Source organism: Pseudomonas sp. KBN10P06128, from assembly GCF_037574945.1.
In the GTDB taxonomy this organism is placed as follows: domain Bacteria; phylum Pseudomonadota; class Gammaproteobacteria; order Pseudomonadales; family Pseudomonadaceae; genus Pseudomonas; species Pseudomonas aeruginosa.
Genome location: NZ_JBBELR010000001.1, coordinates 2315208 through 2370112, shown reverse-complemented (window position 1 = coordinate 2370112; position 54905 = coordinate 2315208). Strand labels below are relative to the sequence as shown.

Below are 54905 nucleotides of genomic sequence, written 5' to 3'. Positions count from 1 at the left end.
GATTCACGTCCTCGGCCAGGTCCTTCCAGATCGACGGGGACGCGGCATAGGCAAGGAACACCCGTTCCTGCGGCAGGTGCTCGTCGGGCATGTGCCAGTGATCGGCCGCCGCCGCCTGTCCACGCGGCGAGCCGAACTCCAGGCCGAGCGTGAGGGCGGCACCGAGGCCGGCGCTGGCGCCGAGTCGCTGGAGGAAATGTCTGCGGGTCATCATTTCGGGTCCTCGGGAACGGGATCGGAACGGGTGGTCTTGAAGGTAGTCCAGGCGCGCATCCGCGCCCGCATGTCGCGCTGCGGGATGTCCTGGCCGGGAAACAGCCGGGCGTAGGTCGCCGCGTCCGGATAGATGTCCGGGTTGTCGCGCATGTCGGCGGATACCAGGGCCCGCGCCCCGGCGCTGGAGGTCGGGTAGCCGGTAGCGCTGCTGATCGCGGCCATGTTCTGCGGGCGCATGATGAAGTTGATCAACGCATAGGCATATTCCGGGTGCTGCGCGTCGACCGGAATCGCCATGCTGTCCATCCACAGAGACGTGCCTTCGCGCGGCACCCGGTAGACGAAGCGCAGTGCCTTGCCGGCTTCGTCGGCGGCGCGCTGGGCCTGGATCGCATCGCCGCTGTAACCCAGCGACAGGCAGATCTCCTCGTTCACCAGTTGCGCCACCGGCTGCGACTGGAACTTGCGAATGTAGGGCTTGATGCGCTGCAGCAAGGCCAGCGCGGCGGCCAGGTCCTGCGGCTTGCCGCTGCGCGGATCGCGCCCCAGGTAATGCAGGGCCAGCGCCAGCACTTCGTCCGGCGAGTCGATCAGGGAAATCCCGCAGTCGGCGAATCTCGCCGCCAATTCCGGCTTGAACAGCAGGTCGAGGCTGTCCAGCGGAGCGTCGGCCAGGCGCCGTTCGATCTGCTCGCGGTTGAAGGTCAGGCCGATGGTGCCCCAGGTGTAGGGCACGGCGGCGTCGCGCGAACGCGCGTAGCGGGCTTGCAGTTCGCGCAGGCCCGGCTCGATCTCGTCGAGATGCTCCAGGCGCCGGGGGTCGAGCTTCTGCAGGGCGCCGGCGCGCATCAGCCGCTCGGCCACGGTATCGCCAGGAAAGATAAGGTCGTAGCCGCTGTTCCCCGACATCAACTTGGCCTCGAGGGTCTCGCTGCTGTCCATCACGTCATAGACCACGCGGATGCCGGTTTCCCGGGTGAACGCGGCGAGGGTATCGGGCGCGAAGTAGTCGGCCCAGTTATACAGGCGCAGCACTTTCTCTTCCGCCTGGGCCACGGCCAGGCCCAGGAGCAGCGCGGCGAGCAGCGGTCGCGCGGAACGTTTCATGGGGACACCTCCCAGGCGTGTCGGCTGGCCGGGTCACGCCCGTCCAGGCTCATCAGCGGGCCATACAGCTCTGGCCGCCGGTCACGATAGACTCCCCAGGCCAGGCGTTCTTCGCCTATCGCATCGAGGTCGAGGCCACAGACCAGCACCGCCTCCTCGTCGCGGCCGGCCGCGGCGAGCAAGGCACCCTTGTGGTCGGCGATGAAGGACGAACCGTAGAACCGCATGGCCAGCGCCGGGTCGCCGCAAGCGACCTCGCGGCCGATCCGGTTGGCAGCCACCAGCGGTACCAGGTTGGCGGCGGCCTGGCCGCGCTGGGCGATCTGCCAGTGATCGCGGGAATCCAGCTGCGCGGCGCCAGGCTCGGAGCCGATGGCGGTAGGAAACAGCAGCACCTCGGCGCCCAGCAGCGCCAGGCAGCGCGCGGTCTCGGGAAACCACTGGTCCCAGCAGATGCCGACGCCGATACGGCCGACCGCGGTGTCCCAGACGCGAAAGCCGCTATCCCCCGGACTGAAATATTCCTTTTCCTGGTAGCCGATGGCGTTGGGGACGTGGGCCTTGCGGTAGACGCCGAGCAACCGGCCATCGGCGTCGGCCACCGCCAGCGAGTTGAAGCGCGCGTTGCCGGCGCGCTCGTACCAGCTGAGCGGCAGGACTACGCCAAGCTCCCGCGCCAGGCTGGAAAAGCGCGCCAGCACCCGGCTGCCACGGAAGGTTTCGGCGAGGCGCAGATGGCGATGGTCCTGCTCGATGCAGAAGTACGGGGTGGCGAACAGCTCCTGCAACAGGACCAGTTGCGCGCCCCGGGCAGCCGCTTCGCGGACCAGGCGCTCGGCGCGGTCGAGATTGTCGTCGAGACTCCAGCTACAAGCGAACTGGGTAGTGGCCAGGGTCAGGTGGCGCATCGCTCACCTCCGCGCCGGCCAGGCCGGCTGCTGCTGGGTGATGCAATGCACGCCGCCGCCGCCGTGGGCCAGGTGGTCGATGCGCACCGGCACCACCTCGCGAGCGGGGAAGGCCCGGGCCAGGGTCGCGGCGGCCGCGTCGTCGGCGGCGACACCGTAGGCCGGCATGATGATCGCGCCATTGGCGATATAGAAATTGGTGTAGGAGGCACAGAACACCCCCTCCTCCGGAGCCACTTCGCCGGCATCGAACAGTTCGATCAGCTCGAAACGCCGACCGCGGGCGTCGAGCGCCAGCTCCAGGGCGCGACGGTTCTCCCGCACCACCTCGGCGTAGGCGGAGGTGGTGTCGCGGGTGGCGTCCAGCAACAACGCGCCGGGCCGGGCGAAGGCACAGACGCCGTCGACATGGCCATCGGTCATGTCGCCTGTGACCCGGTCGGGATCGCCGGGCAACCAGATGGTCCTGGTCACGCCGAGCAGGCGGGCGAACAATGCCTCGATCTCAGCCTTGCTCAGGCCAGGGTTGCGATTGGCATTGAGCAGCACGGACTCGGTGGTGATCAGCGTGCCCTCGCCGTCCACGTGGATGGCCCCGCCCTCGTTGGCCAGCGGCACGCCGAAACACTCCAGGCCGAGGCCATCGAGAATCCGCCGCGCCAGGCTGGCGTCCTGCGCGTAGGCGGACTTTCCACCCCAGGCGTTGAAACGCCAACTGACACCGGCCAACCCGAGTTGCGGATGGCAGACGAAACTCGGTCCGGAATCGCGGCACCAACTGTCATCGATGGCCAGCTCGATGAGTTCGACATTGCCCGCGCACAGCTCCCCGGCCCTGTCCAGCGCGGCGGGGTCGACCACCAGTTTCACCGGTTCGAAACGCGCGATGGCGTTGGCCACTGCGGCGAAGTCCTGTTGTACGTCCGCCAGGCTCACGCCCCATTCGGACTCCCAGAGCATCCGATTGTGCGGAAAAGCCATCCAGGTGGCGGCATGGGGAGTCCATTCGGCGGGCATGCGCCAGCCTGTGTCGAGCGTATTCATGGGTCGGCTTCCAATAAGTATTTTTTATCTGGCGGAATAGGCGTGGATTGCCTGAAGAGATGCTATGGCTAGGCATCAGGCTCAACAAACGATAAATTCTGCGCAAACCTAATTAGCCCGGCTTATCAGCAATGCTCAAACACTGGCCCCCACTGAATGCCCTTCGTGGCTTCGAAGCCGCCGCCCGCCTCGGCAGCTTCCACAAGGCCGCCGAGGAGCTGCACCTCACCCAGTCGGCGATCAGCCAGCAGATCCGCAGCCTGGAAGGCTATCTCGAGCAACCGCTGTTCTTTCGCAACGGACGCAAGGTGAGCCTGACCGACGCTGGCTTCGATCTGCTCAGCACCACCCAGTCCCTGCTCCAGCAACTGGCCGCGGGGGTCCGTCGCCTCGACCAGTACCGCAAGCCCAACCAACTGGTGGTCAATACCACCCCGGCCTTCGCCCGCCACTGGCTGGTGCCGCACCTGGGCGATTTCCATCGCCGTCACCCACAGGTGGACCTCTGGCTATTGACCACCGACGAGGTACCCGAGATGGCCAGCCAGACCATCGACGTAGCCATCCGCGACGACCTTTGCGCCCAGGCCGAATGCAGCTTTCGCTCGCTCCTCGAAGACCGCCTCTACCCCGCCTGCCATCCCGACCTGCTGGCGCTGCCGGCGGAACAGCGCGGCACCCTGCACGGCGAGCGCGAAATGGACTGGAGCCACTGGCAGGTACAGGGCGGCGCGGACGTTGGCCAACGCAGTGCCGGCCTGAACTTCTCCGACCCCGGACTGCTGCTGGAGGCCGCCACCCAGGGCCTCGGCATCGCGCTGGTCAGCCAGTTGCTGGCCGCACCCGCGCGAGCCGCCGGACAGTTGGTCGCGCTCTGCGAACAGAATGTCCGCGGGCCCGAATGGGCCTGGCTGGTGCACCGCGACAGCGAACGCAACAGCCTGACCCGGGCATTCTGCCAATGGCTGGAAGAAACCATTGGCGGAGCATCGCGCACAGCCCCCGGACGGCGCGGATAACGCTCACTCCAGGTGCATGGCGAAACCGACCCGCTGCGGGGTGAGTTCGTCGCGCAGGGTCAGCGCCGGGATCAGGTAGTCGCCGCCGTTCTGCCGGCGGAACGGGATCGGCGCGCAGCGCTGCGGGTCATCGAGGCGCCGGCCGCGCCGTTCGATCCGACGCAGTCGCGGCATACCTGGCGCGTCGCCGCCACCGACTACGCCGAGTCGGCGATCCTCCTGCCGATCCTCGCCAGTCTTCGCCGCCAGGCGCCGGGCAGCCGCCTGGCGGTGCTGGAGCTGGCGCCGCCGCGAATCGTCAGGCAGGCGGAACGCGGCGATACGCTTCGGTCGTCGCCGCGGTTTGACGCACCGTCGCGCTTTGCCCAAGCTAGCGGGCTTCGATCCACCACCAGGAAGTCCTTGGCGTGAAGTTTCCGTTCCATCCCTGGCGCCGCCTGCTGCTCTGCGCGCTCCCTTTCGCCGCCCTGCTGACCGCATGCGACGACGGCAAGAAAGAGCCCCCGCCCAAACCCGCCGAAGTCACCACCTACAACAGCGTGCCCTGGGACGCCCTGCCGGCCACCAGCGACGCCGACCTGCTCGCCGGCTTCAATGCCTGGCGCTCGGCCTGCGCGCGGCTGGCCAAGGACCCGGTATGGGGCGAGCCCTGTGCGAGCGCCACGACGGTCGCCGCCGATCCGACGGCTGTGCGCGCGTTCCTCCAGGAGCGGATGCAGGTCTATAGCCTGCGTTCCTCCAGCAACGGCGACCAGGGCCTGATCACCGGCTACTACGAACCGGTCTACCACGGCAGCCTGAGCCAGGGCGAAAAAACCCCGGTGCCGGTCTACGGCGTACCGGACGACCTGGTGGTGGTCGCGCTGGAAAGCGTCTACCCGGAACTCAAGGGCAAGCGCCTGCGCGGACGCCTGGAAGGCCGGGTGCTGAAACCCTACGACGACGCCGCGACGATCCGCGACAACGGCTCCAGCGCGCCGGTGCTCGCCTGGCTGGGCGACCCGATGGACCTGCAGTTCCTGCAGATCCAGGGTTCCGGGCGCATCCAGCTGGAAGACGGCCGGCAACTGCGGATCGGCTACGGCGACCAGAATGGCCACCCGTACAAGCCGGTCGGCCGCTGGCTGGTCGAGCAGGGCCTGGTGCCGAAGGAAGAGATCAGCATGAAGCGCATCCGCGACTGGGCCGAGGCCAATCCGCAGCGGGTCTCCGAACTGCTGGCGAGCAATCCCAGCTTCGTGTTCTTCAGCCTGCGCCCGGACAGCGACGAAGGTCCGCGCGGCTCGCTGAACGTACCGCTGACCGACGGCTACAGCGTAGCCATCGACCGCAAGGTGATTCCGCTGGGCAGCCTGATGTGGCTGTCCACCACCCGCCCTGACGACGGCAGCGCGGTGGTCCGTCCGGTGGCGGCCCAGGATACCGGCGGGGCCATCGTCGGCGAGGTCCGCGCCGATCTGTTCTGGGGCACCGGCGACGCCGCCGGCGAACTCGCCGGACACATGAAGCAGCCGGGACGGCTCTGGCTGTTATGGCCCAAGGGCGCGCCGCTGCCCGCCTCCTGAAAACCTCCGGCCGGTGCCTACGCACCCGGCCGGGACGGCTGGCCAACGCAACGCCAGCGAGCGCCCGACACCGCCGACCAGCATCGACGGCGCCGGGCGCGCTTGCGGCAGCAACCATTCAAGCGATGAATGACGCCGCAGAATCTTCTGTGATGATCGCCGCGCCAGCCGGACCTCCGCGCCTCGCCGCAGCGGCCAGGCCCCCCGACACCACCTGTCCGTGCTACCCCCGGCAGGCGTAGCCGCGGCCGCCTGCCTCGGCAAAAAGCCATCAGCCGGCGCGCTTCGACGCCCCTCATACCGCCCTTTCGCCAACTACCAATTCTCATAGTTGTGAGGGGAAATTTGTATCTTATTTTAAATACCCACGAAACATATAAAAACACACACACAGCGAAACACTTCGGAAACCCAACGCAAGGTGGAAGTGCAATGCGTGACCGTGAATCCATTCTCATCGCTTTTCTCTCTTTCCTGACGATAAGTCTGCATGGCAGCAGTTGACTGCCCTTGAGTCGACGGCACTCCGTATTTCCATAACGTTTTTCCGGGCAAGGCGCCTCGACGCTTGCCGCTCGCGTGAGTGAGCCGGTGGGCGGCGGACGACTGGCAGTTCCCGGGAAGACTCGGCCGCCGTCCTCACGAAAAACCAAAAACCCTTCATTTAGCCGAAGAAGCCGGCAGATGGACTCATTTTTTCGAAAAAAGGCGATCGCCAGAATGTCCCAGAACTCCCTGCTCGACCTGTACGCGCACCCAACGGTGGTGGCCCGCTTCAGCGAAATGGCAGCGCTTCATCCCCATCGCGAAGCCATCAGGGACCGTTTCGGAAGTGTCGACTATCGGCAACTCCTGCATAGCGCCGAACAACTTTCAGCCTATCTTCTCGAGCATTATCCGCAGCCGGGAGTTTGTCTTGGAGTGTACGGCGAATATTCTCGGGAAAGCATTGTCTGCCTGCTCGCCATACTATTATCCGGCCATCACTACTTATATATAGACCTGAAACAACCGGCGGCCTGGAATGCAGAGTTGTGCCGGCAGGTCGACTGCCGCCTGATCCTCGACTGCTCGACCACGCCGACGCCCGCCAACGGTCTTCCCTGCGTCCCGGTCAGGCACCTGCCTGCCGCTCCAGCCTCGGTCGCCCGGCCATGCTTCGCGGCGGACCAGATCGCCTACATCAACTTCTCCTCGGGCACCACCGGCCGCCCGAAAGCCATCGCCTGCACCCACGCCGGCATTACCCGTCTGTGCCTGGGCCAGTCGTTCCTCGCGTTCGCTCCGCAGATGCGCTTCCTGGTGAACTCGCCGCTGTCCTTCGATGCGGCGACCCTGGAGATCTGGGGCGCGCTGCTCAACGGCGGCTGCTGCGTGCTGAACGACCTCGGCCCCCTCGACCCGGGCGTGCTGCGCCGGCTGATCGACGAGCGCGGAGCCGACAGCGCCTGGCTCACCGCCTCGCTGTTCAACACCCTGGTGGACCTCGACCCGGACTGCCTCGGCGGCCTTCGCCAGTTGCTCACCGGCGGCGACATCCTCTCGGTGCCGCACGTGCGCCGGGCGCTGCTGCGGCATCCGCGACTGCACCTGGTGAATGGCTACGGACCGACGGAGAACACCACCTTCACCTGCTGCCATGTCGTCACCGACGACGACCTCGAGGAAGACGACATCCCCATCGGCAAGGCCATCGCCGGCACCGCAGTGCTCCTGCTCGACGAGCACGGACAGGAGATCGCCGAGCCCGACCGGGCCGGGGAGATCGTCGCCTTCGGCGCCGGCCTGGCGCAGGGTTATCGGAACGATGCGACGCGCACCCGCGCCAGCTTCGTCGAGTTGCCCTATCGCGGCCGCCTGCTGCGTGCCTACCGTACCGGCGACCGCGCTCGCTACGACGAGCAGGGTCGGCTGCGCTTCATCGGCCGCGGCGATGGCCAGGTCAAGCTGAACGGCTATCGCCTCGACCTCCCCGCCCTGGAACAGCGCTTGCGCCGCCAGCCGGGCATCCTCGACTGCGCCCTGCTGGTCCGCGAGCGCAACGGCGTCAAGCAACTGCTCTGCGCCTGGACGGGAAAAGCCGACGCCAGCCCACAGGCCCTGCTCCGCCAACTGCCCACCTGGCAGCGCCCGCATGCCTGCGTCCGGGTCGAGGCCTTGCCCTTGACGGCGCACGGCAAGCTGGACCGCGCCGCCCTGCTGCGCCGCCTGGAAGAACCGCTGGAGCGCTGCGCCAGCGCGCTCGATCCCGACCAACGCGGCTGCGCGCAGCTGTGGAGCGAATTGCTGGGTTGCGAGGTCGGCGCCGCCGACCAGGATTTCTTCCTCTGCGGCGGCAACTCGTTGCTCGCCCTGCAACTGGTCGCCCTCTGTCAATCGGCGGGTGCGGGAGCAAACCTGGGACTCGCCGACTTGCAGGCAAACTCGCGCCTCGACCAGTTCAGCCGTCTCCTGCGCAGCCACGGCCTGGCGCCGGAGCGTCTGCTGGAACGGGCGGCGACGCCGGAGCAGCCGCTGGTGCTGTCGAGGAGCGCGGCATGAACGTCGGTCTCTCCGCGGAGGTGCGCTACCACTGGTTCCGCGAGCACCTGGTGGTGGTCGGCGATTGGCACCGCCTGTCCCCCTCCGAGCGCGACCGCCTGCGGCACCAACCGATGCCGGATGAGGCCGCGCAGTCCTTGCGCGTCGACCTGTCGCCCTGGTCCTGCGGGATGGTCTTCAGCGAGCTGCTCGGCGCCGACCTGACCCGCTTCGGCCTCTGCTACCTGGCTCCGGCCGAGGTGCCGGCATCCGACCTGACGCGCCTGGGTCGGCGCCTGCGCGAAGAGTTCCCGTTGCTCGACAGCCAGGTGGACAGCGGCGCGGAAGGTTTCGAACTGGTCGTCCACGGGCGGCCCGAGGAGAGCCCGGCGCTGGAAGTCGGCCCCTTCGCCGACGAAGACGCGCTCATCGCAGCGCTGCTGCAACACCCGCATTCCCTGTTCGAGCGCGGCCTGCTGCGACTGATCCACGGGCGCTGCGGAGGACGTGCGCGCTGGGGCGTCTGGCTGCATCACCTGGTCGCCGACGCCGACTTCGCCAGCGTGCTGCTGGCCCGCCTGGCCGTGCTCAACGCCGACCCCACGACCGAAGCGGCGGCCCCCGAGTTCGGCTTCCTCCAGCAGCAATGGCGCCTGGAGCGCCAGCTGCGCGAGCGCAGGACCAGGCTGGAAGACTACTGGAGCGAGCGCGGCGAGGCGTTCCGTGAACTGGCGAGCCTGCCCTGGGCGGAGCGCGCCAGCCATTGCGAGGATTTCCGCTTGGCCGCCACGCCAGGAGACGGCGAAGCCGCCCTGCTGACCCGGCTCGCCTGCGCCCTGGCTCTCGCCCTGGCCAGCCAGGGCGCCACCGGCAAGGTCCTGGCGCTGACCCCGGTCAGCCTGCGCAGTCGCCGAGGCACGGCGGTTTCCGGTTGCTGGCTGAACCTGGTGCCGCTGCTGCTGGACGCCGCGACCGCCGAGGACACCTTCGAACGACACAGGCTCGAGGCCTTCGAGCACAGTCTGCTGCCGGCAGAGGCCATCGCCGAACGGGCCGGACTGCGCTATGCCGACGCCCAGGTGATGATCAATGTCATCGACCAGCCGTTCCGCAGCGCCGGGTTCATCCACCGGCCGACGCTGAAGAGCCGCCTGCCGCTGACCCTGACCCTGGTCCGGCGCGACGACGGCGGCTGGGACGCCAGCCTGGCCAGCCGCTTCGGCCGCGAACGGACCCTGGCGCTGGCGGCGGCCATGGCCGAGGCGCTGCGCCCATGCTGATCCTGCTGCCTGACTTCATCGGCCACCCGAGCTGCTTCCGCGGGCTGCTGGCACGCCTCGGCGCAACGGACTGCCGGCCGGTCGACTACCACCGGCTGGATGCCTACGCCAGCATCGAAGCCCTCGCCAGCCAGGTACTCGACGGCCTGGCGGAAGAACCGGACTGGCTGATCGGCTATTCCTTCGGCGGCCTGGTCGGCTACGAGATGGCCCGCCAGTTGCCGGCCAGCCGCCTGCTGATGATCGACAGCCACCTGCCCTGGCCGGCCCTGCGGCGAATGCCGCCAAGCGAGCAATACCAGCGCTGGCTGAGCGCCGAGATGCGCGAGTGGATCGCCCTGATGAGCGAGCTTGGCGAACTGCGCGAAGAGGTCCTGCTGCGCAATGTCGAGCTGTTCGGCCGCTGGCAGCCCCGCCATCGCCTCGCCCGCGCCAGCTGGGTGCGCTGCCGGGACGACGCCGGCCGCGACCCGGCCGCCGAACGCTGGTGCGACCTGATCGAGCGGCTCGACACCTTCCCCTGCGAGCGTCCGCACCACCTGGCCCTGCAGGACCCGGCGGTGATCGATTTCATCGTCCACACCGTCAGCAAGGAGTCCGTCCAATGAAACACTATCGGCAGGTGGTATCCCCGCAATTGCGCCAACAGGCGCTGGACTGGATCCTCGCCGCGGCGCAGCGGCCGGACCCGGCGCTGGAACCGGAATTCGACATCGCCGACGACGAGCGCCGCGAGGCGAAGAAGGTGCGCAACCTGCACCGCCACGACCCGCTCTTCTGGGACGACTGGTTCGCCCGCTCCGGGCTCGACGCGCTGGTCCGCGACCATCTGCGCAAGCCGCGCCTGCTGCGCCACGCGGCGTTCATCAAGCGCCATGCCGACGAGTCCTACATCCCGCTGCACCAGGACATCGCGCTGTGGGAGAAGCGCTACGAAAGCGCGCAGACCTTCTGGGTCGCCCTGACCCCGTCGCGGAACGACAACGGTGGGATGTTCTATTACCCCGACGACCGCACGATCTTCCCTCACGAATTCGACCTCGCCTACCCGATGTTCAAGTGCATCGACCTCCAGGCCAACGGCATTTCCCGCGAGCAACTGGTGGATGCCGAGCTGGACGCCGGCGACGTCCTGGTCTGGCCCGCCCGCACCGCACATGGCAGCCACAACAACCGCAGCGGCCAGCTGCGCATCGGCATGCCGATCGTCTTCGTCGACGACGACGAATTCCACCAACTGAATCGAGAGGACAGCATGAAAACCTGGATCGCTTCCAACCTGAAAAGCGTGTTCCCGGACGAGGCAATCACCGAGGACAACCTCGACCACTATCTTCCGCAGCTGTGCGACTACTCGCTGAAGATGGTCACCTTCCTCGCCCGTTTCTCCCGCCAGTTCGGTCATGCGCCGAAGATCCACGACTTCATCAGGGAGCCGCGGCTGGCGGCGCTGTCGGCCTCGGACGCTGGAGCGAGACGATGATCCGGGTCATCGACTGCACCCTGCGCGAGGGGTGCCAGGCCCGCCAGTGCAGCTTCGACAGCGCGCAGTCGGTCCAGCTGGCGAGGGAAATCGCGGCGCTGGGGGTGGATATGATCGAGTGCGGCCACCCGCGGATTTCCGCGGACGAACGCGAGCGGGTACGCGCCGTGGTGGCGGCGGTTTCCACGCCGGTGCTGGCCCACGCCCGGGCGCGCCGGGAGGATATCGACGCGGTGCTGGAAACCGGTGCGCAGTGGGTCGGGCTGTTCGCCTCGATCAACGCGATTTCGCTGGAAACCAAGTTCAAGGGCATGAACCGCGAGGAGGTGCTCGAACTGTTCCACGACGCGATCCGCTACGCCCGCGAACGCGGCCTGCGGGTCCGGGCCACGGTGGAAGACGCCGCGCGCACCTCGGTCAGCGACCTGGTCAGCATGATCGCCACCGCGCGCGACGCCGGCGCCGATCGCATCTGCTTCGCCGACAGCGTGGGCATCCTGCTGCCGGACGAGACCTTCGACGTGCTCTCGCTGCTGCGCCACGAGTTCCCCGACGTGGTCTTCGAGTACCACGTGCACAACGACCGCGGCCTGGCCCTGGGCAACACCCTGGCGGCGATCCAGGCCGGGGTCCAGTGGCACTCGGCGAGCTGCAACGGGATCGGCGAACGCGCCGGGATCACCGATACCTTCCAGTTGCTGACCCTGCTGCACACCAAGTTCGCCGCCGACCGCTTCAACCTGAAGAACGTCCTCGCGGTCTCCGAGCTGGTCGAGGCGCACAGCCGGATCAAGCGTTCGCCGATGCACCCGGTGGTCGGCGAGAACGCCTTCGTCCATGTCGCCCGCCTGCACCAGTTGGCCATGCAGGAAAACCAGGACGCCTACAGCGCCTTCGATCCGGAACTGATCAACGGCCGTGTCTCGCTGCAACGCTACACGCCGATGCACCGCCAATCCCTGTTCCTCACGCCTTTCGAGAAATCCGCCAGCGAACTGAAGTACCACCGCCACGGCCCCGGCAAGCGCTTCGTCATGCTCGACCGGCGCCTGCTCGACGGCTCGCCGTTCTACTTCATCGCCCGCCAGTTCCACGACGTCGGCGACGGCGGGCCGGGCCACGTCGACAGCCACGTGCACAACTGCGACTCGGTGTTCCTGTTCCTCGGCAGCGACGAGGACTACCGCGGCCTGGAGGTGGAAGTCCTGCTAGGCGGCCAACTGCGCCGTTTGCAGAGCCCGGCCAGCGTGTTCATCCCCGCCGGCGTCGAGCACAGCTACCGCTACCTCGGCGGCAGCGGCACCTACATCAATTTCGTCCACAAGGGCGATTACCACGAGAGCCTACTGGAGATTACCCAATGAAGCAGTTCGACAAGCACGCAGACGCCTACAACGTGGTCCGCGGCAAGATCGCCTATCCGGATTCGCTCTACCGCAACCTCGCCGAACGCGCCCCGGCACGCGAAGCGGCGCTGGACATCGGCTGCGGCAACGGCGTCTCGACCGTCCGCCTGCAACCCTGGTTCCGCTACGTGGAAGGCAGCGACCTGGGCGAGGCGCTGATCGCCAAGGCCCGCGAGAACTACCCGGAGATCCGCTTCAGCGTGTCGCCGGCGGAAACCTTCGCGCCGCAACGCCGCTTCGACCTGGTCACCAGCGCCACCTCCTTCTACTGGATGGACCGCAAGCAGGTGCTGACGCGCATGGCCGACTGGCTGACCCCCGGCGGGCTGTTCTGCGCCTACAAGTACGACTTCCCGATCGCCTACGGGCCGCTGCGCGACTTCATCGAGCACGAACTGGTGAACAAGTGGGCCAAACACCGCGACCCGCGCCTGACCCGCTATGACGACACCCTGGAGATCATGGGCAGTTGCCCGCACCTGCGCGACTGCCGCCGCGAAGTGTTCGCCAACATCATCTTCCTCAGCCCGGAGGAGGTCGCGCTGTTCTTCCTCTCCACCAGCTACGTGACCCGCTACATCGAGCAGGAAGGCGGCGAAGACTACGCCGACCGCTTCATCGCCGCGGTGCGCGAGATCGAGCGCGCGCCGCAGGTGGCGGTGAACTTCGACATCCACGCCTTCACCGCGCTGAATCGCTGAGGAGCCGGCATGAGCAGCCTCCCCGTACCCGTATCGCTCGACAGCACCCTCCGCCATCTCGGCAGCGCCGACCCGCGGCGGCCGTTCCTGATCGACGCCCGCGAGCCGGAGCGACCGCTGGAATACACCTGGGGCGACGCCGACCGCCAGGTCGATGCCCTCGCCGAGCAGATCGCCGCGCATGCCTGCCGCAGCGTCGGCGTGCTGCTCGACAACAGCTACCGCAACCTCTGCCTGATCTATGCGGTCATGCGCGCGGGCAAGCATCTGGTGCTGATCGATCCCGAGTGGGGGGAGGCCGCGAAGCAGGCCATCGTCGACGAGATGCGCCTGGAAGCGCTGGCCAGCGAACATCCGCTCGAGGGCGCGCTGGCCGGGCTGCGCCTGGCGCTGGACTTCGAGCGCAGCGCGACGCGCCGGCTCGACCGCGCCGCGCACAGCCACATGATCCTGTTCACCTCGGGCACCACCGGCCAGCCGAAAGGCATCGAACTCAGCCAGCAGGCCATGCTCCATGCCTACCGCATCGGCCGCGACTGCCTGGGCATCGGCGAGCACACGCGCTCCGGTTGCTTCTACCGGATCAGCGGCCTGGGCATCCTCGGCATCAATTTCCTCTTCCCGCTGCTGTACGGCGGCAGCGCGGTGCTCCTGCCGCTGCACTGCTGGGCCGACAGCGAAGGCTTCTGGGAATACGTGGAACGCTTCGGCATCAGTTTCCTCTACCTGGTGCCGCCGGTGGTCAACCACATGGTCAAGGAAGGCTCCCCGCCGCCGCGCCGCTTGCCGTTGCAGCGCCTGCTCTGCGTCGCCGGCTCGGCGCGCCTGGACGCCGACCTGCAGGCGGCCTTCCAGCGCGACTACGCGGCGCTGGCGAACATCTACGGCCTCAGCGAGTGCGGCTTCGCCTTCCTCTTCGGCAAGCGTCGCGGCGACGCGTTCGACAACTCGGTGGGACCGGCCGTCGGCCTGGAACTCAAGCTGACCGACCCCGACGGCCGCCCGCTGGAGGGCAGCGGCGAACGCGGGCGCCTGTGGGTGCGCACGCCGAGCCTGTTCTCCGGCTACGTCAACCGCCCCGACCTGACCGCCCAGGTGCTCGAGGACGGCTGGCTGAACACCCAGGACCTCGCCTACTTCGACGAGGACCGCTGCGTGCACGTCCTCGGCCGTTGCGACGGCACCATCAACAAGGGCGGCAACCTGTTCCACCTGAATGAATGCGAACGGGCGCTCAACGGCCTGGACGAGGTGATCGACGTCTGCTGCCTGAAGGTCGACTGCCCGCTCTATGGCGAAGACTATGTCGCCGTGATCCACACCGCGCCGCAGGTCGAGTTCGCCTTCCTGCCCTGGCTCCAGCAGCAGCTCGGCACCCTCCGCGCGCCGCAGCGCGTGGTGCTGTCGCACCAGGCCCTGCCGCTGAATGGCGCCGGCAAGCACGATCGCCGTGCGCTCGCCACGCTGCTGCAACGGGAAGCCTCGTGATGTGCGGCATCCTCGGTTACGTCGGCACCGGTTTCAGTGTCTCGCGCTTCGCCGGAGCGCTACGCCTGCTGGCCCATCGGGGTCCGTTCGGCGAGGGCATCGCGGCCCTGCCGAACGGCGCCATCGGTATGACCCGCCTGCCGATGTCCGGCGCCGCGGCGGTGCCGCTGCCGCCGCAGGAGGGTCAGCGGCGGGTCGCCTACAACGGCGAGGTCTACCAGGCCGGCTGCGAAATCCATGGCGAGATCCGCCTGCTGCTCGACGGCTTGCAGCGCGGGGTACTGCCGGACGGCATGTACGCCCTCGCCAGCTGGGACCCGCAGACCCGGCAATTGACCCTGCTGCGCGACGAGTTCGGCATCAAGCCGCTGTACTACAGCTACCAGCCCGAGCGCGGCCTGCTGGCCTTCGCCTCCGAGCCGCGGGCGCTGCTGCACCTGCTCGGCGGCGCCCGCGCCGACGCCGAGGCGATCGCCCAGGTGGTCGCCGCCGGCGTGCCGCTGGAAGGCCAGACCCTGTTCCAGCAGGTCCGTCTGCTGCTGCCCGGCGAGGTGTTGCGCTTCGATCTCTCCCAGGAGCGTCCGCGCCTCTGCCAGCGCCAGCGGCTGGCCACCGCCCCGGCCAGCGAGGCGGACAGCCTCGACGAGCAGCTCGGTGAAACCCTCGAACGCTGCCGCCAGACCTTCCGCCCCTGCGCCCTGCTGGTCAGCGGCGGGGTCGATTCCAACCTGCTCGGCAGCTACCTGGACCCGCAGTTGCAACGCTTCCACCTGTGCCTGGAAGGCGACGAGGAAAGCCTGCTGCCACACCCTCGGCTGCAACGCTTCGAGCTGCGCCAGGAAGCCTTCATGCCGCTGCTGCGTCGCGCGGTCGGCAACTTCGGCGGGGCGACACGGATGTCCAGCCTGCTGATGTACCAGCGCCTGGCCGACGGTATCGGCGAGCAGGGCTATCACTGCGTGCTTCTCGGCGAAGGCGCCGACGAACTGTTCTGGGGCTACCCGCGCCATCTCGAACTCTGGCGCCGGCGCGACGCGCCGGAACCGCGGCGCTTCGCCGCCGCCTGGTTCGGCGAGTACCGGCGCAAGGCCGCGCTGCTGGCGGAACCGGCGGGCCGACGGGTCGCCGAGCGGATCGAGGAACTCGCCCACGAGGCCCTCGGCCAGGGCCTCGAGGCGGCGATCGGCCAGTTCGACCTGCACTACTCGCTGGAGCCGCTGCTGCGCCGCGCCGACCATCTGCTGATGTCGCGCACCATCGAAGCGCGCACCCCCTACCTGCATGGCGCCCTGGCGCAGCGCGCCGGGCGCCTCCAGCGGATCGTCGGCGACACCGCCAAGGCACCGCTGGTGGCGCTCCTGGAGCAGCGCGAGAAACGCTGGCAGGCGCAGCCGAAACGGCATTTCCGCCTGCCGTTCGAACGGTGGCCGCAGGCCCTCGGGGAAATGCGCCGGCACCTCGCCGAACGCCTGCCGGCGCTCCACGACCTCGGCCTGGAAGGCCTGGATGCACCGAACGTCGCGGCGCTGCCCGGCGACCAATTGTTCACCCTCACCACCCTGTCGCTCTGGCAGCAGGAATACGGAGCCTCGCTATGACAACCATCCATCGTCGCCCCGCGCCCTGGCGGGGCAACGCGGTGTTCTGCGCTTCGGCCGCTTTCGCCGCCGGCCTAGAAACGCTGTTCGCGCGCCTGCTGGAGCGGCGTCCCGCGGATAGCGCGGAGGCTCTCCTGCGCCAGCGCCTGCATCACGAACTGGAGCACGGCAGCGGCGTGCTGCTGCACGATTCCGCGCTGCTGCGCGGACTCGCCGAGGACGAATTCCAGCGGGTGTTCCGCGCATTCTGCCAATGGCTGGGACGCACCGTGGCGATCAACCGCAATGGCGAGTACCTCAAGGAAGTGCGCGACCTCGGTCTGCGCGACGCCCGCGACGCGCCGCAGCGCGGCCACCTCACCAGTCAGGAACTGGCCTTCCACTCCGATCGCGCCGATCTCACCGTGCTCGCCTGCTGGTCGCCGGCACGCCGGGGCGGCGCCTTCCGCATCCGTTCCTCGGCCGACGTCCTCGCCACCCTGGAAGCCGCCAATCCGGCCTGGCTGCCCCTGCTCGGCCAACCGATCCCCCACGACCTGCGCGACGAAGGCGACGCCGACTACGCGCTGGTGCCGCTGCTCACGGAAACCCCACGGACCTTCGTCTTGCGCTATATCCGCAAGTTCAACGAATCGGTGACGCGCCACGGGCTAAGCCTCGCCCCGCAGGTGCGAAGCATGCTCGACGGCCTGGACGAGGCGATCGAACGCGCCGACGGCTATGCCGAACTGGACTTCAGCAAGGGCATGCTGGTGCTGGTGAACAACCACACCACCCTGCACGCGCGCACCGAGTTCAGCGACGACGAGCGGCAGCGCCGCTGCCTGCTGCGCTGCTGGCTGAGCAGCGAGTTCACCCGCGAACTGCCGGAAAGCTTCCTGCCGCTGTTCCACCAGGTAGCCGCCGGCAGCCTGCGCGGCGGCATCCGTCCCCTCGCCCAGGAGCCCCGCCCGTGAGCGACAACACCTTCAGCGTGCAACGCTTCCGCGCCCTGCCGACGGAAATCCACGTAATGCTCGTCGGTACGCTGCTGACCCGCGGCGCCTACTTCATGGTCTGGCCGTTCCTGGCACTGCTGCTGTGGCGCGAGTTCCGGCTGTCCGCCAGCGCCATCGGCCTGCTGCTGGCGCTGGCGACCGTCTGCGGCGCGCTCAGCGGCATCTATACCGGCTGGCTGTCGGACCGTTTCGGGCGCAAGCGCCTGATCTTCTTCGGCACCAGCCTCAGCGGGCTTTCCTTCGTGCTGCTGGGCTTCAGCGGCCAGCCGCTGTCCTACGGACTGGCGATCTCCGGGGTGAGCATCGGCTGCGCCCTGCTCGAATCCAGTTGCAAGGCGCTGATCGGCGACCGCGTCGAGGATCGCCGCTCGCGGGAACTGGCGCTCTACTGCCGGTACTTCCTGATCAACCTGGGCGCCGCCCTCGGCCCGCTGATCGGCCTGACCCTCGGCGTCGCCGCCCAAGCCGGCACCTTCCTGGTCACCGCGCTGGTCTACTTCTGCTACGGCCTGCTGCTCTGGCGCCTGCTGCACCACCTCGAACTGAAGCGGCGCAGCCTTGCCCCGCGATCCTCGACGGGGTTCCTCGAAGCCTGCCTGAGCATGGCCCGGCATCGCGCCTTCACCCTGCTGTTGCTGTGCAACATGCTGGCCGCGCTGATCTACGCCACCTTCGATTCGACCCTCGTGCAGTACCTCACCCGCAGCGGTCTGCCCGACGTGGTCAACAGCATCGCCCTGCTGGTGACCATCAACGCGCTGACCATAGTGGTCGCCCAGTTTCCCCTCCTCCGCCTGCTGGAAAACACCGGCACCGGCGGCCGCCTGATGCTCGGCATGCTGCTCATGCTCCTGGCCCAGCTAGGCTTCGCCTGGACCCCGGTGACCCTGTTCGCCGGCCTGGCGCTGGCCACGGTGGTGCTCAGCCTCGGCGAACTGATCGTGTTCCCGACCTTCAGCGTGGAGGTCGACCAACTGACCCCCGACGACTTGCGCGGCAGCTATTTCGGCGCGGCCAATCTCTACAGCCTCGGCACCGCGCTGGCACCGCTGTACGGCGGGATCATGCTCGACCATGCCGGCAGCCAGGCGCTGTACCTCGGCCTGGCCGCGCTGTGCGGGGTGATCATGCTGCTGCAGGTCGGCGCGGTCGGCCTGCGCCAGGCCGAGCGGGCCGGCGGATGAGCGGCGTGCTGCTGGTCTCGGGATTTTTCCTGCGCCGCTCCGCCTGGTCCGTGGAAGGCGCCGGCTGGCGAAGCTGCGACCATCTGCGCGACGCGCCCGGATGCGACCTGGCGCATTGGCTGGACCGGGCCGCCGCCACGCTGGCCGGCGAGGAGCGGGTGATACTCTGCGGCCACAGCTTCGGCGGCTACCTGGCGCAATGCCTGGCGGCCCGCCTGGGCGAGCGCGCCGCGCACCTGTACCTGTTCAGCGCGCTGGTCAGCGAGGGCGGCGGCGCGCTGGAAAGCTACCAGGACAGCGGCCAGGACAATCTCCTCGGGCTATGCCGCCTCGACCCGCTCGGAGGGCGGGTCCGCCTGGAAGACCGCGCCGGCTTCCTCGAACTGCTCGGCGCCGAGGTGCCGACCAGCGCCAGCGAGCCAGCGCAATTGCTGATCGACTCGCCACGGCAGACTCGTCCAGCCTGCCCGGTCACCTACGTGGTGGCGGCCGCCGACCGGCTCAGCCCGCCGTCGCTGCAACGTTCCTTCGCCCGTCGCCTGGACGCTCGGGTGCGGGAATACCCGGGCGGGCACCTCGCCGCACTGGCGGACCCGCGCTTCCTTCGCGCCCTGATCGAATCTAATAATTAGATAGATAAAGCCGAAAATACGCGCTTTTTTATCGCAATGATCTGACGGATGATGACCCCATCAACCGCCCGCCCCCTCGCGCAAACGAGCGGCGACGGGCCCAATGGAGATCCGATCATGATCGAACGTCGTCCTTTCGACCGTCTGGGCCATGCCAACCACGGCTGGCTGAACGCGCGTCATCATTTTTCCTTCGCCGACTACTATGACCCGGAGCGCGAGGACTGGGGCCGCCTGCGGGTCTGGAACGATGACGAGATCGCCGCCGGCAGCGGCTTCCCGCCGCACCCGCACCGTGACATGGAGATCATCACCTATGTCCGCGAAGGCGCGATCACCCACCAGGACAGCCTGGGCAACAAGGGCCGCACCGAGGCCGGCGACGTGCAGGTGATGAGCGCCGGTACCGGCATCGTCCATTCGGAGTACAACCTGGAAGCCGAGACCACCCGGATCTTCCAGATCTGGATCATCCCGGACCGCCGCGGCGACCAGCCGCGCTGGGGCTCCAAACCGTTCCCGAAGGCCGAGCGCGACGGTCGTTTCGTCACTCTCGCCAGCGGCGACGAGCAGGACAGCGAAGCGCTGCACATCCGCGCCGACGCCGAGGTCGCCGCGGTGACCCTGAAGGCCGGCCAGAGCGCCGAGTACGCCCTGGAAAACGGTCGCCGCGCCTACCTGGTGCCGGCCACCGGCAGCATCGAGGTCAACGGCGTGCGCGCCGAGGCCCGCGATGGCCTGGCGGTACGCGACGAACCGACCCTGAAGGTCACGGCCCTGGAAGACAGCGAAGTGCTGCTGGTGGAAGTGGCCTGACCCGACAGCCCCTCGCCCCCACGGGCGAGGGGCTGCTTTCGTTTCGCCCCAGCCCAGGGCCGCCTCTCTCGACGCAGCGGCGTTATCCGCCGCAACGCCTCCGGCCCTGCCGACTTGGTTCTTCCCAGCTTCACGCTTCGCGCTCACACTACCCGCAGAAGCATTCGAGAGGCTCCGCCATGCGTGAACTGCAACCCCTGCTGGAGAACCACGGGCTGCTCCTGCTGTTCCTCAACGTGCTCTGCGAACAGGCCGGGCTGCCGATCCCCGCCTACCCGGCGCTGATCGTCGCCGGCGCGCTGGCCATGCAGGGCGTCGGCGCGCCGCTGGGCGTGGTCCTGCTGGTGGTGGTGCTCGCCTGCCTGCTGGCGGACGTCGCCTGGTACCTGGCCGGGCGCCGCTATGGCGGCTTCCTCCTGCGCAGCATCTGCAAGGTCTCGCTGTCCCAGGACAGTTGCATCCGCCAGAGCCAGAACATGTACCTGCGGGTCGGTCCGAGGGCGCTGCTGATGTCGAAGTTCCTGCCCGGCGCCAGTGCGTTGTCCACCACCCTGGCCGGCATGACCCGCACCCACCTGCGCCGCTTCCTCGCCTACGACGCCGCCGGCTCGGCACTCTGGGCCGGTTCCGCGCTGCTGCTGGGGGTGATCTTCAGCGATGCGGTGGACCACCTGCTGGCCCTGCTCAGCGACTACGCGGCCATCGGCGCGCTGCTGATCGCCGGCGCCTTCGCCGCCTTCATCGCCTGGAAGCTCTGGCAGCGCCAGCGCCTGCTGTCGCGCAGCCGGCGGATTCCGCGAATCAGCGTGGAGGAACTGGAAAGCCTTCGCGAACAGGGGCAATTGCCGGTGATCCTCGATGTCCGCGCCCATCACGAAGACGAGCCGAGCGGCATTCCGGGAGCCATCCCGGTGGAACTGAACGTGTCGCTGAAGGACCTGCCCGGCGACCTCAGGGACGCCAGCATCGTCATCTATTGCGCCTGTCCCCACGAACTTTCCGCCGCGATGCTCGCCCAGCGCCTCAACGCCTCCGGCTTCACCCGCACCTGGGCGCTGGCCGGCGGCCTGGACGCCTGGCGCAAGGCCTACGGGCAGGTCGCGGCGAACGCCTGAGCGGTGCCCGCCGGGTTCAGCCCAGGGCCTGCACCGCCGCGCCGCCGGCTTGCCGCTGCGACGCCGGCGAGGAGAACACCAGGTAGCCGTCCTCGACCTTGCCGTAGCGCAGCAGCGCCAGATCGAGGACGTAGTTCTGGTAAAGCTTCCAGGGCATCCGGTCGCCCTGCTTGGGCATGCGCTCGGCGGCGCGCTGGATGTAGCCGGAGTCGAGGTTGAGGAAGGGCTCCTCGCGCACGTCGCCGGTGCTGTCGCGGGCGGTCACCTGGCGCATGCCGGTGGCGTCCATGTGATTGATCAGGCGGCAGAAGTATTCGCTGGAGAGGTCCGCCTTGAGCGTCCAGCTGGCGTTGGTATAGCCGACCACCGCCGCCAGGTTCGGCAGGTCGCGCAGCATGATGCCGCGATAGCCCATGCTCTGGTTGACCTGGAACGGCTTGCCGTCGACCGCCAGCTCGGCGCCGCCGAACATCACCAGGTCGAGGCCGGTGGCGGTGACGATGATGTCCGCCTCCAGCACCTCGCCGGTCTTCAGGCGAATGCCCCGCTCGACGAAGCGGTCGATGTGCTCGGTGACCACCGACGCCTTGCCCTTGCGCAGTACCTTGAACAGGTCGCCGTCCGGCACCGCGCAGACCCGCTCGTCCCACGGCTTGTAGCGCGGGCTGAAGTGGCGCATGTCGAAGCGCTTGCCCAGTTGCAGGCTGGCCAGCTTGAGCAGGACCTTGCGGACCAGGCCAGGGAAGGTCCTGGCGAGCATGAAGAAGACCATCTGCATGGCCACGTTGCGCGCCCGCGCCTGGCGGTAGATCCAGGTTTCCGGAAGGAAGCGGCGGAGGAAATTGGAGATCGCGTCCTTCTGCGGCAGGGTGATCACGTAGGACGGCGAGCGCTGCAACATGGTGACGTGGGCGGCCTTGTCGGTCAGCGACGGCACCAGGGTCACGGCGGTCGCGCCGCTGCCGATCACCACCACCTTCTTGCCGCTGTAGTCGAGGTCCTCGGGCCACAGCTGCGGATGGACGACCTGCCCGGCGAAGTCCTCGCGACCGACGAATTCCGGGGTATAGCCGGCCTCGTAGCGGTAGTAGCCGGTACACATCAGCAGGAACTGCGCGGTCATGCGCAGCGGCTCGGGCTCGTCACCGCGCTGCACGTCGAGGTTCCAGCGCGCATTGGCGGAATCCCAGTCGGCCCTGAGCACCCGGTGGCGGTAGCGGATCTTCCGGTCGATGCCGTTCTCCCGCGCGGTCTCCTCGATGTAGCGGCGGATCGAGGGACCGTCGGCGATGGCCTTGGGATCGCTCCATGGCTTGAAGTTGTAGCCGAGGGTGAACATGTCCGAGTCGGAACGGATGCCGGGGTAGCGGAACAGGTCCCAGGTACCGCCCATCGCCGCGCGCCCCTCGAGCAGGGCGAAGCTCTTGCCGGGGCAATGCTTCATCAGGTGGTAGGCGGCGCCGACGCCGGACAATCCGGCGCCGACGATGAGTACGTCCAGGTGTTCGACAGGCATAAGGTTCCTCGATCGGCGGAAGCGTCCAGCCGTCTGCTGGGCTGATGCCCTCCACCCTACAGAGGGGATGCCGCGCGGGTATCCCAACCTTCGTACTGCGATATCCGCAAAGTATGGACCCAGGCGTGGGAATCACCCATGCCGGCGTACCGGCATGGGTCGGGCGCTAGGACGCGCGGGAAGGTTTCTCCGGGGTCTCCGCCGCTACCGCGCCACGGTCTTCCAACTGGTCGGTCTGGAACAGCGTCTCCAGCTCGACCCGCGCCTCGCGAGCGCTTTTGATCAGCGCGTCGCGGTCGTTGTAGAACAGGTGCTGGGAGGCCAGGACCTCTTCGTCGTGCCGGCGGAAACGACGGATCCGCGCGTCCGCCTGTTCCTCGCTCAGACCCAGGCCGCAGAGCACCATGCGGCTCATCTCCAGGCTGGAGAAGAAGGTCTCGCGCACCGGCTCGACCCCGGCGTCGAGCAACAGGTGGACGTGCTGGCGGTTACGCGCGCGGGCGATGATCTTCAGGTGCGGATAGAGCTTGCGCACGCGCTTGGCCGTCTCGATGTTGGTCTCCGGGTCATCGGTGGCGATGACGAAGAACTCGGCCTTCTCTACCTGGGCCGCGCGAAGGATCTCCGGGCGCATCGGGTCGCCGTAGAAGATCGGGATCGCGCCGAGGGTACGGGTCAGCTCGATGGTCTCCACCGAGGTGTCCAGGGCGATGAACGGCACGCGCTGGGCGCGCAGCACGCGAGCGACGATCTGGCCCATGCGGCCGACCCCGGCGATCACCACGCGCGGGGTGTCGTCGTTGTCGATGCGTTCCATTTCCGGCGGCGGCTTCGTCGCCTCCGGCTCCTTCGCCAGCAGGCGCGCGAGGCCGAGTACCAGCAACGGGGTCAGGGCCATCGACAGGGTGATGGAAAGCACCAGCAGGTTGTGCAGGTCGTTCTGGAACAGGCCCTGGTCGCGGGCCATCTTGAACACGACGAAGGCGAACTCGCCGCCGGCCGCCAGGACCACGCCCAGGCGCAGCGCCGAGGCCTTGTCGAGGCCGCCGGAAATGCGTCCGACGAAGTACAGCACCGGCGCCTTCAGGGCGATCAGCAGCACGGTCAGGCCGAGCACCATCCACGGCGACTTGAGCAGCAGGCTGATGTCCGCGCTCATCCCCACGCTGATGAAGAACAGGCCGAGCAACAGGCCCTTGAACGGCTCGATCTGCGCCTCCAGTTCGTGGCGGTACTCCGAGTCGGCCAGCAGCAGGCCGGCGAGGAAGGCACCGAGGGCCATGGACACGCCGGCCAGCTCCATCAGCAGCGCGGTACCCATCACCACCAGCAGCGCAGTGGCGGTGGACATGTCCTGCAGCTTGGTCTGGGCGACGATGCGGAACACCGGGCGCAGCAGGTAGCGGCCACCGACCACCACCGCGGCGATGCTGCCGACTACCTTGAGGGTCTGGGTCAGTTCGCTACCGCCGGCGTCGCTGTGCGCACCGCTGAGCAGCGGGATCATGGCGATCAGCGGGATCGCCGCGATATCCTGGAACAGCAGGATGGCGAAGGCCAGGCGGCCATGGGGCTGGGTCAGTTCCTTGCGCTCGGCGAGGATCTGCAGGCCGAAGGCGGTGGACGACAGCGCCAGGCCCAGGCCGAGCACCACCGCGCTGTTCACCGGTTGGTCGAAGCCGACCAGGGCCACGGTGCCGATCACCACGCCGGTCAGCAGCACCTGCAGCAGGCCGACGCCGAACACCGACTTGCGCATCACCCACAGGCGCCGCGGCGACAGCTCCAGGCCGATGATGAACAGCAGCAGCACCACGCCCATCTCGGAGATCTGCGCGACGCTTTCCGGGTTGTCCACCAGGCCCAGCACGCTGGGACCGATCAGCACGCCGGCCAGCAGGTAGCCGAGCACCGCGCCCAGTTGCAGGCGCTTGGCCAGCGGCACCATGAACACCGCCGCGATCAGGAAGACCACGCCGGACTGGAGAAAACTGCTTCCGTGTTCCACGCTCAACTCCCGCTGGCGGCGCTGGCGCCGAACCGGTCGCGGATGGTGGCGATGGTCTCCACATCCATGGCGATATAGGCCTGCTTGACGAAGGCGTCGTAGGGCAGTTCGTCGCCCAGCGGCTGCAGGTAGCGGGTGCAGTAGGCGAAACGCACGAACAGCGAGCCGGGCTCCGGCTCCTCGATGGTCATGTCGAGGCTGCCGCCGGCCACCTCGGCGCTCGGCTTGATGCTGTAGTGGGCACTGTCCGGCGCCTTCAGCACGACTTCGTCCTCGACCACCAGACCCGGCAGGTACAGGCGCCGGTGCAGGCGGTCGCCGTCATCCACGAGGATCTCGAAACGCTCCAGGCCGACGACGAAATACTGTGGCTCGCGCGCACGGCAGACCAGGCCTTCCCAGAGTTGCAGCCGGTCGAGGACCGGCAGGTCGACAAGCGTCCGGTCGTTGACCTGGACCAGGTGTTCGAATTGCATGTGGCTCACTTCCTGTTCGGTGCATGCGATAGGCGAGTTCTGACCGGCGATGGGTGCAGAAAGTTTTCCCGCTGCCGGCGAATCGCCAGACCGCAGGTCCGCAACGATCGCCGACAGGCATTCGAGGACGCCGCCGGGGCACCCGGCGGCACATCGACCTCACTCGGCGTCGATCTTCCAGGGAATCGGCGGAGCGCTCAAGCGCGGCCCTTCCAGGGCGTCGAGCCGGCCGAAGCGAGCATCCCCCTCCTCCCAGGCCTTCTGCGCCCGGGCGATCTCACCCTTGCTGTGGCCGACGAAGTTCCACCACATGAAGATCTCCGCGCCGAACGGTGCGCCACCCAGCAATAGCACCCGCGCGCCAGGGTCGAGTTGCAGTTGCAGGCCGTCGCGGCCGTCGCCCAGGTAGGCCAGTTCGTTCACCGCGAAATGCTCGCCGCCCACTTCCAACCCGCCTTCCAGCGGCAGCAGGCCGTACTCGAAGTGCGGGTCGAGCGTCAGTTGCAGGGTCGAGGCGTCGTGGCAGGCCAGGTCGGCACCGAGCAGCGGCGAGTAGAGCCGGCACGGCGCCTGCCGACCGTCCAGAGCGCCGGCCAGCAGGGTGAAGGTGACCCCATGCTCCTGCCAGCGCGGCAGGTCGGGATGATGGTCGAAGGCCGGGGCGATGTCGCGCTGCTCGTAGGGCAGCGCGATCCACAACTGCGCGGCGTGGGCGTGGCGCTCGTCGGGCAGCGACTCCTCGGTGTGGGCGATGCCATGGCCGGCGGTCATCAGGTTGACCTGGCCCGGACGGATCACCTGGACGTTGCCCAGGCTGTCGCGGTGCAACGCCTCGCCCTGGATCATCCAGGTGAAGGTCTGCAGGCCGATGTGCGGGTGCGGGCCCACGGCCAGGCCGCCGCCGGGTTCGAATTCGGCGGGACCGGCATGGTCGAGGAAGCACCAGGCACCGATCATCCGCCGCTGGCGCGACGGCATCAGCCGACTGACGGTGATCCCGCCGCCGATTTCCGCGGCACGCGCGGTGACTCGTTGCAGCAGGTGTTCGCGGCGCTCCGGACAGTCCCGCGAGGAGGACAGGTCGCAGCGCTCTTCGGTATTGCTCATGTTCAGGCTCTCCGGTGACGAGGCATTCAACCGCGCAGGCGGCGCACCCATAGCTGCAGGGCCTGCAACTGCTGCTGGATCAGCTCGCGCGCCTTGTCGTCGAGCAACCGGCCCTGGGCGTCGAAGGCGTTCTGCGCGCTGGAGATCATCACTTCCGGCTTGTTCAGCGGATGAACGTCGAGGAACACCAGCGTCTGGCGCAGGTGATACTGCGCCCGCGCGGTGCCGAAACGCCCGGCGCTGGCGCCGAGGATCGCCGCCGGCTTGCCGGAGAACGGCTGCTCCGGCGGCCGCGAGGCCCAGTCGATGGCATTCTTCAGCACCCCGGCCATCGAATAGTTGTATTCCGGGGTGGCGAACAGCAGCGCGTCCGCCGCGCGGATCTGCTCGCGGAAGCGTTCCACCGCGGGCGGGAAGCCGAGGGCGTAGACGTCCTCGTTGTACAGCGGGATGCCGGAGATGTCCGCCAACTCGATGCTCATGCCCGGCGGAACCAGACCGATCGCCTCCTGCAGCGCCGCGCTGTTGTAGGAGCCGCTGCGCAGGCTGCCGGAAATGCCCAATACCTTGATGTCGTCGCTCATGCCGTGCTCCTCGATGTGTGTGCGGGGTTCAGTCGCGCAGTTGGCTGCTGACGCTGACCTCTCCGGAGAGTACACGATGGATCGGGCAGGCATTGGCGATCTCCAGCAGACGCTGGCGCTGCTCGGCGTCGAGATCGCCGGCCAGGCGGATGTCGCGGCGGATATGGGTGAAGGGCTCCGGCTTGGTGCGTTCCTCGACGATGTCCAGTTGCACGTCGATACCCTCCAGCGGCCACTCCTTGCGCTGCGCGTACATCGCCACGGTGATCGCCGTGCAGGCGCCCAGCGCCGAGAGCAGGATCTCGTGCGGCGAGGGACCGCTGTCGCCGCCGCCGAGGGCGGCCGGCACGTCGCTCAGCCACTGGTGGCTGTCGTCGCCGAGGGTCACGCGGTAAGGGGTGGCGCCGAGGGAAGCGTTGACGACCTGGGTAGCCATGGGGTTTCTCCTGTGCATGGGGGGCGTGCCGGAACCTCGGGTTCCGGCGAAGCGGCGTTCCGATGAAAACACCTGGACGGAAAACGACACAAGGCACCCGATGGTCGGAGTGCCTTGTGTCCGGGACAGCGGCGAAGCCGGCTTACTTCTTCGTGCCGAAGCTCTGGATCAGGTTGGCGTACGCCGGCAGGTGGCCGCCGAGGATGGCACCGAAGCCTTCGATGTCGTTGCGCCAGTCGCGGTGCAGTTCGCAGCCGACGCTGAACCAGTTCATCAGTTGCGCGCCGGCGGCGGTCATGCGCGCCCAGGCGGCGTCGCGCACCACCGGGTTGAAGGTGCCGGAGGCGTCGGTGACGACGAATACGTCAAACCCCTCCTCCAGCGCCGAGAGGGTCGGGAAGGCTACGCAGACATCGGTCACCACGCCGGCGATGATCAGTTGCTTCTTGCCGGTGGCCTTGACCGCCTTGACGAAGTCCTCGTTGTCCCAGGCGTTGATGTTGCCGGGGCGGGCGATGTACGGGGCCTGCGGGAACATTTCCTTGAGTTCCGGCACCAGCGGGCCGTTGGGGCCGTCCTCGAAGCTGGTGGTGAGGATGGTCGGCAGGTTGAAGAACCTGGCGATGTCGGCCAATGCCAGGACGTTGTTCTTGAACTCGTCCGGGCTGAAATCGCGGACCAGGGAGAGCAGGCCTGCCTGGTGGTCGACGAACAGCACCGCCGCATCGTTCTTGTCGAGTCGCTTGTAGGTGAAGGACATGGTGTTTCTCCGGTCTCGGGCGGCGTCCGTCGCCGCGCGGTGTGAAACGAAGCGCCTCCTGGGAGGCATGCATGGGCGGTCTCGGGAGCGCACGCCGCCCATCAAGAGTAGTGACAGCGACAGCGATTTACCGCCCGGCAAAATGCGAAAACGGTGTTCTCGATACCAGAACAATGCCATTCCCCGGGCGCGCTACGCTTGCCCTGCCATTGCCGTTCCTGCACGTTCGACGCGCGCGTCCCCTTACCAGGAGTTCTCCCGCATGCGACAGTCTGCCTCCCGATTGTTTCGAGATTCGCCATGAGCCTGCGCCTTGAAGACATACAGGCCTTCCTCAACGTGGTCGAGCTGGGCAGCATCAGCGCCGCCGCCGAACGCATGAGCCTGTCCAAGTCCGTGATCAGCAAACGCGTCAGCGACCTGGAGCGCCACCTCGGCGTGCGCCTGCTCTACCGCTCGACGCGCAACGTCGAGCCGACCGAGGCCGGCGGCTTCTTCTACAAGTCGGCCAAGGCCTCGCTGCAGGACCTGAACAACGCCGCGGAAAGCGTGGCCCTGCGCGAGAACGACCTGTGCGGGGAATTGCGGGTGATGGCGCCGATGAGCTTCGGCACGCTCTGGCTGGGGCCGCTGGTGATGGAATTCATGGCGCGCAACCCGCGCCTGGAAGTGGTCCTGCAACTGGACGACCGGATCGTCGACTTCGAGAAGGAAGGCTACGACCTGGCGATCCGCATCACCCGCCTGCAGGACAGCTCGCTGATCGCCCGCCAACTGGGCACCAGCCGCCGGGTAGTGTGTTGCAGCCCGGAATACCTGGAACGGCACGGCCCGCTGCAACGTATCGAAGACATCCTCTGCCATCCCTGCATCGGCTACAGCCACAACACCCCGTCGCAGCTATGGAGCTTCGAGCCGCGGGTGGCCGGCGAGCCGGCGCGGATGATCACCCCGCGCGGACGCTTCAACACCAACAACGGCCAGACCATGCGCGACGCCGCGGTGCGTGGCCTGGGCCTGGCGATGCTGCCGCTGTTCATCGCCGCCGAGGACCTGGCCGCCGGCCGGCTGGTCGAGGCCCTGCCCCAGGAGCGGCCGCTGGACGACCTGATCTACGCCATGTATTCGCGAGCGGCAACCCTCTCGCCGAAAGTGAAGCTGTTCGTCCAGTTTCTCCAGCAGGCCCTGGGCAGCCCGCCGTGGGGCGTGCGCTGAGCCTCGCTCAGCGCTTGCGACAGACGCTCAGCCCGTCGCCGATCGGCAGCAGCGAGTAGTCCACCCGCGCGTCGTTCTTCAGCGCCAGGTTGAGCTGCTGGATGCCGCGGGTATCCGCACTCTTCGGCTGCGCTTCGAGCACCCGGCCGCTCCACAGCACGTTGTCGAAAAGCACCAGCCCACCCTGGCGCACCAGCGCCAGCGCGGCTTCCAGGTATTCGGGGTAGTTGGCCTTGTCGGCGTCGATGAAGGCCAGGTCGAATTGCCCGGCCAGGCCTTCGTCGAGCAACGCACGCAGGGTTTCCAGGGCGGGCCCGAGGCGCAGCTCGATGCGCTCCTCGACAGCGGCTTCGCGCCAGTAGCGGCGCGCGGTGAGATGGTAGTCGCCGGGCAGGTCGCAACAGGTAAGACGCCCCTGCTCGCCAAGGGCGGTAGCCATGCACAGGGCGCTGTAGCCGGTGAAGGTGCCGACCTCCAGCGCCCGCCGCGCACCGATCAGGGTCAGCAGCAAGGCGATGAACTGGCCCTGCTCGGGGGCGATCTGCCAGCGCGCGTTGGGCAGCTTCGCGGTTTCCTCGCGCAGGCGGGTCATCAGCGGGGTTTCCCGCAGCGAAACGTCCAGCAGGTAGCGGTAGAGGTTGTCGTCGAGGTTGAGGGTGCGGGTGGTCATCGGCCCTGACCTCCCCGCCTCAGGGCATCCGCGCCAAGGGCGACGGCGCGACCAGCACGCGCTTGGCGTCCAGGTACGCGCGTTGCCAGTAGCTGTTCTGCAGGCTGTCCAGGCGCACCGTGCCGCCGGTGCGCGGCGCATGCACGAAGCGACCCTCGCCGACGTAGATGCCGGCATGGCTCACGGTGCGTCCACCGGAGGTGGCGAAGAACACCAGGTCGCCGGTCTGCAGGGCCTGCACCGGCACGCTGGGCGCGCGCATGGAAATCATCTCGCGGGTCGAGCGCGGCAGCTTGATGCCGGTCATGTCGCGGTAGACGAAGTTGATCAGGCCGCTGCAATCGAAGCCCGAATCGGGCGTGTTGCCGCCCCAGCGGTAGGGCGTGCCGACCAGGCCGAGGGCACGGAACAGCACATCGTCGGCGGCGGGCGAGAAATTCGTCGCCGGACGGAATACGACCTGTTTGGCGGGCGCGGGGGGCGGCGCTTTGCTGGCGCAGGCGGTAAGCAGCGCAGCAAAGGCGAGGATCGAGAATCGGGCCAGTGCATGCATAGTGGAAGCCTTCCTGGTGAGGAATGCTTCCACTTTGCTACGACAAGGAGTTAAACGCAATACTTAAAGTAAAACTTTAAGTTTAGCGCTTGCTCGTCAGGGCGTCCTTGTAGCCGGGTTCGAGCACCCGCTTGGCTTCCATGTAGCTCAGGCTCCAGTAGCTGGAGTCCAGGCTGTCCACCCGCACCCCGCCGCCGCGACGGCTGGCGGAATGGATGAACTGGCCATCGCCGATGTAGATGCCGGCGTGGCTGACGCGGCCACGGCCACGGTTGTTGAAGAACAGCAGGTCGCCGGGCTGCAACTCGTCCTTGGAGACCAGCGGCACGTCCATATCGATGAGTTCGCGGGTGGAGCGCGGCAGCTTGATGCCGGCCTCCTCGCGGAACAGGTAGCCGACGAAGCCGCTGCAATCGAAGCCTTTCGCCGTCGTACCGCCGAAACGGTACGGCGTACCGATCAGTTCGAAAGCGCGCTCGAGGATGCTGGACGCCAGCGCAGGCGTACCAGCCGATGAATTGTCCGCCCCTTCGTCCTCAACATCCTGCCAAGCGATCGCGTCGCGTTCGACGTCGATGCTGCTCTTGGCTGCGGTCGGCTCTTTGGCGACCTGCGGCTCCGGCGAATGGCTGGCGCAAGCGGCCAGCAGCAGAACGAAACTCATGGGCACGAGGGGTGCTAAGCGTTTAAGCATGGGCACGACCGTGTCTCATTAGTTTTACTAGCGGGCTAATTTGCCTTCTCGATCAATCCTATGCAAGTTTTTTATCGATAAATGTGACTTACCACCTGCGGCATGATGTCTAAGGCTCGTCCTGTCATTTTCACATCGACCCGCTCGCTGAGCTCGGTCACGCCAGGATTCACCTCCGCGGTGAAGCCTCCCGCCTGCCGCGTGCGCAGCACCGGTTCGACGATATAGGGGAAGCTCGCGGTGGTTCCCACCACCAGCACCGCATCGAAGCCTTTGCGCAATTCGCGGTACAGGGTATCGATCGCCTCTTCCGGCAACATTTCCTCGAACAGCACCACCGGTGGCCGCAGCACCCCGCCGCAAGCCGCGCAGCGCGGCGGCAACTGGCCGTGCAGATGTTCCTCCAGGCCGCCGCTCTCGGCACCGCAGGACTGGCAGTAGAGCGGCGCCAGTTCGCCATGGATCTCGATCAGCCGCTCGGCCGGCGAGCCGGCCTGGCGATGGAAGCCGTCGATGTTCTGGGTCAGCACCCAGCATTCCGGCTTGCGCTTCTGCAACTCGGCGATGGCTTCGTGGCCGGCGTTGGGTCGGGCCGCCAGGCAAGCCTTGCCGAGTTCCGCGAGGTACTTCCAGCACAGCACTGGATCGCGCCGCAGCATCGGTCCGGAAAGCGCCGCCTCGATCGGCAGCCCCTCTTCCGTGCGACCGTTGTAAAGACCGCCGAGGCCGCGATAGGTGGGCATACCGGAGTCCGCGGAGAGGCCGGCGCCGGTGATGACCAGGATGCGTTCGGCGCGCCGCAGGGCCTGGGCGACGGTGGCGATCGGGCTGTGGCTGTCCATGGTTGGCTCCTGTCAGGCTGGCGGATCGAGGGAAGCCGGCAAGCCGAGCCGGCGCATGCGCCCGAGCAGGGTCGTGCGCGGAATCCGCAACCGGGCGGCGGCCCGGGAGAGATTGCCGCGCGCCTGGCGCAAGGCGTCTTCTATCAGGTTGCGCTCCTGTTGCGCCAGCGCCTCGCGCAGGCCTCCGACCGCCGCGCTGTTCATCGAGAGCGCGGCCTCGCCGCCCACGGCCTCGGCGCCGTCGTCGGCGAACGCCACCTCATCCAGCAGTGCGCCGCCCTCCCCGTGCAGCAACAGGCTGCGTCGGATCACGTTTTCCAGTTGCCGGACGTTGCCCGGCCAGTCGCTGGCCAGCAACTGCGCCAGCGCCCGTTCGCCAAGGGCGGTGACACGTGGGTTGAGGCTGCGCGCATCGCGACGGACGAACGCCCGTGCCAGCAGTTCCACATCGCCGGGGCGCTCGCGCAGCGGCGGGATGCACAGGCTGCCCACGTCCAGACGGTAGTACAGGTCCTCGCGCAGGCGTCCCTCGGCGATCGCCTGGCGCGGCGGCTGGTTGCTCGCCGCGATCAGGCGTACGTCGGCCCGCTGCGGGCTCAGGCTGCCCAGAGGCAGGTAGCTGCCGTCCTGCAGGACCCGCAGCAGCTTGCTCTGCATGGCCATCGGCATGGAATTGATCTCGTCGAGGAACAAGCTGCCGCCCTGCGCCAGGGCGAACATGCCCTTGCGGTTCTCGGCGCCGGTGAAAGCGCCGCGGGTGGTGCCGAACAGGGTACTTTCCAGCAGCGTCTCGGGAATCGCCGCGCAGTTCAGGCTGATCATCGGACCGCTGCGTCGCGGGCTCAGGGCATGGGCGCGACGGGCGAACAGTTCCTTGCCGGTGCCGGTCTCGCCATGGATCAGCAGCGGCAGGTCGGTGACCGCGAAAACGTCCAGGCGCTGCAACTGCCGCAGCAGGCTCGGCGCCACGCTCAGGATGTTCGGGCAATCCGCCAGGCCTGCGGCCTCTTCGGTCTCGGCGACGACTTCGCCGAGCTCCATCGCGCCGAGCAGGCAACCGTCGCGCCCGCGCAGCGGGATCGCCCGGTGGCGATACTGCAACAGCTCGCCGCCGGCCCCCACGTAGGCCTGCAGCGTATCGATCGACGGCCGCCCTTCGGCCAGGCAACGCAACAGCGTGCTTTGCTCGGCCGCCAGCCAGGGAGCGCTCTGCAACAGGTGCATGCCCAGCGCCCGCTGCGGGTCGAGACCATCGAGCAGGCCGCTGGCACGGTTGTAGTAGACGAAGCGACCGGAGGGGTCGACCACCGTGACCGGTTGCCGCAGGCCGTCGAAAATCGGCGCCAGGCAGTCCACCAACCAGGCCAGTTCACCGCTTCGCGTGGAAATCGTCGGCTCCTCGACAAGCGCCATGCTCTCCCCCTCGGTTTCCCGGATGTCGAAATCTCGTCAGTTGTCCCATCTTCGACGCAGCGCGACCGAGCATCCTTGGCGTGGATCAACCAAGCCCTCGGAAAACCAGGAAATCCTCCGATTTATCAAGGATTTCCAAGGCAATTCCCGGGCGTTGGCTGGCGCGTGGCTTGCAACGACCTCGTCGTCCCCACACGAGGAAAATCGTCATGTTCAAGCACATCATCGCTCGCACGCCCGCCCGCAGCCTGGTCGACGGCCTGACCTCCAGCCACCTCGGCAAGCCGGACTACGCCAAGGCCCTGGAGCAGCACAACGCCTACATCCGCGCCTTGCAGACCTGCGACGTGGACATCACCCTGCTGCCGCCGGACGAACGCTTCCCCGACTCGGTGTTCGTCGAGGACCCGGTGCTCTGCACCTCGCGCTGCGCCATCATCACCCGCCCCGGCGCCGAATCGCGGCGCGGCGAGACCGAGATCATCGAGGAGACCGTGCAGCGCTTCTATCCGGGCAAGGTCGAGCGCATCGAGGCACCCGGCACGGTGGAAGCCGGCGACATCATGATGGTCGGCGACCACTTCTACATCGGCGAATCGGCCCGCACCAACGCCGAGGGCGCCCGGCAGATGATCGCGATCCTGGAGAAACATGGCCTCAGCGGCTCGGTGGTACGCCTGGAAAAGGTCCTGCACCTGAAGACCGGGCTCGCCTACCTGGAACACAACAACCTGCTGGCCGCCGGCGAGTTCGTCAGCAAGCCGGAGTTCCAGGACTTCAACATCATCGAGATCCCCGAAGAGGAGTCCTACGCCGCCAACTGCATCTGGGTCAACGAAAGGGTGATCATGCCCGCCGGCTATCCCCGGACCCGCGAGAAGATCGCCCGCCTCGGCTACCGGGTGATCGAGGTGGACACCTCCGAATACCGCAAGATCGACGGCGGCGTCAGTTGCATGTCACTGCGCTTCTGAACCATGCCGCGGCGGACCGACCCGCCGCCTCCCGCCGTCGCACCCCGGCGCAGGCTCCGCCTGCGCCTGGCGCGACATACCGGATGCAGTTTCGGAGGTGCCACATGGCCGATTCGGACAAGGGAAAACTGGGGCTGCCGGCGCTGACCGCGCTGGTGGTGGGCGGCATCATCGGCAGCGGCATCTTCAGCCTGCCGCAGAACATGGCCGAAGGCGCAGGCGCCGGCGCGATCCTGATCGCCTGGGCGATCACCTTCGTCGGCATGCTGACCCTGACGCGGATATTCCAGTGGCTGTCGACCACCCGCCCCGAACTGGACGACGGCGTCTACGGCTACGCCCGCGAAGGCTTCGGCGAATACCTGGGGTTCAATGCCGCCTGGGGCTACTGGATTTCCGCCTGGGTCGGCAACGCCGGCTACCTGGTGGTGCTGTTCAGCGCCCTCGGCTCATTCGGCGCGCTGGCCTTCTTCGGCGACGGAACCACCTGGCCGGCGCTGCTCGGCGAATTGACGGTGCTCTGGCTGATGCATGCCTTCGTCCTCCACGGCGTGCACAACGCGGCGATCACCAACGCTATCGTAACCCTCGCCAAGGTGGTGCCGATCGCCCTGTTCATCCTCTGCGTAGCCCTGGCCTTCCGCATCGAGACCTTTCACCTGGACTTCTGGGGCAGCCCGGCACTGGGCAGCGTCACCCGCCAGGTGGAAACCACCATGCTCTACACCGTCTGGGTATTCCTCGGCATCGAGAGCGCCACGGTCTATGCCAGCCACGCGCGGCACGCGGCCGATGTCAGCCGCGCAACCCTGCTCGGCTTCGTGGTCACCCTGCTGTTGCTGGTCTGCGTCTCGGTGCTGTCGCTGGGCGTGGTGCCGCAGCACGAACTGGCGCAGATGAAGAACCCCTCGATGGCCCAGGTGATGGCCGCGGCGGTGGGCCCCTGGGGCGCCACGCTGATCAACGTCGGGCTGATCGTTTCGGTCGGCGGCGCGCTGCTGGCCTGGACCATGCTCGCGGTGGAAATGCTCTACCTGGCCAGCCGTGGCCCAACGCACACCGCGCCGGCACTGTTCGGCCGCACCAATGCGGTGGAAACCCCAGCGCCGGCACTGTGGCTGACCAGCACGCTGATCTCTGCGCTGCTGCTGGTGGCCTTCCTCAACGCCTCGGGCTACAACGCGCTGATCCAGTTGGCCACCTCGATGGCGCTGATCCCCTACCTGCTCTGCGCCGGCTTCTGCCTGAAGCTGGTGGCGCGCCGCCCGCACTCGGGCGCGATGCTGGCGCTGGCGCTGTTGGGGACGCTCTACGGGGTCTGGCTGATCTACGCCGCCGGGCTGAAATACCTGCTGCTGTCGATGATCCTCTACGCGCCGGGCCTCGGCTTCTTCCTGCATGCCCGTCGCCAGCGCGGCCTGCCGGCGTTCGGCAATCGCGCCGAAGGCAGCGTCGCGGCGCTGGTGCTGGTCCTCGCGCTGGCGGCGCTGTGGATGATCGGCAGCGGTCGGCTGAGCCTCTAGCTCAGTGATTGACCGTATGCGCCAGCATCACCGACAGCTGGCACAGCGGCCGGCCGCTCTCCTCGCGCCACTGGTTGAAGGCTCCCTGGACGGCCGCCAGGTCCTTGAGGCTGGTGGGCGGTTTGTCGATGATCTCCTGGGCCTTCAGCGCGGCGACCATGTCGTCGCTGGGAATGAAGGTATCCTTGCCGGCCATCCGCAGGAAACGCGGCGCCGACAAGCCGCCGAGCTGGTTGCCGCGCTTGGACAGCAGCTTCCACAGGCCGACGATGTCGGTTTCCGGCCAATCCGCGAGGAAGTTGCCGAAGCTGCCATGCTCGCGGGCCAGGTCGAGCACCATCTGCGCATTGCGCGGCACGCTCTTGAGCTTGCCCAGGTGGCGGATCAGGCGGGCGTCCTGCATCAGCCGCTCGAGATGCTCGGCGCTCATGAGCACGACCTTCTGCGGATCGAAGCCGAAGAACACTTCCTCGAAGGCCGGCCACTTGGCGTCCACCAGGCTGTGCTTGAGGCCGGCGCGGAAGATCCGCAGGCTGATCAGCGACAGGTAGCGGTCGTCACCCACCGCGCGCAGCTCGGCGGCGCTCTTCGGCTGCGGCAGGCGCGCTTCCAGCGCCTCCCTGGAGCCGAAGCGGTTCAGGCAGTATTCGTACATCCAGGCGTAGTCGCGCATCGGGAATCCTTGCAGACCGGAGAGAAGAACTGACCCGCGGCGCGGCTCAGAGGTTCATCACGTCGAGGAAGCGCGGCGTGGCGTTCTCGTCGATGCGCAGGTTGGCGAAGTCGAACAGGTTGCGGTCGGCCAGTTGCGACGGCACCACGTTCTGCAGGGCGCGGAACATGATCTCGGTACGCCCCGGCGACTTGCGTTCCCATTCCAGCAGCATTTCCTTGACCACCTGGCGCTGCAGGTTCTCCTGCGAACCGCAGAGGTTGCAGGGGATGATCGGGAACTCCTTGAGCTGGGAATAGGCCTCGATGTCCTTCTCACTGCAATAGGCCAGCGGCCGGATCACCACGTTGCGCCCGTCGTCGGCCAGCAGCTTCGGCGGCATGGCCTTCAGGGTGCCGCCGTAGAACATGTTGAGGAAGAAGGTCTCGAGGATGTCGTCGCGATGGTGACCGAGGGCCATCTTGGTCGCGCCGATCTCGTCGGCGAAGGTGTACAGCGTGCCGCGGCGCAGGCGCGAGCACAGCGAGCAGGTGGTCTTGCCTTCCGGGATTTTCTCCTTGACCACCGAGTAGGTGTCCTTCTCGACGATGTGGTACTCCACGCCGATCGACTTCAGGTACTCCGGCAGGACGTGCTCGGGAAAACCGGGCTGCTTCTGGTCCATGTTCACCGCGACGATCTCGAAGCGGATCGGCGCGACCTTCTGCAGGTAGAGCAGGATGTCGAGCATGGTGTAGCTGTCCTTGCCGCCGGACAGGCAGACCATGACCTTGTCGCCATCCTCGATCATGTTGAAGTCGGTGATGGCCTCGCCGGCCAGGCGGCGCAGGCGCTTCTGCAGTTTGTTCTGATTGACCGAAAGGGTGCCCATGGTGCTCTGGAATCCGGGTGTTCGAGGAGAAAAGCTGGCTATTTTACGCACAAAGCGACGCCGACCCCAGCCCCTCCCGACGCCCGATGCTAGTCTTGCCCCATGACTCCCGACCTCGACCACCGCCTCGACCTCGCCGGGCAGATCCACTGCCTGCTGCGCGAGCATCCCGAGGGGCTTTCCGAATACCAGCTGATCCAGCTGCTGAAGGCCCGCCATTCGACGCATATCCCCCATCGCGAACTGGCCGACAAGCTGGTGCTGTTCCGCACCCATTTCCTCCTGTTCAACGCGCTCTACCACCTGCGCGACCACCTCTGGGCCGAGCGCGAGGCGCACCTGGAGATCAGCCCGCTGAGCCTGCGCCTGCATCCTTACGTGGATGGCACGCAGGCGCTGGAACAGGGCGATCCGCTGCGCGACTACTACCTCGACCTGCGCCACCTGGGAGAGACCAGCGAGGCCGACGTCGAGCGGCTGCTGCAGAGTTTCTGGACGCGCATGCAGGGCAGCGAGGAGAAGGCTGCCGCCCTCGCCCTGTTCGAGCTGGAGGGCGCGGTCGACTATCCCGCCATCAAGCTGCGCTACCGGCAACTGGTCAGCCAGCACCATCCCGACCGCGGCGGCAGCACTGCGCGCCTGCAATCGATCAACAAGGCGATGGAAATACTGCAACGCTATTACAGCCGGCCGTGAAGCTTCGATTTGCTCTAACCCCGCGAGCGACGCGGGCTCGGGCCGTTCCTATACTGCGACATAAGGTCGCATAGGTCGGCCGAGCACCGGGTGGCGCTGTCCATGCGCGCCCGGCGCTTCGCTGGGGGGCGACCACATAAGAACGAGGAGGAAACGGCATGATCCATCATGTATGGGGGCTCTTCACCCATCCCGATCAGGAATGGCAGGAAATCCGTGGCGAAGAAGAAAGCATCAGCCACATGTACCTGACCCACATCCTGATCCTGGCTGCCATTCCGGCGATTTCCGCCTATATCGGCACGACCCAGGTCGGCTGGGTGGTCGGCGGCGGCGATCCGGTCAAGCTGACCCAGGCCAGCGCGTTGCAGATGACGGTCCTCACCTACCTGGCGATGCTCGCCGGGGTGGCGGTGATGGGCGCGTTCATCCACTGGATGGCGCGGACCTACGACGCCAACCCGAGCCTGACCCAGTGCATCGTGTTCGCCGCCTACAACGCCACTCCGCTGTTCATCGCCGGGCTGGCGGCGCTGTATCCGCACCTCTGGCTGGGAATGATCGTCGGGGTGGCGGCGATCAGCTACACGGTCTACCTGCTCTACGTGGGGATTCCCACCTTCATGAACATCCACAAGGACGAAGGCTTCCTGTTCTCCAGCTCGGTGCTGGCGGTGGGCCTGGTGGTGCTGGTGGCGATGATCGCCCTGTCGGTGATCCTCTGGGGCAGCGGGGTCGGCCCGGAATACACCAGCTGACGTCCAGCGAACGCATCGTACGACCGGGCCGCGGGTAACCGCCGCCCGGTTTTTTCTTGCCCGCCGCCGCGCTTGCCTGATCCTGCACCCCGGACGAGCGGTCGTCCCGACGCCTGCGCCCGCCCTCCTGTCTCCGGCATAATCGCCCGCTGCTGGAGTCTTCCCGAATGCCCGAACACCTCAACGCCCGCGTCGAGGCCTGCTATCGGCAGGCCGAACACTTCTTCCAACGCAGCTTCCCCCGCCCGACCGTCAGCTTCCGCCTGCGAGGCCAGAAAGCCGGGGTCGCCCACCTCGACGAGAACCTGCTGCGCTTCAATCCCCAGCTGTACCGCGAGAATCGCGAGCACTTCCTGGAACAGACCGTGGCCCACGAAGTCGCGCACCTGATCGCGCACCAGTTGTTCGGCCCGCGCATCCGCCCCCACGGCGAGGAGTGGCAGTTGATCATGCGCGGCATCTACGGCCTGCCGCCGGACCGCTGCCACACCTACGCGGTCAAGCGCCGCGCCACCACCCGCTACCTGTACCGCTGCCATTGCCCGGAGCACAACGACTTCCCGTTCTCCCCGCAACGCCACACCCTGGTGGCCAAGGGGCGCCGCTACTACTGCCGGCGCTGCAAGGCGACCCTGGTGTTCACCGGCGAAGTGCTCCGCGAGTGATTCAGGCGATGGCCCCGGCCGCCTTCAGCTCGGCGATCCGTTCGGCGGAGTAGCCCAGGCCTTCGAGCACCGCCACGGTGTCGGCGCCGAGCGCCGCGCCGATGTGGCGAGGCGCCGGCAGGCCGGCGGAAAACTTGAGCGGACAGGCCATCTGCGCCTGGCTGCCGCCGTCCGCCAGCGGCACCCGGGCGACCAGCCCGCGCGCCTGCAACTGCGGGTGCTCCAGCGCCTCGGAGAGCGGCAGCAGCGGCTCCACGCAGGCATCCAGGGCGGCGAACACCGCCTGCCATTCGGCGAAGTCGCGTTTCTCGAACTCCATCTCGATCTCGCGCTTCAGCGCCCGCTGCTCTTCCGGCTTCGGCGACAGGCCGCGGGCGGCCAGTTCCGGGCGGCCGATGGCGGCGCAGAATTGCTGCATGAACTGCGGTTCCAGGCTGCCCACCGAGAACCAGCGGCCATCGCGGGTGCGGTAGTAGTCATAGAAGCTGCCGCCGTTCAGCGCCAGCGCCTCCATCTCCGGCTCGACCCCGGCCGCGAGATAGCCTGCGCCGGCCATGCCGTTCAGGCTGAAGGCGCAGTCGGTCATGCTGATGTCGACGAACTGCCCCTCGCCGGTCTGCTGCCGGTGGATGACCGCCGCCAGCAGGCCCATCACGCCATGCAACGAACCACCGGCGAGGTCCGCCAGTTGCACCCCCAGCGGCAACGGGCCACGCTCGCGGCGCCCGGTGTAGCTGGCGACGCCGGCCAGCGCCAGGTAGTTGATGTCATGCCCGGCGCGCTCGCGGTACGGCCCGGTCTGGCCGTAGCCGGTGATGGCCACGTAGATCAGCCGCGGGTTCGCCGCCTTCAGCGCCTCGTAGCCGACGCCGAGCTTGTCCATCACCCCCGGACGGAACTGTTCGAGGACGATGTCGTATTCGCGTACCAGCTCCAGCACCACCTCGCGTGCGCCCTGCCGCTTCAGGTCGAGGCCGATGGAACGCTTGTTGCGGTTCAGGTAGGCATGGCTGGCCGAGGTGCCATCGACGTGCGGCGGCAGCACCCGCACCAGGTCCATGCGCCCGGGCGACTCCACGCGCAGCACGTCGGCCCCCATGTCGGCCAGCAGCAGCGAGGCGAACGGCCCCGGCAGCAGGGTCGAGAAATCCAGCACTTTCAACGATGACAACGGGCCTTTCATGCTCCCTCCTCTGGGTCGCCGGGCATTGGTCGGGATCGCCTGCCGAGCAGCCTATCCACCCGCTGCGCGGCGCGACATGGCCGTGGCGTCAGAGCTTCATGCCGCGGCTGATGATCTCTTTCATGATCTCCGAGGTACCGGCGAAGATCCGCTGGATGCGGGCGTTGGCGTACATCCTGCAGATCGGATACTCCCACATGTAGCCCCAGCCGCCATGCAGTTGCACGCCTTCGTCGACCACCTTGCCCAGCAGCTCGGTGGTGAACAGCTTGGCTTCGGCGGCGACCTCGGGGGACAGCTTCTTCTGGTTGTGGTCCATCACGCAGCGGTCGGTGAAGACCTGCGCCACGTCGATCTGGGTACGCATTTCGGCGAGCTTGAAGCGGGTGTTCTGGAAGTGCGCCACCGGCCGGCCGAAGGCCTGGCGCTCCTTCACGTAGTCTATGGTCGCCTGCAACGCCGCCTCGGCCCCGGCCACCGCGCCGCAGGCGTTGGTCAGGCGCTCCTGGGCGAGCATGTTCATCAGGTAGAAGAAGCCGCCCTTGGCGTCGCCCAGCAGGTTTTCCTTCGGCACCCGCACATTGTTGAAGAACAGCTCGGCGGTGTCCTGGCTCTTCATGCCGAGCTTCTTCAGGTTGCGCCCGCGCTCGAAGCCTTGCATGCCGCGCTCCACCAGGAACAGGCCCATGGCGTGCTTGTTCGCCGGATCGGTCTTCGCCGCGACGATCACCAGGTCGGCCAGCAGGCCGTTGGAGATGAACACCTTGGAGCCGTTGAGCAGCCAGTGGTCGCCCTTGTCCACCGCGGTGCTGCGCATGCCGGCCAGGTCGGAGCCGGCGGACGGCTCGGTCATGGCCACGGCGAGGATGGTCTCGCCACGGACGATCCCCGGCAACAGGCGGGCCTTCTGCTCGGCGCTACCGTATTCGGCGATGTACGGCCCGCACAACGCCGAGTGCAGCGGGATCATGAAGCCCGGCTCGTTGATCCGCGCCAGCTCCTCGCACATGATCTGCTCGTAGCGGAAGTCCTTGAGCCCGGCGCCACCGTACTCCTCGTCCGCCCAGGGCAGCAGGAAGCCCATCTCCCCCGCCTTCCTCCAGACAGCGCGGTCGACCACCCCGGCCTCTTCCCAGGCGTCCTGGTGCGGCACCACCTCTTTGTCGAGAAAGGCGCGGAAGGCATCGCGGAACAGGTTGTGTTCGGTCTCGAAGATCTGCCGTTGCATGTACGGGGACTCCCTGCGGTCAGTGGTTCCGCAGGGTAGGCGGCGCCGGCCGGCGCCCTCAATGACGCGAGCGCTCAGGCTCGGTTGACCGAATCGGTCAGCTACCAGTCCATGCTCGCCGGCTGCACGCCCGGGTGGGACGGGAACAGCGGCAGCACCTCCTCGGCCAGTTCCTGGATGACTTCCGCTGCCGGCCTGGCGGAGAACTGGATGCCCAGGGCGGCATGGTTGACGCCCGCCGCACGCCATTCGCCGAGCAGCTCGATCAGGCCGTTGCGCCCGGTGCGCAGGACGTAGCCGCCGTGCAACGGCGTACGCGGATACGCCGGGTCGTCCACCAGGTCCAGCCATTCGTTGGTCATGTGCGGGCGGAACCCGCCGTCCGCGATGGACATCCTCCAGGCGCGGATCTTCCCGGCCAGGCGACGTGGCCCGGACGCATCGACAGTCGACTCCGGATAGGTCAGCCAGCCATCCGCCTGGCGTGCCAGCCAGTCCGCCGGCTGCCGCGCGGAGCCGGTGACGACCAGCGGGATGGCGCCGGCCGGCGGACGCGGCAACAGTTCGGCGTCGTCCAGCGTACCGAGCGGCGAGGCGACGTGCCGGCAGCCGTGCAGCAGTTGGCGCAGGTAGTCCAGGCCCTGGGCGAACCGCTCGCCGCGCTGCGCATGCTCCAACCCGTAGGCGGGGAACTCCACCGGCCGGTCGCCGGAGGCGAGGCCCAGCACCAGGCGTCCGCCGGACAACCGGTCGACGCTCGCCGCGGCCTTGGCCAGGTCGACCGGTTGGCGCAGGGAAAGCACCGCGCTGCCGGTGGCCAGGGCGATACGGCGGGTCCGCGCGGCCAGATAGCCAAGGTAGGTGAACGGATCGAACACTTGTCCGGCATCGCCGAAGCGTGGGTCGAACAACGGTACGTCGCGTACCCAGACGGCGGCGAATCCCAGTCGATCGATGTCTTCGACCAGCCGCGCCTGGCCCAGCAGCACCCGCATATCGCCCTGGTAGAAACGCAACGGCAGGAACAGGCCCAGGGTCAGCGCGTCTGCGGCGAACATGCGCCGATAGCCAGGGTGCCCGACGAAGGCCGGCGCCGAGGCGCCTTGCAGCAGGGCGCTCATGGACCCACCGCCGGTTCCGGCAGGACGATCCCGCGCTGCACCGCAGGCCGCAGGGCCATGCGCCGGTGCCAGTCGTCCAGGTGGCGATAATGGCTGAAGTCGAAGTCGACGATCCGCGCCGTATGGGTCCAGCCGAAGGTGGCGATATCGGCGATGGAGTATTGCTCACCGGCCAGCCAGGGCCGTCCGGCCAGGCGCTGGTCGAGGGTGGCGAAAACCTCCTCGGAGAGCCGCCGATAGCGTTCGATGGCCGGCGGGTACCGCTCTTCGGCGAAGATCTCGAAATGCACGCGCTGGCCGAGGATGGGCCCCATGCTGGAAGCATGGAAAGTCAGCCAGGTCAGGGCCTCCCAGCGTTCCCGGGGGGCGTCGGGAAGCAACCGCCCGCTGGTCTCCGCCAGGTACTGCAGGATCGCCGCCGACTCGAACAGGGTGATGCCGGCGGCCCGGTCTACCAGCACCGGTATCCGGCCATGTGGATTCAGGTGCAGGAATTCCGGGCGGCGTTGCTCGCCATGGTCGATGCGAACGTGGTGCAGTGCGTAGGGCAGCCCCAGTTCCTCGAGGGCGATGGTGATCTTGAATCCGTTGGGTGAACTGTCGCTGTAGAGCTGGAGGGAAGGCATGGCAAGTATCCTTGCAGCGCTGGACTATCCGGCGCCTGGGCGATGGGGGCGGCGCCGACCGGGGAAACCGCCTCGGCCGCTTCCCGCACACCGAAGAAAGCAGCTAGGCTAAAGTCTCTCGTTTCGCCACACATGCTGAAGCCCGGGTCGGCGGATGAAAAACGATCCTTTCTACAACCTGTTTATAGAAAAACTGAATTCATGGGTGCCGTCCTCCCGCTCCTCGCGCTACGCGCTTTCGTCGAAACCGCCCGCCATGGCAATCTCACCCGCGCGGCCGCGGCCATGGGCGTCACTCCCGGCGCGGTAAGCCAGCAGCTCAGGGCTCTGCAGGCGCGCACCGGCGTCGTCCTGTTCCAGCGCTTCAGCCATGGCATGCGCCTGACGCCGGAGGGCGAGCAGGTCTATCCCGGCCTCCGCCAGGCCTTCGAGCAGATCACCGCGAGCCTTGCCCAGCTGGAGGCGATCAATGCCCGCCAGACCCTCACGGTCAGCACCGAGCCCTCCTTCGCCGCCACCTGGCTGGTGCCGCGCCTCGGTCAATTCAGCGCGTCGCACCCGCAGGTGGAAGTCCGCGTGGAGGCTACGGCACTGCTCGCCGACCTGCGCCGGGAACGAATCGACGTCGCCATCCGCCACGGGCTCGGCGACTACCCCGGACTCGACGTGCAGGCGCTGATGGCCCCGCCGCTGATCCCGGTGGCCAGCCCGCGCCTGCTGGCGGAAGGCCCTGAGATCCGCGAAGCGATCGATTGCCTGGCCTACCCGCTGTTGCAGGAGTCGGAGCGCAATGACTGGCGCCTGTGGCTGCGGGCGATGGGGGTGGAGGACGACCCGCGCAGCGAGAGAGGTCCGGCTTTCGCCGACGACCTGCTGCTGGTTCGCGCCGCCGAGACCGGCCAGGGTATCGCGCTGGTACGGGAGATCCATGCCCGCGCCGAGATCGCCAGCGGCCGCTTGGCGGTCGCCCTCGAGCGGCCCTGGCCGAGCCGCTTCGCCTATTACGCGGTGAGCCTGCCAGGAGCGGCGCAACGAGCGCCCCTCTCGCTGTTCCTCGCCTGGCTGCGCGAGCAGGCCGCCGCCGAGGCATAAAAAAACCCGCCACGAGGGCGGGTTCGAAGGGCGGCAGGGAGCTCTTCACTTCCCCCTGCCGAACAGGTTTGAGCTTAGACCGCTTCGCGGCCGCCCACCGGAATATCGCTGGCAGGCGACGAAGCGTTGCCCTCGCCGGCCAGTTCGCGCTGCAAGGTGCCCTCGTCGAGCTGCTTGCACCACTTGGAAACCACTACCGTGGCCACGCCGTTGCCGACCAGGTTGGTCAGCGCGCGGGCTTCGGACATGAAGCGGTCGATGCCGAGGATCAGCGCCAGGCCGGCGACCGGCAGGTGGCCGACGGCGGAAAGGGTCGCGGCGAGCACGATGAAGCCGCTGCCGGTGACGCCGGCGGCGCCCTTGGAAGCGATCAGCAGCACCAGCAGCAGGGTGATCTGGTGGGTGATGTCCATCGGCGTATCGGTGGCCTGGGCGATGAACACCGCGGCCATGGTCAGGTAGATCGAGGTGCCGTCGAGGTTGAAGGAGTAACCGGTGGGAATCACCAGGCCGACCACCGACTTGTTGCAGCCGAGCTTCTCCATCTTGTCGATCATCCGCGGCAGAGCCGACTCGGAAGACGAGGTGCCCAGCACGATCAGCAGTTCCTCGCGGATGTACCTGATGAAGCGCAGGATACTGAAGCCGTGGGCGCGGGCGATGCCGCCGAGGACGATGAGCACGAACAGGATGCAGGTGATGTAGAAGCACAGCATCAGCTGGCCGAGCTGCACCAGCGAACCCACGCCGTAGGCGCCGATGGTGAAGGCCATGGCGCCGAACGCGCCGATCGGGGCGACCTTCATGATCACGTTGATGATGTTGAACATCACGTGGGAGACGCGCTCGATGAACTCGAACACCGGCTTGCCGTAGCTGCCCAGGCGATGCAGGGCGTAGCCGAAGAGCACGGAGAAGAACAGGACCTGGAGGATGTCGCCGTTGGCGAACGCGCCGACCACGGTGCCGGGGATCACGTTCATCAGGAAGTCGACGGTGCTCTGCTTCTCGCCGGCAGCGGCGTAGGCAGCGATCTTGCTGGTGTCGAGGGTGTTCGGGTCGACGTGCATGCCGGCGCCCGGCTGGACCACGTTGACCACTACCAGGCCGATGATCAGGGCCACGGTGGAGACGACCTCGAAGTACAGCAGCGCCATGCCGCCGGTCTTGCCGACCGACTTCATGCTCTGCATGCCGGCGATGCCGGTGACCACGGTACAGAAGATGATCGGCGCGATGGCCATCTTGATCAGCTTGACGAAGCCGTCGCCGAACGGCTTCATCGCCACTGCCGTTTCCGGGTACCAGTGGCCGAGCGCGATACCGATGGCGATGGCGACCAGAACCTGCACGTACAGGCTCTTGTAGAAGGGTTGTTTGGTCATGGGCAGAGTCCTCACGGGGGCGCTTCGCCAGTTCCCTGGAACGCGCTCACCGGTAGCGTTACCCCCCTTGCTGGGGAGATTTTTTGTCGTGAACCGCCGCAGCGGAACCTTGCCCAGGCATTGCAGAGGCTGTGCCAGGATGCTCTTTCTCTAAATAAAATCCTTACATATCAATAAGTTAAATAATAAATGAAAATTGCATAGCGGGCTAAGCGTGGCGGATTACCGCCCGGCGGGCCGGCTGTGCCGCGCGAGCATGGCGGGAGTCCGCCACCACCCTTGTCGTCTTCCGGGTGGCGCCCTACCATCGCCGTTCCAACAACAAGGACGCCGCCATGCGTGAGCGCACCATCGCCAGCCATTTCGTCCGCGCCGCGTTGCGCGGGGCCACGCGCCAAGGCCTGGACGGCCCCACCCTGCTGCGTCGCGCCGGCATCCAGCCGGCCCTGCTGGACGAACCGCGGGCACGCATCGCGCCGGAGCAGTTCACCCGCCTGATGCAGTTGCTCTGGGAAGTGCTGGACGACGAATACATGGGCTTCGGCGAAGTCCGCAGCAAGCGCGGCACCTTCGCCATGATGTGCCACACCCTGATTCATTGCCGGACCCTGGAAAAGGCCCTGCAGCGCGGCGAACTGTTCTACGGCCTGTTCCCCCAGGCGCCGCTGATCCACCTGCGGCGCGAAGGCGACCTGGTGCGCCTGAGCCTCGAGGAACGCCACCTGTCGGACCCGGATCACTTTCTCGCCGAAAGCCTGCTGGTGATCTGGCACCGCCTCGCCAGTTGGCTGATCGGCCAGCGCATCCGCCTGGAGGAAGCCACCTTCAGCTACCCGGCGCCGGACCACCAGGCCGAGTACGACCTGCTGTTTCCCTGCCCCCGGCGGTTTTCCGCCGGCTGCACCAGCCTGCTGTTCGCCGCCCGCTACCTGGGCATGCCGCTGCTGCAGGACGAACGCACCCTCAAGCAGTTCCTCCAGCACTCTCCCGCCGACCTGCTGGCGCGCCCGGACGGCGGCGACAGCCTGACCAGCCAGATCCGCCGCCTGCTCGGCCGCGACTGCCGGCGCTGGCCGGACCTCGACCAGGTCGCCCGCCAACTGCACATGAGTTCGCAGACCCTGCGACGCCACCTGCGCGAGGAAGGCGGCAGCTTCCAGCAACTCAAGGACCACCTGCGCCGCGACCTGGCGATCTACCACCTGGGTCGGGACGAGCTGTCGATCCAGGACATCGCCGAGCAGCTCGGCTTTTCCGAGCCCTCGGCCTTCCATCGCGCGTTCAAGAAGTGGACCGGCCTCACCCCCGGCGCGTACCGGCACCAGGCGGAAGCCTGAAGCTCAGCCCAGCTCCTGGCGACGAAGCCCGCTGCGCAGTTGGTCGAGCACCGTGGCGAACGGCTGTGGCCGCCCGACCGCGTAGCCCTGGGCGAAATCCACCCCGAGGCGCGCCAGGTGATCGAGGATTTCCCGGCTCTCGACGAACTCGGCCACGGTCACCGCGCCCAGGCGGTGGGCGATCTGGTTGATGGAGTCGACGATGGCCTGGTCCACCGGGCTCTTGTCCAGGTTGCGGACGAAGCTGCCGTCGATCTTGATCACGTCGACGACGAAATTCTTCAGGTAATTGAAGGAACTCAGGCCGGAGCCGAAGTCGTCCAGCGCCACCTTGCAGCCGAGGTCGCGCAGCTTGGCGACGATCCGCGAAGCCACCGACAACTGGTTCATCAACGCCGTCTCGGTCAGCTCGAAGTACAGGCGCTCCGGCCTCAGCGGCGAGTGTTCGATGCGATCCAGCAGGTAAGGCAGGAACAGCGGGTCGTTGAGCGAGTTGCCGGACAGGTTGATGCCGATGCTCAGGCCCTCCACCGCGGCGATCCGCGCGCCGAAGTTGATCAGCGCCTCGTTGATCACCCAGCGGTCGATGCTGGCCATCAGGTTGAAGCGCTCGGCGGCCGGGATGAAGGCGCCCGGCGGAGTCATCTGGCCATCCGGATCGTACAGTCGCAGCAGCAGCTCGTAGTGCCGGTCGCCGTCGCGGCGGGGGCCGACCGGGACGATCTCCTGCGCCTGCAACTGGAAGCGGTCGTTCTCCAGGGCCTCGCGCAGCCCGCTGGCGAGGAGTATGTCGCGGTGCTGGCGCTCCACTTCCTCATGGCCGAACTGGTACACCGAGACCCGGTTGCGCCCGGCATGCTTGGCCGCGTAGCAGGCCACGTCGGCCTGGCTCATCAGTTCGCTGGTGCTGCGCGAGGTGGCGGTAAGGGCGGTGATGCCGATGCTCGCGCCCACGTCGTAGAGCCGCCCTTCCCAGGGGAAGCGCACCGAGCAGATCTGCTCGATGAGCTTGCTCGCCACCTGCTCCGCCTCCGCCAGGTCGCAATCGAACAGCAGCAGGCCGAACTCGTCGCCGCCCAGCCGCGCCAGGGTGTCGGAGGCGCGGGTGCGGTCGGCGAGAATCCGGCTCAGCTCGCGCAGCAGCATGTCGCCCGCCGCGTGCCCGGCGGAATCGTTGACCACCTTGAAGCGGTCGAGGTCGATGAAGCACAGCGCATGCTGGGTCGCCCGCTCCTGGGCGTTGGCCAGGGCGCGTTGCAGCTCCTCCTCGAACTTGGTGCGGTTGAACAGCCCGGTGAGGGCATCGTGGGAGGCGTGATAGCTCAGCTCGCGCTGCATCGCCCGGGCCTTGGTGACGTTCTGGAACACCAGCACGGTGCCGATGATCTCGCCATCGCGGGTGCGCACCGGCGCCGCGCAATTCTGGATATCGTGCTGCTCGCCCTTGCGGCTGATCAGCGTGGCGCCGTCCTCCAGGTAGAACACCCGGGTGTTCTGCAGGCAGCGTCGCACCGGGCTTTCCAGGGCCTCGCCGGTGTCGCTGTCGAGCACGTTGAAGACCAGTTCGTGGGGCGCGCCGATGGCGTCCTGCAAGGTCCAGCCGGTCATCGCCTCGGCCACCGGGTTCATGAAGGTCACGCGGCCGCCGGCGTCGGTGGTCAACACGGCATCGCCGATGGAATACAGGGTCACCTGCAGGCGTTCCTTTTCCTCGTGCAGGGTTTCCGCCAGGGTGCGGATCTCGGTGATGTCGCTGTTGATGCCGATCATCCGCACCGGACGGTTGTCCTCGTCGCGCGTCAGCGTGGCGATCGCCCGCAGGTGGCGAACCTCGCGGTTGGGGCGGACGATACGGAACTCGCAGTCGAATTTCTGCAACCCGCTGACGGCGCGCTCCAGCTCGCGCAGCACGCGGTCGTGATCCTCGGCATGCAGGCTCGCCTTCCACTGCTCCACCGTGGTCTCCCCGGGACCGCTGCGGATGCCGTACAGGTCGAACATGCGGAAATCCCAGTGCAGGCGGTTGCGCGCCAGGTCCCACTCCCAGATGCCGATCTGCCCGGCGTCGGTGGCCAGCTTGATCCGTTCGGCGAGGCGCTCGCGCTCCAGCTCGGCACGCTTGCGACTGTCGATATCCTCCACCTGGGTGACGAAGTACTGGGCGACTCCCTCCTCATCGCGCACCAGCGACACGCTGATGCGCGCCCAGAAGGTTTCGCCGTCCTGGCGCAGGTAGCGCTTCTCCATCTGGTAGGAGTTGATACGCCCGGCGAGCAGGTCGCGCACCAGGTCGAGGTCCAGTTCCAGGTCGTCCACATAGGTGATCTCCTGGAACGACAGCTCGCCCAAGCGTTCGGCGGAATAGCCGAGCATCCGGCACAGCGCCTCGTTGACCTTGAACAGCCGCCCCTCCAGCGACACCAGGGCCATGCCGATCGCCGAGAATTCCATGGCGCCGCGGAACTGCGCCTCGCCGATGGCCACCTGATGCTGCTCGCGGCGGCTGCGCTCCATGATCACCGAGACCAGGAAGGCGGGAATGAGGGTCAAGGCCATCGGCAGGTACAGCAGCGGCTCGCCGAAACGCTGCTGGGACGACTCGGGGACGAACACGCCGAGGGCGATCAGCACGGCGATGAAACAGGTGTTCAGGCAGCCGATCAGCGCGGTGCCGAACACGCTGGTGCTGGCGGCGGCCACCAGCAGCGGCAGGAGCACGTAGATGAAGGCGTAGGGCAGGCGCGTCAGGGCCACGAAGCTGATCACCAGGGTCACCAGCAGGAGCATCGCGTTGTCCACTCCCGCCCGCCCCGACAGAGCGTGACGCCAGGCCGCCAGGTTGCTGGCCATGCACAACGGCAGCAGCGCGAGCATGCCCATCGCATCGCCCACGTACCAGCGCGCCCACATTTCCGGGAAACGCCCCATGCCGAAGACGCTGACCAGCACCGCGCCCACCGAGGCACCGAGCAAGGGCGGGATCAGCGCGCCGGCCCAGAGCACGCGAACCGCCGAATGCAGGTTGAACTCGAAGTCCTCGCGCACCCGGTTGATGCGTAACAGCATCGCGGCGAAGATCGCTTCGCTCAGGTTGGCCGGCAGGAACGCCGCGCTCATCCACAGGCTGTCGCCATACAGGCGGTTGGCCGCCAGGTTGGCCACGGCGGAGCAGAGCAGGATCGCCGGCCACTGGCGCAGCGGCGCGCGCAGCAGGGCGGCGGTGAGGATCGCGTTGGGCAGCCAGATCGCCGCGATGGTGGCAGGCTGGCGCGACAGGTAGATGCAGGCCAGGGCGGCGAGAAAGAACAGCACACCGGCCTGGATGCCCGCCCACAAGCCCCTGTCGTCGGTTTTGCCACTGAACATCCGCTCGAATCCCCGGTACCTGCGTCAAAGGAACTGCGCCAGCCGAACAGACTTCAGCGTAGCGCGGAAACACCTCAGACGTAGGTAACGGCCGCCAAGTCTCAGACTGTAGCGAAACGTATGCGGAAGCAGGCGCCGCCCAGCTCGGAATCGTCCAGGCTCAGTTCGCCGTCGTAGCTCTCGATGATGTCCAGCGCCACGGCCAGGCCGATGCCCTGCCCCGGGTGCTGGGTATCGGCGCGCTCGCCGCGGCGGATGATTCGTGCGCGCTGTTCGGCAGGCACTCCGGGACCATCGTCCTCGACCCACAGCTCCGAGTAACCCGGCCCCAGCCGGGCGCCCACGCGGACCCGGCCCAGGCACAGGCGATAGGCGTTCTCCAGCAGGTTGCCGAGCAGTTCCAGCAGCGCGCCGCGCTCCACCGGCACGCTGAAGGACGGCGAGAAGTCCCGCTGCAGGCTTACCCGCTTGTCGCGATAGACCTTGTCCAGCGCGTCGCACAGGGTCTCCACCAGCGGCGCCAGTTGCTCGCGATGGCGTACCAGGCCGCTCTTGCGCAGGCTGGCGCGCTGCAACTGATAGCCTATCTGCTGGCTCATGCGCTCGATCTGGCCCTGTAGCACCCGCACCTGCTCGCGGTTGCCGGGCTCCTCGGCGAGCTGGTCGCCGACCCCCTGCAAGACCGCCAGCGGCGTCTTCAGACTGTGCGCCAGGTCGCCGAGGGAGTGGCGGTAGCGCTCGCGCTGCTTGTGCTCGCTGCGCAACAGGCGGTTCAGCGAGTGGGTCAGGCGCAGCAGCTCGCGCGGATGCTCCTCGCTCAGGCTCTCGCGCTCGCCGGATTCGATCTGGTCCAGCTCGGAACTCAACCCGCGCATCGCCCGGAAGCCCCAGGTCAGACCCAGCCAGAGCAGCCCGAGCAAGACCAGCAGGGCGCCGCCGAGCCACAGGTAGAGCTGCTCGCGGAACCCCTTGAGCAGGCTCTCGAACTCGCTGACCGATTGCATGGTGACGATGCTGTAGGCCGCCTGCTTGCCGCGCAGCAGGTCGATCTCGACGTCGAACACGAAGAACTCCTCGCCCTTCGCGTCGCGGGTGGTGTGGAATTCATTGCCGCGGCCGTCGTAGCGCGGCGTGTAGTTGATCGACTCGTCGGCCGCCGAGGTGGAGCGCCAGAGCAGATCGCCATTCTGATCGAAGATATAGCCGAGGACCTTGGCCTCCGGCAGGTTGAACTCCTCCACCGGCAGGTGCTCGGGCATCACCAGGCGGCCCTTCTCCACCCGCGCCGCCGAGACCAGGGTCGCCACGTCGGCGGCCAGGCGCTGCTCGATGGTGTTCTCCAGGGCGATGCCGAAGGCCCGCTGCAGGGCCGGCAGCAGCGCCAGCATGAACAGCACCGCCAGGGCGGCGGCGCCGAGCATCAGGCGGATGCGCAGGGAACGGATCACCGGCAGCGCTCGGTGAACAGGTAGCCCTGGCCGCGCACCGTATCGATCGGCTTGAAGCCGCCGCAGGCCTCCAGCTTGCGCCGCAGGCGGCCGACCAGCACCTCGATGACGTTGGCGTCGCGCTCCTCGTCGTCGGGATAGAGCTGTTCCATCAGGCGTTCCTTGGCCACCACCTGCTGGTGATGCCGCATGAGGTATTCGAGGATGCGGTATTCGTAGGCGGTCAGCGCCACCGGTTGCTCCTCGACCAGCGCCTGCTTGCGGTTCAGGTCGAGGACCAGGGGGCCGGCCTCGATGGTCGACTGGACGAACCCCGAGGAGCGTCGCAGCAACGCGTTCAGGCGCGCTTCCAGTTCCTCGAACTGGAACGGCTTGACCACGTAGTCGTCGGCCCCGGCGGCCAGGCCTTCGACCTTGTCCTGCCAGTTGCCGCGGGCGGTGAGGATCAGGATCGGGAAGGACTTGCCCTGCGAACGCAGCTCGCGGATCAGGTCCAGGCCGCTCATGCCCGGCAGGCCAAGGTCGATCACCGCCAGGTCGTGGTGGTATTCGCTGACCCGGTAGAGGGCTTCCTCGGCATCCGGTACCGCGTCCACCACGTGCCCCTGTTCACCCAGGCGGGTATAGAGGTGGTGGCGCAACAGCGCCTCGTCTTCCACTACCAGCAGTTTCATGAGGTTCCTCCGGATGAGATGCGGCCGGACCTTCCGGCCCGGCCATCGAAGCATGCCCTCGCGGGCGCTGCGCGGTCATTTAGAACTTGTAGTTGGCGCCCAGGTAGAATTGCGAGCTGCTGTGCAGGTCCAGGGAGCCCAGCTTGTTGCCGCCATGCGGGGTCATCTCGGTGCTGGCGTTGGTGCGCAGGTAACGATAGCCGCCTTCGATCGAGGCATTCTTGCTCAGCTCCTGCAGGATACCGGCCTGCAGCCCGGCAGCGTAGCCGACATCGCTGTCGCGCTTGAAGCCCTTGCCGTCCTGTTCCAGCTTGACCAGGCCGAGGGTGGCACCGCCGAACAGCTTGGTGTTGTTGTCGCCGATCGGCAGGAAGGCGTCGTAGCTGCCGAGCAGGTTCTGCTGGCGCAGCTTGTTGCCGCTGCTGGTGTCGGAGATGTTCTCGTAGGTCGCGTAGTAGCGGCCCTGCTCGAACTGCTGGCCGGCGCGGATGCCCCAGGTGCCGGTGTTGTCGATCACCTTGTCGAGGTTCGGGCTGTTCAGGTTGCGGTTCAGCGACTTGGATTTCTGGATGTTGTTGCTGGTCTCGCCCCAGGTCAGGCCGACGAAGTTGTCGGCGGCCTGGACGCCGGCGGCGGAACCCAGCAGGGCGGTGGCGATGAAAAGAGTCTTGAGTGCTTTCATGGTGTTTCTCCGTTCTGCGAGAGTCGTGTCGTTCACGGCTTGCAGAGTACGGACAGGGTACTGAACCGCCCCTGAACGCTTGCTGAACCCGAGCTGAACGACTCGCGTTTGCCGGCGAACGCTCTGTTTCCAGGCTGCCGCGCGCCGGCTCGGCGAGGTTTTTGCCCGTACTGCAAGTAGGGTCTAGGCTTTCTACAGTCGCCTGCATAGAGGCTGGGCCAATGAACGAACAACCCGACCAGGGACGCGTCAAGGGCATGGAAGCCAGGCTCTTCCTGTTCCTCGTGATCTGCCTGTTCCCGCTGCTGTCCGTCGCCCTGGTCGGCGGCTTCGGTTTCTGCGTCTGGATGTACCAGCTACTGGCCGGCCCGCCCGGGCCGCCGGCCTGAGGTCGGGTATGAGCAGTCGCCGAGAGCTGTTCCGCCGCCTCGGCGGGCACCCGCCGACGCGGCGCCCGCCGTGGACCGCCGCCGACTTCGCCGAAGGCTGCACAGGCTGCGCCGCCTGCGTCGAGGCCTGCCCGGAAGGCGTGCTGAAGCTCGGCGCCGGTCGGCTCGTCGAACTCGACCTCTCCAACGCCGGCTGCACGCTGTGCGGGGAATGCGCCAGCCGCTGCGAGGCCGGCCTGTTCGATGGCGCGCGCCCGGCCTTCCCCTGGATCGCCACGATCGGCGAAGCCTGCCTGGCCCTGGCCGGGATCCACTGCCGCAGTTGCCAGGACGCCTGCGAACCCGCCGCGATCCGCTTCCGCCCGGCCCCCGGCGGCGTCGCCCTGGCCGAGCTGGACAGCCAGCGCTGCAACGGCTGCGGCGCCTGCCTGGCGCCCTGTCCGAGCCAGGCCATCCAACTGCGCGCGCTATCCACCAAGGAGTCTCCACGACATGCCTGAAGCCCTGCAGATCGCCAGCCTCATCCTGCATTGCCGACCCGAGCGACTGCCGGCGGTGAAGGCCAACCTGGCGCTGCTCGACGGCCTGGAGATCTACCAGGAAAGCCCGCAGGGCAAGCTGATCCTGGTGCTGGAAGCCGAACGCGAAGAACAGATTCTCGACACCCTGGGCCAGTTGCAGAACCTGCCTGGAGTGCTCAACGCCGTGCTGGTCTACCACGAGATCCTGCACGACGACGATAGCAACGACGCGGCGGCCATGACCGACCGCGCGATACCGTGCTCGCCCGAGGAGACAATCGATGAACCTCACCCGTCGTGAATTCGCCAAGGCTAACGCCGCCGCCATCGCCGCGGCGG

Annotated in this window: 54 protein-coding genes and 2 pseudogenes (2 of these 56 cut by a window edge); 28 read left to right on the top strand and 28 right to left on the bottom strand. The window is 67.4% G+C overall.

Going from position 1 to position 54905, the window contains the following annotated elements; genetic code table 11:
- The 4 genes in view from VQ065_RS11315 to VQ065_RS11300 are tightly spaced (at most 3 nt apart) and all read right to left on the bottom strand, a layout consistent with a single transcriptional unit that may run on beyond the window.
- A protein-coding gene (locus tag VQ065_RS11315) for an agmatine deiminase family protein (RefSeq protein ID WP_003086696.1) crosses the window boundary here: on the bottom strand, window positions 1-214 show its 5' portion. The gene continues 908 nt to the left of window position 1, outside the view; the window shows 214 of its 1122 coding nt (coding positions 1-214); its start codon is at window positions 212-214; its stop codon lies beyond the left edge, outside the window.
- Window positions 211-1323, bottom strand: a complete 1113-nt coding sequence (locus VQ065_RS11310; RefSeq protein WP_003086695.1) for an extracellular solute-binding protein — start codon at window positions 1321-1323, stop codon at window positions 211-213. The genes VQ065_RS11315 and VQ065_RS11310 overlap by 4 nt, the downstream gene beginning before the upstream one ends.
- Window positions 1320-2231 (bottom strand): N-carbamoylputrescine amidase, encoded by a 912-nt coding sequence (aguB, locus tag VQ065_RS11305; RefSeq protein ID WP_003086694.1) that lies wholly within the window; start codon window positions 2229-2231, stop codon window positions 1320-1322. The genes VQ065_RS11310 and aguB overlap by 4 nt, the downstream gene beginning before the upstream one ends.
- Before the next feature lie 3 nt (window positions 2232-2234).
- On the bottom strand, window positions 2235-3275 hold the full coding sequence (locus tag VQ065_RS11300) for an agmatine deiminase family protein (protein WP_003086692.1): 1041 nt from the start codon (window positions 3273-3275) through the stop codon (window positions 2235-2237).
- A 131-nt stretch (window positions 3276-3406) separates the two neighbouring features.
- Here VQ065_RS11300 and VQ065_RS11295 point away from each other — a divergent pair, with 131 nt between their 5' ends.
- Window positions 3407-4294, top strand: a complete 888-nt coding sequence (locus VQ065_RS11295; protein WP_003086688.1) for a LysR substrate-binding domain-containing protein — start codon at window positions 3407-3409, stop codon at window positions 4292-4294.
- Between the two features lie 3 nt (window positions 4295-4297).
- On the opposite strand, the pseudogene VQ065_RS11290 reads toward VQ065_RS11295, so the two are convergent.
- Window positions 4298-4447, bottom strand: a pseudogene (locus VQ065_RS11290) (hypothetical protein); the annotation flags it as partial.
- Here VQ065_RS11290 and VQ065_RS11285 point away from each other — a divergent pair.
- The 15 genes and pseudogenes from VQ065_RS11285 to VQ065_RS11215 all read left to right on the top strand — a co-directional run.
- Window positions 4430-4615 (top strand): annotated as a pseudogene (locus VQ065_RS11285) (LysR family transcriptional regulator); the annotation flags it as partial. The pseudogenes VQ065_RS11290 and VQ065_RS11285 overlap by 18 nt on opposite strands.
- An 86-nt stretch (window positions 4616-4701) precedes the next feature.
- A complete protein-coding gene (gene mltA / locus VQ065_RS11280; RefSeq protein WP_003082509.1) occupies window positions 4702-5859 on the top strand; it encodes a murein transglycosylase A in 1158 nt (385 codons plus the stop codon).
- Between the two features lie 720 nt (window positions 5860-6579).
- Window positions 6580-8400 (top strand): non-ribosomal peptide synthetase, encoded by a 1821-nt coding sequence (locus VQ065_RS11275; RefSeq protein WP_003086684.1) that lies wholly within the window; start codon window positions 6580-6582, stop codon window positions 8398-8400.
- Entirely contained in the window at window positions 8397-9659 is a 1263-nt protein-coding gene (locus tag VQ065_RS11270) for a hypothetical protein (protein WP_003086682.1), read from the top strand. The genes VQ065_RS11275 and VQ065_RS11270 overlap by 4 nt, the downstream gene beginning before the upstream one ends.
- Window positions 9653-10267 (top strand): alpha/beta fold hydrolase, encoded by a 615-nt coding sequence (locus VQ065_RS11265; RefSeq protein ID WP_003086680.1) that lies wholly within the window; start codon window positions 9653-9655, stop codon window positions 10265-10267. The genes VQ065_RS11270 and VQ065_RS11265 overlap by 7 nt, the downstream gene beginning before the upstream one ends.
- Window positions 10264-11142, top strand: coding sequence for a phytanoyl-CoA dioxygenase family protein (locus VQ065_RS11260; RefSeq protein ID WP_340080401.1), 879 nt, complete (start codon window positions 10264-10266; stop codon window positions 11140-11142). Before VQ065_RS11265 ends, VQ065_RS11260 begins: the two co-directional genes overlap by 4 nt.
- Window positions 11139-12506 carry a 2-isopropylmalate synthase gene (locus tag VQ065_RS11255; protein ID WP_003086676.1) on the top strand — a complete coding sequence of 456 codons (1368 nt, stop codon included), beginning with the start codon at window positions 11139-11141 and terminating at the stop codon, window positions 12504-12506. Before VQ065_RS11260 ends, VQ065_RS11255 begins: the two co-directional genes overlap by 4 nt.
- Entirely contained in the window at window positions 12503-13249 is a 747-nt protein-coding gene (locus tag VQ065_RS11250; protein WP_003086673.1) for a class I SAM-dependent methyltransferase, read from the top strand. Before VQ065_RS11255 ends, VQ065_RS11250 begins: the two co-directional genes overlap by 4 nt.
- Window positions 13250-13258: 9 nt before the next feature.
- Entirely contained in the window at window positions 13259-14737 is a 1479-nt protein-coding gene (locus VQ065_RS11245) for an ANL family adenylate-forming protein (protein ID WP_003086670.1), read from the top strand.
- Window positions 14737-16335 (top strand): asparagine synthetase B family protein, encoded by a 1599-nt coding sequence (locus VQ065_RS11240; RefSeq protein ID WP_003086667.1) that lies wholly within the window; start codon window positions 14737-14739, stop codon window positions 16333-16335. The genes VQ065_RS11245 and VQ065_RS11240 overlap by 1 nt, the downstream gene beginning before the upstream one ends.
- The gene (locus VQ065_RS11235) at window positions 16332-17291 is read left to right on the top strand and encodes a clavaminate synthase family protein (RefSeq protein ID WP_003082503.1); all 960 of its coding nucleotides are present in this window, start codon (window positions 16332-16334) and stop codon (window positions 17289-17291) included. Before VQ065_RS11240 ends, VQ065_RS11235 begins: the two co-directional genes overlap by 4 nt.
- Window positions 17288-18517 (top strand): MDR family MFS transporter, encoded by a 1230-nt coding sequence (locus tag VQ065_RS11230; protein ID WP_003082502.1) that lies wholly within the window; start codon window positions 17288-17290, stop codon window positions 18515-18517. The genes VQ065_RS11235 and VQ065_RS11230 overlap by 4 nt, the downstream gene beginning before the upstream one ends.
- Window positions 18514-19149, top strand: a complete 636-nt coding sequence (locus VQ065_RS11225; protein ID WP_003086664.1) for an alpha/beta fold hydrolase — start codon at window positions 18514-18516, stop codon at window positions 19147-19149. The genes VQ065_RS11230 and VQ065_RS11225 overlap by 4 nt, the downstream gene beginning before the upstream one ends.
- A gap of 117 nt (window positions 19150-19266) precedes the next feature.
- Window positions 19267-19965, top strand: a complete 699-nt coding sequence (locus tag VQ065_RS11220; protein WP_003086661.1) for a pirin family protein — start codon at window positions 19267-19269, stop codon at window positions 19963-19965.
- A 179-nt stretch (window positions 19966-20144) separates the two neighbouring features.
- Complete coding sequence (locus VQ065_RS11215) at window positions 20145-21080, top strand: DedA family protein/thiosulfate sulfurtransferase GlpE (RefSeq protein ID WP_003086658.1); 936 nt, start codon at window positions 20145-20147, stop codon at window positions 21078-21080.
- 16 nt (window positions 21081-21096) lie between these two features.
- Here the strand turns inward: VQ065_RS11215 and VQ065_RS11210 are convergent, their stop codons facing one another.
- The 7 genes from VQ065_RS11210 to ycaC form a co-directional block, all read right to left on the bottom strand.
- Window positions 21097-22596, bottom strand: a complete 1500-nt coding sequence (locus VQ065_RS11210; protein WP_003086655.1) for a flavin-containing monooxygenase — start codon at window positions 22594-22596, stop codon at window positions 21097-21099.
- A 166-nt stretch (window positions 22597-22762) separates the two neighbouring features.
- Window positions 22763-24604, bottom strand: coding sequence for a glutathione-regulated potassium-efflux system protein KefB (gene kefB, locus VQ065_RS11205; RefSeq protein WP_003086638.1), 1842 nt, complete (start codon window positions 24602-24604; stop codon window positions 22763-22765).
- 2 nt (window positions 24605-24606) lie between these two features.
- Window positions 24607-25080 (bottom strand): SRPBCC family protein, encoded by a 474-nt coding sequence (locus VQ065_RS11200; RefSeq protein WP_003082488.1) that lies wholly within the window; start codon window positions 25078-25080, stop codon window positions 24607-24609.
- Window positions 25081-25239: 159 nt separating this feature from the next.
- Complete coding sequence (locus VQ065_RS11195; RefSeq protein ID WP_003086636.1) at window positions 25240-26187, bottom strand: pirin family protein; 948 nt, start codon at window positions 26185-26187, stop codon at window positions 25240-25242.
- A gap of 26 nt (window positions 26188-26213) precedes the next feature.
- On the bottom strand, window positions 26214-26771 hold the full coding sequence (locus VQ065_RS11190) for an NAD(P)H-dependent FMN reductase (protein WP_003082483.1): 558 nt from the start codon (window positions 26769-26771) through the stop codon (window positions 26214-26216).
- A 28-nt stretch (window positions 26772-26799) separates the two neighbouring features.
- Window positions 26800-27207 (bottom strand): OsmC family protein, encoded by a 408-nt coding sequence (locus tag VQ065_RS11185; protein ID WP_003086631.1) that lies wholly within the window; start codon window positions 27205-27207, stop codon window positions 26800-26802.
- Window positions 27208-27349: 142 nt separating this feature from the next.
- Window positions 27350-27967, bottom strand: coding sequence for an isochorismate family cysteine hydrolase YcaC (gene ycaC / locus VQ065_RS11180; protein ID WP_003082476.1), 618 nt, complete (start codon window positions 27965-27967; stop codon window positions 27350-27352).
- A gap of 300 nt (window positions 27968-28267) precedes the next feature.
- On the opposite strand from ycaC, the gene VQ065_RS11175 reads away from it, so the two are divergent.
- Window positions 28268-29182, top strand: a complete 915-nt coding sequence (locus tag VQ065_RS11175) for a LysR family transcriptional regulator (protein WP_003082475.1) — start codon at window positions 28268-28270, stop codon at window positions 29180-29182.
- 7 nt (window positions 29183-29189) lie between these two features.
- Here VQ065_RS11175 and VQ065_RS11170 read toward each other — a convergent pair whose 3' ends face one another.
- The 5 genes from VQ065_RS11170 to ddaR form a co-directional block, all read right to left on the bottom strand.
- Window positions 29190-29852 (bottom strand): O-methyltransferase, encoded by a 663-nt coding sequence (locus VQ065_RS11170; protein WP_003086626.1) that lies wholly within the window; start codon window positions 29850-29852, stop codon window positions 29190-29192.
- Between the two features lie 19 nt (window positions 29853-29871).
- Window positions 29872-30405 carry a C40 family peptidase gene (locus tag VQ065_RS11165; protein WP_003086623.1) on the bottom strand — a complete coding sequence of 178 codons (534 nt, stop codon included), beginning with the start codon at window positions 30403-30405 and terminating at the stop codon, window positions 29872-29874.
- 82 nt (window positions 30406-30487) lie between these two features.
- A complete protein-coding gene (locus tag VQ065_RS11160; protein ID WP_003082470.1) occupies window positions 30488-31105 on the bottom strand; it encodes a C40 family peptidase in 618 nt (205 codons plus the stop codon).
- A gap of 65 nt (window positions 31106-31170) precedes the next feature.
- Window positions 31171-31941, bottom strand: coding sequence for an NAD-dependent deacylase (locus VQ065_RS11155; RefSeq protein ID WP_003086618.1), 771 nt, complete (start codon window positions 31939-31941; stop codon window positions 31171-31173).
- A 12-nt stretch (window positions 31942-31953) separates the two neighbouring features.
- Window positions 31954-33354: a transcriptional regulator DdaR gene (gene ddaR / locus VQ065_RS11150; RefSeq protein ID WP_340080400.1), complete on the bottom strand. Its 1401-nt coding sequence runs from the start codon at window positions 33352-33354 to the stop codon at window positions 31954-31956.
- 209 nt (window positions 33355-33563) lie between these two features.
- Here ddaR and ddaH point away from each other — a divergent pair, with 209 nt between their 5' ends.
- Both ddaH and VQ065_RS11140 read left to right on the top strand, forming a co-directional pair.
- Window positions 33564-34328: a dimethylargininase gene (gene ddaH / locus VQ065_RS11145; protein ID WP_003086612.1), complete on the top strand. Its 765-nt coding sequence runs from the start codon at window positions 33564-33566 to the stop codon at window positions 34326-34328.
- Window positions 34329-34432: 104 nt separating this feature from the next.
- A complete protein-coding gene (locus VQ065_RS11140; RefSeq protein ID WP_003082465.1) occupies window positions 34433-35851 on the top strand; it encodes a basic amino acid/polyamine antiporter in 1419 nt (472 codons plus the stop codon).
- Window position 35852: 1 nt separating this feature from the next.
- Here the strand turns inward: VQ065_RS11140 and VQ065_RS11135 are convergent, their stop codons facing one another.
- Entirely contained in the window at window positions 35853-36524 is a 672-nt protein-coding gene (locus VQ065_RS11135; protein WP_003086605.1) for a DNA-3-methyladenine glycosylase I, read from the bottom strand.
- Between the two features lie 46 nt (window positions 36525-36570).
- Window positions 36571-37395, bottom strand: coding sequence for a tRNA 2-thiocytidine(32) synthetase TtcA (gene ttcA, locus VQ065_RS11130; protein WP_003082462.1), 825 nt, complete (start codon window positions 37393-37395; stop codon window positions 36571-36573).
- A gap of 102 nt (window positions 37396-37497) precedes the next feature.
- On the opposite strand from ttcA, the gene VQ065_RS11125 reads away from it, so the two are divergent.
- The 3 genes from VQ065_RS11125 (at window position 37498) to VQ065_RS11115 (ending at window position 39514) form a co-directional block, all read left to right on the top strand.
- On the top strand, window positions 37498-38091 hold the full coding sequence (locus VQ065_RS11125) for a DNA-J related domain-containing protein (RefSeq protein ID WP_003086602.1): 594 nt from the start codon (window positions 37498-37500) through the stop codon (window positions 38089-38091).
- 158 nt (window positions 38092-38249) lie between these two features.
- Window positions 38250-38849, top strand: coding sequence for a Yip1 family protein (locus VQ065_RS11120; RefSeq protein WP_003082455.1), 600 nt, complete (start codon window positions 38250-38252; stop codon window positions 38847-38849).
- A 167-nt stretch (window positions 38850-39016) separates the two neighbouring features.
- Window positions 39017-39514: a SprT family zinc-dependent metalloprotease gene (locus VQ065_RS11115; RefSeq protein WP_003082453.1), complete on the top strand. Its 498-nt coding sequence runs from the start codon at window positions 39017-39019 to the stop codon at window positions 39512-39514.
- Window position 39515: 1 nt separating this feature from the next.
- On the opposite strand, the gene VQ065_RS11110 is transcribed toward VQ065_RS11115, so the two are convergent.
- The 4 genes from VQ065_RS11110 to VQ065_RS11095 all read right to left on the bottom strand — a co-directional run bounded on the left by VQ065_RS11110 (window position 39516) and on the right by VQ065_RS11095 (window position 43672).
- Window positions 39516-40697: a CaiB/BaiF CoA transferase family protein gene (locus tag VQ065_RS11110; protein ID WP_003086599.1), complete on the bottom strand. Its 1182-nt coding sequence runs from the start codon at window positions 40695-40697 to the stop codon at window positions 39516-39518.
- Between the two features lie 88 nt (window positions 40698-40785).
- Entirely contained in the window at window positions 40786-41925 is a 1140-nt protein-coding gene (locus VQ065_RS11105; protein ID WP_003082447.1) for an acyl-CoA dehydrogenase family protein, read from the bottom strand.
- A 101-nt stretch (window positions 41926-42026) separates the two neighbouring features.
- Entirely contained in the window at window positions 42027-43046 is a 1020-nt protein-coding gene (locus VQ065_RS11100; protein WP_003086595.1) for an LLM class oxidoreductase, read from the bottom strand.
- Window positions 43043-43672, bottom strand: a complete 630-nt coding sequence (locus VQ065_RS11095) for a glutathione S-transferase family protein (RefSeq protein WP_003086592.1) — start codon at window positions 43670-43672, stop codon at window positions 43043-43045. The genes VQ065_RS11100 and VQ065_RS11095 overlap by 4 nt, the downstream gene beginning before the upstream one ends.
- Before the next feature lie 201 nt (window positions 43673-43873).
- Between VQ065_RS11095 and VQ065_RS11090 the strand changes: the two genes are divergently transcribed.
- A complete protein-coding gene (locus VQ065_RS11090; RefSeq protein WP_023098704.1) occupies window positions 43874-44764 on the top strand; it encodes a LysR substrate-binding domain-containing protein in 891 nt (296 codons plus the stop codon).
- A 74-nt stretch (window positions 44765-44838) separates the two neighbouring features.
- Here the strand turns inward: VQ065_RS11090 and dctA are convergent, their stop codons facing one another.
- A complete protein-coding gene (gene dctA / locus VQ065_RS11085) occupies window positions 44839-46149 on the bottom strand; it encodes a C4-dicarboxylate transporter DctC (protein WP_003082442.1) in 1311 nt (436 codons plus the stop codon).
- A gap of 335 nt (window positions 46150-46484) precedes the next feature.
- On the opposite strand from dctA, the gene VQ065_RS11080 reads away from it, so the two are divergent.
- Window positions 46485-47486: an AraC family transcriptional regulator gene (locus VQ065_RS11080; protein ID WP_023098705.1), complete on the top strand. Its 1002-nt coding sequence runs from the start codon at window positions 46485-46487 to the stop codon at window positions 47484-47486.
- Window positions 47487-47489: 3 nt separating this feature from the next.
- Here VQ065_RS11080 and VQ065_RS11075 read toward each other — a convergent pair whose 3' ends face one another.
- The 4 genes from VQ065_RS11075 to VQ065_RS11060 form a co-directional block, all read right to left on the bottom strand.
- Window positions 47490-50852: a diguanylate cyclase gene (locus VQ065_RS11075; RefSeq protein WP_003086577.1), complete on the bottom strand. Its 3363-nt coding sequence runs from the start codon at window positions 50850-50852 to the stop codon at window positions 47490-47492.
- Between the two features lie 101 nt (window positions 50853-50953).
- The gene (phoQ, locus tag VQ065_RS11070) at window positions 50954-52300 is read right to left on the bottom strand and encodes a two-component system sensor histidine kinase PhoQ (RefSeq protein WP_003086574.1); all 1347 of its coding nucleotides are present in this window, start codon (window positions 52298-52300) and stop codon (window positions 50954-50956) included.
- Window positions 52297-52974 carry a two-component system response regulator PhoP gene (gene phoP / locus VQ065_RS11065; protein WP_003082436.1) on the bottom strand — a complete coding sequence of 226 codons (678 nt, stop codon included), beginning with the start codon at window positions 52972-52974 and terminating at the stop codon, window positions 52297-52299. The genes phoQ and phoP overlap by 4 nt, the downstream gene beginning before the upstream one ends.
- A gap of 79 nt (window positions 52975-53053) precedes the next feature.
- The gene (locus tag VQ065_RS11060; protein ID WP_003082431.1) at window positions 53054-53656 is read right to left on the bottom strand and encodes an outer membrane protein; all 603 of its coding nucleotides are present in this window, start codon (window positions 53654-53656) and stop codon (window positions 53054-53056) included.
- 221 nt (window positions 53657-53877) lie between these two features.
- Between VQ065_RS11060 and napE the strand changes: the two genes are divergently transcribed.
- The 4 genes in view from napE to napA are tightly spaced (at most 8 nt apart) and all read left to right on the top strand, a layout consistent with a single transcriptional unit that may run on beyond the window.
- Window positions 53878-54045 carry a periplasmic nitrate reductase, NapE protein gene (napE, locus tag VQ065_RS11055; RefSeq protein ID WP_003082429.1) on the top strand — a complete coding sequence of 56 codons (168 nt, stop codon included), beginning with the start codon at window positions 53878-53880 and terminating at the stop codon, window positions 54043-54045.
- An 8-nt stretch (window positions 54046-54053) separates the two neighbouring features.
- On the top strand, window positions 54054-54545 hold the full coding sequence (gene napF / locus VQ065_RS11050) for a ferredoxin-type protein NapF (protein WP_003086571.1): 492 nt from the start codon (window positions 54054-54056) through the stop codon (window positions 54543-54545).
- Window positions 54538-54867: a chaperone NapD gene (locus VQ065_RS11045; RefSeq protein WP_003082422.1), complete on the top strand. Its 330-nt coding sequence runs from the start codon at window positions 54538-54540 to the stop codon at window positions 54865-54867. The genes napF and VQ065_RS11045 overlap by 8 nt, the downstream gene beginning before the upstream one ends.
- On the top strand, window positions 54848-54905 hold the 5' portion of the coding sequence (napA, locus tag VQ065_RS11040; RefSeq protein WP_003086569.1) for a nitrate reductase catalytic subunit NapA. Its footprint extends 2447 nt past the window's final position; the window shows 58 of its 2505 coding nt (coding positions 1-58); the start codon lies at window positions 54848-54850; its stop codon lies beyond the right edge, outside the window. Before VQ065_RS11045 ends, napA begins: the two co-directional genes overlap by 20 nt.

What these genes read in the sequence shown, in the direction of transcription:
- VQ065_RS11155 (WP_003086618.1), bottom strand. Translation starts at nt 31,941, where the DNA reads ATGGACAGCCACAGCCCGATCGCCACCGTCGCCCAGGCCCTGCGGCGC.
- VQ065_RS11170 (WP_003086626.1), bottom strand. Translation starts at nt 29,852, where the DNA reads ATGACCACCCGCACCCTCAACCTCGACGACAACCTCTACCGCTACCTG.
- VQ065_RS11245 (WP_003086670.1), top strand. Translation starts at nt 13,259, where the DNA reads ATGAGCAGCCTCCCCGTACCCGTATCGCTCGACAGCACCCTCCGCCAT.
- VQ065_RS11060 (WP_003082431.1), bottom strand. Translation starts at nt 53,656, where the DNA reads ATGAAAGCACTCAAGACTCTTTTCATCGCCACCGCCCTGCTGGGTTCC.
- VQ065_RS11295 (WP_003086688.1), top strand. Translation starts at nt 3,407, where the DNA reads ATGCTCAAACACTGGCCCCCACTGAATGCCCTTCGTGGCTTCGAAGCC.
- ddaH (WP_003086612.1), top strand. Translation starts at nt 33,564, where the DNA reads ATGTTCAAGCACATCATCGCTCGCACGCCCGCCCGCAGCCTGGTCGAC.
- VQ065_RS11185 (WP_003086631.1), bottom strand. Translation starts at nt 27,207, where the DNA reads ATGGCTACCCAGGTCGTCAACGCTTCCCTCGGCGCCACCCCTTACCGC.
- aguB (WP_003086694.1), bottom strand. Translation starts at nt 2,231, where the DNA reads ATGCGCCACCTGACCCTGGCCACTACCCAGTTCGCTTGTAGCTGGAGT.
- VQ065_RS11275 (WP_003086684.1), top strand. Translation starts at nt 6,580, where the DNA reads ATGTCCCAGAACTCCCTGCTCGACCTGTACGCGCACCCAACGGTGGTG.
- VQ065_RS11300 (WP_003086692.1), bottom strand. Translation starts at nt 3,275, where the DNA reads ATGAATACGCTCGACACAGGCTGGCGCATGCCCGCCGAATGGACTCCC.
- VQ065_RS11105 (WP_003082447.1), bottom strand. Translation starts at nt 41,925, where the DNA reads ATGCAACGGCAGATCTTCGAGACCGAACACAACCTGTTCCGCGATGCC.
- VQ065_RS11225 (WP_003086664.1), top strand. Translation starts at nt 18,514, where the DNA reads ATGAGCGGCGTGCTGCTGGTCTCGGGATTTTTCCTGCGCCGCTCCGCC.
- VQ065_RS11210 (WP_003086655.1), bottom strand. Translation starts at nt 22,596, where the DNA reads ATGCCTGTCGAACACCTGGACGTACTCATCGTCGGCGCCGGATTGTCC.
- VQ065_RS11255 (WP_003086676.1), top strand. Translation starts at nt 11,139, where the DNA reads ATGATCCGGGTCATCGACTGCACCCTGCGCGAGGGGTGCCAGGCCCGC.
- VQ065_RS11235 (WP_003082503.1), top strand. Translation starts at nt 16,332, where the DNA reads ATGACAACCATCCATCGTCGCCCCGCGCCCTGGCGGGGCAACGCGGTG.
- VQ065_RS11140 (WP_003082465.1), top strand. Translation starts at nt 34,433, where the DNA reads ATGGCCGATTCGGACAAGGGAAAACTGGGGCTGCCGGCGCTGACCGCG.
- VQ065_RS11115 (WP_003082453.1), top strand. Translation starts at nt 39,017, where the DNA reads ATGCCCGAACACCTCAACGCCCGCGTCGAGGCCTGCTATCGGCAGGCC.
- VQ065_RS11175 (WP_003082475.1), top strand. Translation starts at nt 28,268, where the DNA reads ATGAGCCTGCGCCTTGAAGACATACAGGCCTTCCTCAACGTGGTCGAG.
- VQ065_RS11240 (WP_003086667.1), top strand. Translation starts at nt 14,737, where the DNA reads ATGTGCGGCATCCTCGGTTACGTCGGCACCGGTTTCAGTGTCTCGCGC.
- VQ065_RS11120 (WP_003082455.1), top strand. Translation starts at nt 38,250, where the DNA reads ATGATCCATCATGTATGGGGGCTCTTCACCCATCCCGATCAGGAATGG.
- VQ065_RS11190 (WP_003082483.1), bottom strand. Translation starts at nt 26,771, where the DNA reads ATGAGCGACGACATCAAGGTATTGGGCATTTCCGGCAGCCTGCGCAGC.
- VQ065_RS11075 (WP_003086577.1), bottom strand. Translation starts at nt 50,852, where the DNA reads ATGTTCAGTGGCAAAACCGACGACAGGGGCTTGTGGGCGGGCATCCAG.
- VQ065_RS11260 (WP_340080401.1), top strand. Translation starts at nt 10,264, where the DNA reads ATGAAACACTATCGGCAGGTGGTATCCCCGCAATTGCGCCAACAGGCG.
- napE (WP_003082429.1), top strand. Translation starts at nt 53,878, where the DNA reads ATGAACGAACAACCCGACCAGGGACGCGTCAAGGGCATGGAAGCCAGG.
- VQ065_RS11090 (WP_023098704.1), top strand. Translation starts at nt 43,874, where the DNA reads ATGGGTGCCGTCCTCCCGCTCCTCGCGCTACGCGCTTTCGTCGAAACC.
- VQ065_RS11110 (WP_003086599.1), bottom strand. Translation starts at nt 40,697, where the DNA reads ATGAAAGGCCCGTTGTCATCGTTGAAAGTGCTGGATTTCTCGACCCTG.
- ddaR (WP_340080400.1), bottom strand. Translation starts at nt 33,354, where the DNA reads ATGGCGCTTGTCGAGGAGCCGACGATTTCCACGCGAAGCGGTGAACTG.
- dctA (WP_003082442.1), bottom strand. Translation starts at nt 46,149, where the DNA reads ATGACCAAACAACCCTTCTACAAGAGCCTGTACGTGCAGGTTCTGGTC.
- VQ065_RS11270 (WP_003086682.1), top strand. Translation starts at nt 8,397, where the DNA reads ATGAACGTCGGTCTCTCCGCGGAGGTGCGCTACCACTGGTTCCGCGAG.
- VQ065_RS11265 (WP_003086680.1), top strand. Translation starts at nt 9,653, where the DNA reads ATGCTGATCCTGCTGCCTGACTTCATCGGCCACCCGAGCTGCTTCCGC.
- VQ065_RS11195 (WP_003086636.1), bottom strand. Translation starts at nt 26,187, where the DNA reads ATGAGCAATACCGAAGAGCGCTGCGACCTGTCCTCCTCGCGGGACTGT.
- VQ065_RS11250 (WP_003086673.1), top strand. Translation starts at nt 12,503, where the DNA reads ATGAAGCAGTTCGACAAGCACGCAGACGCCTACAACGTGGTCCGCGGC.
- VQ065_RS11165 (WP_003086623.1), bottom strand. Translation starts at nt 30,405, where the DNA reads ATGCATGCACTGGCCCGATTCTCGATCCTCGCCTTTGCTGCGCTGCTT.
- VQ065_RS11310 (WP_003086695.1), bottom strand. Translation starts at nt 1,323, where the DNA reads ATGAAACGTTCCGCGCGACCGCTGCTCGCCGCGCTGCTCCTGGGCCTG.
- VQ065_RS11125 (WP_003086602.1), top strand. Translation starts at nt 37,498, where the DNA reads ATGACTCCCGACCTCGACCACCGCCTCGACCTCGCCGGGCAGATCCAC.
- ttcA (WP_003082462.1), bottom strand. Translation starts at nt 37,395, where the DNA reads ATGGGCACCCTTTCGGTCAATCAGAACAAACTGCAGAAGCGCCTGCGC.
- VQ065_RS11095 (WP_003086592.1), bottom strand. Translation starts at nt 43,672, where the DNA reads ATGCCTTCCCTCCAGCTCTACAGCGACAGTTCACCCAACGGATTCAAG.
- VQ065_RS11200 (WP_003082488.1), bottom strand. Translation starts at nt 25,080, where the DNA reads ATGCAATTCGAACACCTGGTCCAGGTCAACGACCGGACGCTTGTCGAC.
- phoP (WP_003082436.1), bottom strand. Translation starts at nt 52,974, where the DNA reads ATGAAACTGCTGGTAGTGGAAGACGAGGCGCTGTTGCGCCACCACCTC.
- napF (WP_003086571.1), top strand. Translation starts at nt 54,054, where the DNA reads ATGAGCAGTCGCCGAGAGCTGTTCCGCCGCCTCGGCGGGCACCCGCCG.
- VQ065_RS11220 (WP_003086661.1), top strand. Translation starts at nt 19,267, where the DNA reads ATGATCGAACGTCGTCCTTTCGACCGTCTGGGCCATGCCAACCACGGC.
- VQ065_RS11100 (WP_003086595.1), bottom strand. Translation starts at nt 43,046, where the DNA reads ATGAGCGCCCTGCTGCAAGGCGCCTCGGCGCCGGCCTTCGTCGGGCAC.
- VQ065_RS11080 (WP_023098705.1), top strand. Translation starts at nt 46,485, where the DNA reads ATGCGTGAGCGCACCATCGCCAGCCATTTCGTCCGCGCCGCGTTGCGC.
- ycaC (WP_003082476.1), bottom strand. Translation starts at nt 27,967, where the DNA reads ATGTCCTTCACCTACAAGCGACTCGACAAGAACGATGCGGCGGTGCTG.
- VQ065_RS11045 (WP_003082422.1), top strand. Translation starts at nt 54,538, where the DNA reads ATGCCTGAAGCCCTGCAGATCGCCAGCCTCATCCTGCATTGCCGACCC.
- VQ065_RS11215 (WP_003086658.1), top strand. Translation starts at nt 20,145, where the DNA reads ATGCGTGAACTGCAACCCCTGCTGGAGAACCACGGGCTGCTCCTGCTG.
- VQ065_RS11135 (WP_003086605.1), bottom strand. Translation starts at nt 36,524, where the DNA reads ATGCGCGACTACGCCTGGATGTACGAATACTGCCTGAACCGCTTCGGC.